Origin of the sequence: Paenibacillus phocaeensis (assembly GCF_900021165.1) — a bacterium.
Classification (GTDB): Bacteria; Bacillota; Bacilli; order Paenibacillales; family Paenibacillaceae; genus Fontibacillus; species Fontibacillus phocaensis.
The window spans coordinates 919,568-962,493 of the sequence record NZ_FCOQ01000018.1; the positions used below are offsets into that span (position 1 = coordinate 919,568).

Consider the following 42,926-nt stretch of genomic DNA (forward strand, 5'->3'; position numbering starts at 1 on the left):
GGCGCTTATGCGGCAGCCATGAACGGCGTGGATGTGATCGTCTTCACAGCCGGTGTGGGCGAGAACTCCTCCATCGTACGGGAGAACGTATGTAAGAACCTGACTTACCTGGGCATTGAACTGGACAAGGAATTGAATAAAGTGCGCTCCGGGGATCCGCGGCGGATTTCGACGGCCAATTCGAAGGTGGAGGTTCTGGTTGTTCCAACCAACGAGGAATTGGTGATTGCCCGCGATACGTTGCGTATCGTGCAGGAAATGAAGTAAGACACGGCGAAATAAAACCTTAAGGTTACTACTATCGTTATCGTTAGAGGAGAGATAAAGGCATGGCGGTCAAAACTGTGATTCGTCAAGTGAATGAGCATGTCGGGGAAACGGTCGTCATCGGCAGCTGGCTTAATAACAAACGCTCGAGCGGCAAGATTCAATTTCTGCAGCTTCGGGACGGGACTGGCTACATCCAAGCCGTCGTTGTCAAGAGCGAAGTATCCGAGGAGACCTGGAACAACGCCAAGAGCTTGACCCAGGAATCTTCGATGTACGTGACGGGCGTGATCCGCGAGGAACCGCGCAGCCAATCCGGCTATGAAATGACGGTAACCGACATTGAGGTCCTTCATTTGACTGAGAACTATCCGATTACGCCAAAAGAACACGGGGTCGACTTCCTGATGGATCATCGTCACCTGTGGCTGCGTTCCTCGAAGCAGCGGGCGATCATGGTGATCCGCGCTGAGATTATTCGCGCCGTACAGGAGTTTTTCGATCAAAACGGGTTTACGTTGGTCGATCCGCCGATTTTGACGCCAACTTCTGCGGAAGGGACCACCAACCTGTTCCATACGAAATATTTCGAAGAAGATGCCTATCTGACACAAAGCGGCCAGCTGTATATGGAAGCTGCGGCGATGGCCCTGGGCAAAGTTTATTCCTTCGGGCCGACGTTCCGTGCCGAGAAATCCAAGACGCGCCGCCACTTGATCGAGTTCTGGATGATCGAGCCGGAGATGGCCTTCACCGATCATGAGGAAAGCTTGAAGGTGCAGGAGAACTTTATCACGCATGTCGTGCAATCCGTCCTGAAGAATTGCCGCACCGAGCTGGAAGCGGTGGGTCGCGACGTGTCCAAGCTGGAGGGCATTCAAGCGCCGTTCCCGCGGATCACCTACGACGAAGCGATCGAATATCTGCATACGCAAGGATTTGATATTCCGTGGGGCGAAGATTTCGGGGCTCCGCACGAAACGGCGATTGCGGAGCGTTACGAGAAGCCGGTATTTATCACGCATTATCCGGCGGGAATCAAGGCGTTCTACATGAAGCCGGATCCGAACCGCCCGGAGGTCGTATTGTGCGCTGACATGATCGCTCCGGAAGGCTACGGGGAGATCATCGGCGGCTCTCAGCGGATCGATGACCCGGCGTTGATGGAAGAGCGCTTCAAAGAGCATAACCTGTCGCCGGAAACGTACCAATGGTACCTCGATCTGCGCAAATACGGTTCGGTGCCGCATTCCGGCTTTGGTCTTGGCTTGGAGCGGACAGTCGCCTGGATCTGCGGCCTGGATCACGTGCGTGAGACGATTCCGTTCCCGCGGATGCTGTACCGGCTCTATCCTTAATCGGCGTTGAAAGGTGAACTTGATTTATGGCTATGAATGAAGGCAACAACGCGTGGGCGAAGGGGATCGCTTTCGGGATGGAGGCGGGGACGGTGAACGTGCCTTACCCGCTGCTTGCTCATTACCGGAAGCTCCGCTTAAGCGATACGGAAGCGATGCTTCTGATCCAGCTGCTTGCTTTCAAACAAGCCGAGCGTAACGATTTTCCGTCGATTGGGCAGTTGGAATCGCGGATGGAGATGGCGCCTGGAACGCTGGCTCCGGTCATTCGCGGCTTGTTGAAAGAAGGCTGGATCAGTATCGACGAGGCGGTGGATGAGGCGACCGGCATCCGTTCGGAGCATTACAACCTAAGCGGCATGTACGACCGGCTGGGCCAAGGGTTAGCTGCTGAGCCAGCTGATGCTGCCGGCCGCAAATCTGTTGCAGCCGCGATCGAACCGCGGGAGGAGCAGGAGCGAAATCTGTTCGTGATTTTCGAGAAGGAATTCGCCCGCCCGCTATCTCCGATGGAATGCGAGACGATTTCCGGTTGGGTAGACCAGGACCGCTATCCGGAAGAACTGATTCGGCTGGCGCTGAAGGAAGCGGTATTCGCCGGGAAAGTTCACTTCCGGTACATCGACCGGATCTTGTTGGAATGGAGCCGCAACCGCGTGCGTACGGCAGAGGACGTCAAGGCCTATGCGCAGCGATTCCGCGGCGGGATGCGGTCATAAGGATCATAGGGAAGAGAGGGCCTTATTCTGCAGAAGAAGAGGGCTCTCTTTTTTAATACATACAGTCATGGGAGAAGTGCCGTTGTGAAGAACAAGAACCACGTGTTTTGGGGATTTTTCGTTTTGATGATTGCGCTCGGTGCCAGCGATAGTCTGCGCGGCGTCTTTTCCGTCGTGTTCGCCGATTATTTCCGGCTGACGGCCGACCAGGTGGCTCAAATCGTCACGGTCAGTTATGCGGGGAATCTTTTCTTTTTACTGGTCGGGGGCAGGCTGATGGATCGCTTCGAACGGAAGAAAGCGATGTTGGCGATCCTGATCGTCTGGATGCTGACATTGCTGCTGTTCGTGCTGTCGGATAACTTTTACGCCATTTTGATCGGAATGTTCTTGGCAATGGGCGCTTCCACCTTGCTGAGTACGACGATCAACATCGTGACCCCGCTGCTTTTTGTAACAACGCCGGGGCTGGCGGTCAATTTTTTGTTTTTCGTGCAAGGGATCGGCACGACCGGGAGCCAAAGCTTGGCCGGCAACTTCGCTGAGAGTTTTGCCGACTGGAAGTTGACCAACGTTATTCTGCTCGTGTTGGGCATTGTCGCGTTTCTGATTATATTGCTAAACCGGATTCCCGATAATCGGAGCGAAGGGGAAATGGGGGCGGGCTCCGGCCGGAAGTACCGGTTTAAAGACGTTCTAGCCAGCCGCTCGTTCATCCCGCTGGTGCTCTTGTTTGGATTTTACTTTATCGCGGAGCATGGCATCATGAACTGGTTGGTCGCTTACGGGACGCTTCACCTGGATTTGTCCAAAGGAGTGGCGGCGAACTATTTGGCCGTCTTTTTCGGGGGCATAACGGTAGGCAGGCTGGTGTTCTCCCCGCTAATCGATCGATTCGGCCTGTTCCGGAGCATCACGGTGTTTGCGCTTGCGGCATGCGCCCTTTACGTCGCAGGGATTTTGTGGGGGGCGTCGGGGCTTTGGCTGTTGAGCGCGAGCGGATTGTTTTTCTCCATCCTATATCCGACGATCGTGATGATGCTGCAGAAGTTTTACCCCGCGGCCATGATATCCACGGCGACGGGGGCGATCATAAGCGTTGCTTCCTTGTTCGACATCGGGTTTAATTTCTTTTTCGGAAAAATCATCGACCGGGTCGGTTACGAGCACGGATTTCTGATTCTGCCCGTCAGCATGATCTTGTTCGTCGTGATCTACCTGGTTGGGGTCCGGGGGAAAGTCAACCTTGGATCGCAGCGATGACGAAGATCACCCATCCTGCGAGAAAGCAAACGCCGCCTAGCGGGGTGATGGCGCCCAGCTTGCGGATGCCGGTCAAGCTCAGGGCATACAGACTGCCGGAGAACAAGAGAATCCCGGCAACCAGGAACCAGCCGGCGAGCAGGATTTGCGTCTCGTTCTCGAACTGCGCAGCGGCAAGTCCAAGCAGAATTAACCCCAGTCCATGGGCGATATGGTACTGAACCCCGGTTTGGTACGTTTTCTGACGATCTTCGGTCAAGCGGTTCTTCAGGGCGTGCGCGCCGAAGGCGCCGAGGGCGACAGCGAGGAACATCAGGATTCCGCCCAAAGTAAGCAGTAAGGTCATTTGGCATTAACACCTCCACCCAAATCTTACCGATTCCCCACAAGCTCGTCAATCAGGTGCAAAAACAAGCAGCGCGTTCGTAGCGAACGCGCTGCTTGTTTTATGGAGGGAGCCCCCTTATTTAGCCGGAAGCTCGATTTGGCCGTATCCGATCGTGGTAAACCAATCCTTGACCGTATCGAAGTCTTTGGAGAAGGACAAGCACAACAGCAAGAGAATTCGGGCATGAGCCGCATTCAGGTTATCGCCTGCGATAATCCCGTCGCCGCTGGAGTAGTTGCTGCCCGAACCGGTCCGGGTCGTCGTGACGAACACAACGCCTTTCTCGATGGCCGCTTTCCGCTCTTCAGTCATCGCTTTGGAGATGCCGCCTGCCCCGGTGCCGGCGGTAACGATGCCTTTCGCCCCGTTTGCGACAAGTCCGCTGATCGCCCCTGCGCCTGCATCCTGATAGGAGTAGGCGATCTCCACTTTAGCCAAGTCCTCTTTGGTGATTTGGTTCAAATCAAATGGGGTAGCCCAGGCTGCAGCTGATTTCAAGGCGCGGAACGGCGCGCGGTAGACGCGGATCGTCTTCTCGTCGATATAACCCAGCGCGCCGATCTCCGGAGTCACAAACGTATCGGTGCGATAAGAGTTCGTCTTGGTCACTTCGCGTGCGGCATGGAATTCATCGTTCAGCATGAGCACCGTGCCGAAAGATTTCGTTTTCCCGCTCGCCGCCAGCTTAATGGCGTTATAGAGGTTGGCCGGAGCATCGGTGCCGATGACCGTCCAAGGCCGCATCGAACCCGTGATGACGACCGGCTTCGGACTACGTACGGTCAGATCGAGGAAATAGGCGATTTCCTCCATGGTATCCGTCCCCGTTGTGACGACGACCCCGTCCTGGGTTTTGAGCGCTTCATCTACTTTTAAGGAAAGATCGTATAATTGCTCTATCGTATAAGCGCTGGAACCGGAGTTGCCGAATTGATAAGTGGAGACCTCGGCGATTTGATCCTTGTTGGGGAGGGACGCCACGAGATCGGCAATCGGCAGCGAACCGGCCCGATAGGTTTGGAAGCTCGTTTCATCCGTAGATTGCCCGGCAAGCGTACCGCCGGTGGCGATGACCTGCACCTTCGGCAGTTTCTTAACGGCATCGGTTGTATTCACGGTACCTGTAACGGTTTCAGCCGCGGAAGCCGGAGAGAGAACTAGATTAGGGAGCAGCGCGGTGACGGCGAGGCCGGTGATCAGTAAAGCCTTCAAACTTCGGGATGTCCATTTCTTCATTCCATCAACCTCCAAGATGTTTTTAGTTAACATTATGTAATGAAACCTAACAATGAACTTGTTAACTTGAATGAATTATAGTTTGATGTCAGGTATATTAACAATCACGATGAAGATCGAATAAAACGCTTAAACCCGGATTTATCTTAGTGAATCGTTGTCAATATCGCTTATAAATGCAGTTTTAAAATCTTGAAATACTCAAATTCAATGTAATGTTTGATGACAACTTGTGAATTTACCGCAAATTGTAGAACTTTTGCTGCTTCAAACGTTTTACCCAGTAGTGCAGGGGCAGGACGGACAACCTGCGTCTATTCATTGGGAGGAGGGGAGAGTTATTGATGAATCGTCGTTTATTCTAAGATTTCAGCAGGGGGACCGCAGCGTCTTTGCTTGGCTTGTCCAGGAATATGGGACCTATGTGTATCGGGTAGCCCATTCGGTGTTGCACGACGCCAAGGAAGCCGAGGACGCCGCGCAGGAAACCTTTCTGCAAATCTACAAATCTCTCCCGGAGTACCGCTCCCGAGGGTTGAAAACCTGGATTACCCGGATTGCCGTAAATAAGTCGATAGATATCAAGCGGAAGCGAGACCGGCGTAAGGAAGAGCAATGGGATCCGGTCGATCTGGACCTTCAGGTAACCGGCTCTGAACCGGACCACCTGCATCACTTCCTCGATACCGAACGGAGTGCGGAGGTACGCCGTCGAATAGACGGACTTCCGGCAGGACACCGGCAGATCGTTACGAAGTTTTACCTGGAAGGCAAGAGCCACGAGCAAATTGCAGCAGAGCTCCACGTGGCGGTGAAGACGGTTGAATCGAGACTGTACCGGGCGAGAGCCTATATTCGAGAGCATTGGTCAAGGGAGGAATGGGGATGAGCGATCAACCGCATGACGAATTGAAGCTATGGCGGAGTTATATCCGCGGCGGCCTGGATCCAACCGCAGAGGCGCATTTGGAAGCGCTGCTGCAGGGGGATGAAGCTGCATTTGCCGCTTATGCTGCCGCATTGTCCTCCTTGGAAAGCGAGCTTCCGTTACCGGAGGAGGAGAACGCCTATATCCAATCGATCCTGATGAAGGTAACGCCATCGAAATCCCACAAGGCGCGGAATGCCAGCCGCAGAAGCTGGAGCCGGCACCCGATGCTGCATTATGCCATTGCCGCAACTTTGACGGCGCTGCTGTTGGGCAGCGGATTTTTTGATCTTCTTGCGGCGGAGACCAATCAATTGATGAATCACTCGAATGCCCCGTCGCTCAGCGAGCGGATGATGGAGGCGACGACCGGCTGGTTCGACGGCTGGAGGCGATAACGGGGGATTTTTCATCAACAAGTTACAAGAAAAGGAGAATGAACATGCCGTTTGAACGCAATCGACTGTTAGCTTTATTATTAAACTTCATCCCTGGCGTGGGGCATCTGTATTGGGGCAAGAAAGGGAGGGGCGTCACCTACCCGATTCTGTTCTTCGGCGGGCTGTTGTTTGGCTTTGTTGTCGCGATGGCTGCCAATAGCGGGGAGCTGGCGCTTGCGACGCTGATCGCAGGGATCTTTCTGTGGCTGATCTCGATGGTGGATCTGCTGATCTTGGTGCTTCGCGAAACGCCGGAAGAACGGGCTTACCGGGAGCATGTCCGGCAGACGACCGGCGAAGGGAGAGAGTCGGAGAAGTTCTTTACGATTCTATTGTCGTTCGTACCGGGTTTGGGCCATTTTCAACTGGGTCTGATGCAGCGCGGGCTGTCGTTTTTGATCGCCTTTTTCGGTTTGATCTCGATGATGTTTTTTGTGACAGGCATTACCCATGAGTCCGTATTTTTGCTGTTCCTCGGATTACTGCCGATCATCTGGCTGTACAGTATGTTCGACGCGGTGCAGCTCGTGCACCGGAAGCAGGCCGGGGAGCCACTGGTTGACCGGACTCCGTTTGACGATTGGGAGGCCGGCAGAATCGAAGGCCGCCGCAGCAAAGTGCTCGCGACGCTACTCTCCGCATTTCCGGGGGCGGGGCAAATGTATCTGGGCCTCCAAAAACGCGGTCTGCAGATGATGGTCTTGTTCCTGGGCAGCTTTTATGTGATCGACGTTCTGCGGCTTTCGGTCTTTCTGTTCGTCATCCCGATTATTTGGTTCTATTGTTTCTTTGATGGCTTGCAGCAAACGAGCCGATACGGAATCCTGCCGATGGAGGATCAACCGCTGCTGGAAACTCGGGGCGAATACCAGCATTGGCTTGGGATCGTGCTCATCCTGTTGGGGATCTACTTTGTCGGGATGGAATTCATCGTTCCGCTAGTGGATGCGAACTTCCCTGAGCTGCATCTGTACCTCCGGATCGAAAGATACCTCCGTCCGACCATAGTGGCCGTGCTGTTGATTGGCGGAGGGATCAAGCTGCTCGCCCGGCCGAAGCGGCGGGATCCGTTATGGAGCGACGGGGACATTTAACAAGATTAGGGAGAGGTTGCAGCTTCCGGCTGCGCCTCTCTATTTTCTTTCCGGGTTCTGAATTGTTACAATGCTAGGAGTGGGATGGTAGAAAAGGAGACCTACAGATGTTCAAAATCTTTATTGTCGAAGACGACAGGACGCTTGTCGAGCTGCTGGAACAACACTTGCACCGGTTTGGTTACGATACATGGGCGGTGTCCGACTTCGGCGAGGTCAAAGCCGAGTTTGAACGTTACGCCCCGCACCTTGTTCTGCTGGACGTGAATCTGCCGAAATATGACGGATACTATTGGTGCCGCCAAATCCGCAACTTATCGACCTGTCCAATCGTATTCTTGTCAGCGCGTGAAGGGAAAATGGACCAGGTGATGGCGTTGGAGAACGGGGCGGATGATTATATCACCAAGCCGTTTGATTACGATATTGTGATCGCGAAAATCAAAAGCCAGCTGCGCCGCGCCTATGGAACTTACGCCGGCAATGGGGATGATCGCGCGGTGACGGTCTCCGGACTACGCCTCGACCGGGATCGGCTGTCGCTCAGCTTGCGGGATGAACGGATCGAACTGAGCTTGACCGAGGTGAAAATTCTGGACGAATTGATGGGGAAAATCGAGCAGGTGGTCAGCCGGGACCGGCTGCTGGAGAAAATTTGGGACGATCAAGCCTTCGTGGACGACAATACGCTGAATGTCTATGTGACCCGGGTGCGCAAGAAGTTGTCTGCGCTCGGAATCGACGATGCACTGCAAACCGTCCGCGGGCAGGGCTACCGCCTCGTGCCGCTTTGGGGGGAGTAGGCGCATGCGATTGTTCTGGCGGGATCAACGCCCGTTCATCGTGGTATATTTGCTGCAGCTGGCTCTGATCACGATCGTGTATTGGCTTGACGGTTATCGCCATACCGCGATCAGCCTGTATGCCGCCTTGCTCAGCACGTGTCTTCTGGCGGCTTTCCTGATCGTACGCTATTGGACAAACCGGTCGCTTTATCGCCGGTTGGAGGAAGTCCCGGACTCACTGCGCGCTTTTGCCGACGTTCAACCGGGCTCACCGCTGGCCGACTCCTTGCAGCGGCTGCTAAAGGCGCAGTATCGACTTTACCTGCAGGAAATCGGCGAGCAGCAGAGCAAGCTCGAAGGGCATCGTCATTTCATGAATCAATGGGTTCATCAAATGAAGACGCCGCTGTCTGTCATCCATCTAATCGTGCAGCATGAGGATGATCCCCGTTTGGCAGCCATCGGCGATGAGTTGGACCGGCTGCGCAAGGGGCTGGAGATGGTGCTCTACGCAGCGCGCTTGGATACGTTTGAGCATGACTTTGTAGTTGAGACACTGGACTTGGGGGCCTTGGCGCGGTCGGTTGCTTCGGCTCAGAAGCGGTTGTTCATCCGGCGCAAAGTCTATCCGGTGATGGACATCCCGGAAAACCTGCTGATCGCTTCGGATGAGAAATGGCTGTCCTTCGTACTGACGCAGTTGATCACTAACGCGGTGAAGTACACCGTGAAGGAAGGGGCCCATCTCCGCTTTCGCGGCTTCGCGCGGGGGAGGGAAACGGTGCTGGAAATGGAGGACGAAGGCGTAGGCATTCCGGCCAGCGATCTGCCGCGCGTGTTCGATGCTTATTTTACCGGGGAGAATGGCCGCATTTTTCAGGAATCCACCGGGATGGGGTTATACTTGGCGAAGGAGATCTGCGTGAAGCTGGGGCACCGGATGGAGCTGGAATCACAGAAAGGAACGGGAACGACGGTGCGGATCATCTTTCAGCCGAATGCCGAAGCTTACAACGAAGTAAGGGAACTGTAAGGTTGAGCGATGGAGCGCAAGCTGACGGGTTTACTATAATCAGGGTAGTTCAGTTGCTAGGCCGGGACCCGATGGATGGAAATGAAGGAGAGCTTGATCAGCATGGCGGTATTGGAAGTTGCGGCATTAACGAAAATTTATGAGGGCAAAATCGCCACCAAGGCTTTGGACGGGGTCAGCTTTCGAATGGACGAAGGGGAATTCGTCGGAATTATGGGGCCGTCGGGCAGCGGTAAAACGACGCTGCTTAACGTTATCGCGACCATCGACGAGCCGACTTCGGGCAGGGTGACCCTGGGCGGTCAGGACCCGCACCGCATGACCCGGGAACAGACCGCATGGTTTCGGCGGCGGAAATTGGGCTTTATCTTTCAGCATTTCAACCTGCTGGATACGCTGACGGCAGAGGAAAACATCGTACTGCCGTTAACGCTCGACGGTGTTCCTGTCCCGGACATGAAAGCCCGGGCGCTGGAAATGGCGCAGCGGCTCGGGATCGAGGACATCTTGCCCAAGTATGCCTATGAGCTGTCGGGCGGACAAATGCAGCGGATCGCGATCGCTCGCGCGATGATTCACGGCCCTTCGCTCATCTTGGCCGACGAGCCGACGGGCAATCTGGATTCCAAAGCGTCTCGGGACGTGATGGAGGCGTTCGCCGCCATGAACGAGACCCACCGGGCGACGATCATGATGGTGACGCATGATGCGCTCGCCGCGAGCTTCTGCCACCGGGTGATTTTTATCAAGGACGGCAAACTGTACAACGAAATCTACCGCGGGGATAACCGGCAGGCCTTCTTTCAGAAAATCATCGACATGCTGTCGCTGCTGGGAGGGGACAGCCATGACCTTTCGTCAATTCGCTTATAACAATGTCCTGCGGAATAAACGGACGTATGCCGCCTATTTTCTGAGCAGCTCGTTTTCGGTCATGATTTTTTTTGTCTGTGTGCTGTTCCTGTTCCACCCCGATCTGCAGGAAGAGGTGATGTATCGTTCGGCTGTGCGAGTGTTGTGGGCAACTGAAGCGATCATGTACGTGTTTGTCTTCTTCTTCGTGATTTATTCGGTGGGCTCCTTTTTGCGCTCGCGCAAACGGGAGTTCGGGATCCTGCTGCTGCACGGAATGACGGAGAAACAGCTGCGCAAGCTGGTATTCCTGGAAAATATGCTGATTGGCGCGGGCTCCTTGGTCTGTGGCATGGGGGGCGGGCTTCTGCTTGCCAAGTTGTTTCTGATGGCCGGTTCCAACCTGCTTGGTGTGCCCCAGTTGGCATTCCATGTGACTTGGCCGGGTTTGCTACTGACGGTCGGCGCTTTCTCGTTGCTGTTTCTGTTGATTTCACTCTGCACGACGCTGCTGCTGGGTTCACATCGGTTGATTGATTTGTTCCAGGCGGAGGTGAAACCAACCCGGCCGCCGCAGGCTTCCTGGCCTCTATCGCTGCTTGCAGCGGTCCTGCTGGGAACCAGTTACGTGCTGGCGGCAACGGCTGCCGCCTCGAATGTGATGCTCCGCATGCTGCCGGTTACGGCGATGACGATTGCGGGCACCTATTTCTTCTACACGCAGTTGAGTGTGTTCCTGATTCAACGGGCCAAACGGCAACTCACTTCCTATTGGAAAAAAACAAATTTGGTCACCCTGTCAAGCCTGGCTTACCGAATGAAGGAAAATGCGCGGATGTTCTTCCTCGTCACGATCATCTCGACCGTTACGTTTTGCGCCGTGGGCGCCTTTGCTTCGGTTAATCGTCTGGCGGATCAATTCGATCTGGACTACCCGGTGGAGATTGCTTATGTGGCCAAGGGGGGCAGCGAAGCCGCGGGCGAGCACCTCCGCATGATTCGAGCGGAGCTGGAATCGCGCGGGATCGCTTACCGGACGGTAAGCTTGCCCATCCTCCTCGCGGAAGTCGCATCCTCCCACCCTTCGACGGTGCAGGAATACCTGCCACTGATCTCCTTCGCCGATTATACACGGCTTCTGAACGCGGCGGGAATCAAGGTTACAGAGGTTCCGCCGCTGGACGGCGAAGCGCGGCTGCTGCTTGGCTCGGAGCAGGAGAAGCCGCTGCTCGCGCAGCGGAAGCCCGTAACCTATACGTTTGCAGGCGCGCCCGAACAGTCTGTTCGTGAGATCGGCGTGACGAAGCATGTGGCGATCCCCGAGCATCTCACTTTAACCGCCGGAAATGATCGAGAGGGCTCGTTTTCCGGCCTGGTGGTCAGCGATTCGTTGCTGAACCGACTGAAGATGTCTATGGCGGGGGAGGGCGACCGGATTTACGCGGACGAGTTGACCGGATTTTACGTCGATGATCCGATGCTCACCCGGGGGTTGGCCACGGAGCTGACCGATAACGGGAGTATGCGCTACGAGATGGATCCGCCTTATGCCATGACCGTGAGCGGCACTTTATATGAGGTGCAGCGGACAACGTACCGGGCGCTGCTGTTCTTCGCCTTGCTGGTGGGCACCGTCTTCTTTATCGCGGCAGGGAGCTTCCTTTATTTCCGGCTGTACAGCGATTTGGCGTATGATCGCCGGCAGTACGGGGCATTGGCCAAGTTGGGACTAACGGAGAAGGAATTGGCCAAGATCGTTACCCGTCAGGTCGGCCTGCTGTTTTTCGTGCCGATCGCCCTAGCAACCCTGCATAGCTTGTTCGCTTTCAAAGCGATGCAAAGCTTGTTTAATTTCTCCGTTGCCTGGCAGACGGTGGTCATTTTGACCAGTTTCCTGCTGGTGCAAGTGGCTTATTTCTTCTTCATTCGGGCCCGATATTTGCGCAATGTGAAAAAAGCGATTCGCTAAATAACTGGAGGTACAACGTGGAGAACAACTGGATTACGGACTTTATGGAGCAGTTCGGCTATTTTGGCGTCTTTCTGCTCATCGCCCTGGAAAACGTGTTTCCTCCGATCCCGTCGGAAGTGATCTTGACGTTCGGCGGATTTATGACTACTTATACAAGCTTGACGCCCATTGGGGTCATCGTCTACTCGACGCTGGGCTCGGTATTCGGCGCCGTGATCCTATATGGGATCGGCTATTTAGTTAACGTCGACCGGCTGGAAGGATGGGTTGAACGTTACGGCCGGTTCCTTCGTCTGAAAAAAGAAGACATTCGCCGCGCAGACGCCTGGTTCGACCGGTACGGCTATTGGACGGTGCTTTTCTGTCGGATGGTTCCGCTGATTCGCAGTCTCATCTCCATCCCGGCGGGAATGTCCAAGATGAAATTCGGCTTGTTCCTGCTGTTTACGACCATCGGGACGCTCATTTGGAACGTGGCGCTTGTCCTGCTTGGTGCTGCGGTAGGGGGATCCTGGGAAGAGATCGTCGCATTCATGGATGTGTATTCCCACATCGCTTATGCCGTGATCGCGTTAGGGGTGTTATTCGCAGGCGTACTTTGGCTGCGCCGAAGAAAAAGCGGAGCACGCAGCAATATCAAGACCGAAGAATAAAAGGCTGTCGATGGTAGGGCGTCTTTTTAAGAACAACTCATAAAGGAGCAAGTGCGATGAATTTGCTGGAACTCATAAAAGCGATGATCCTTGGCCTGGTAGAGGGGTTAACGGAGTTTGCGCCGGTGTCCTCCACAGGACATATGATCATTGTTGACGATATGTGGCTGAAAACCGGGGAACTACTTGGTTCGAAATATGTGGCGAATACGTTTAAAGTGGTGGTACAACTCGGCTCGATCCTGGCTGTCCTCGTCGTATTCCGCGATCGATTTATCGAGCTGCTGGGACTGTCGCGCTGGATGCCGGGGAAGGCGAAGGGGACTCTGGCGGGAGGACAAGCCGGGCCCCGGTTGAAGCTGATGCAGGTGATCGTCGGGTTGATTCCTGCGGGGATTCTCGGCGTGTTGTTCGAGGATTTTATCGACGAGCACCTGTTCTCCACCTCAACCGTATTGATCGGTTTGGTAGTGGGAGCGCTGCTCATGATCGCCGCGGACCGCTTTGCACCGAGGCGTGCAAGCGTGGAGACGGTCGATCAAATTTCGTACAAGCAGGCGTTTAGTATCGGCTTGTTTCAATGCTTGTCGATCTGGCCGGGCTTCTCGCGCTCCGGTTCGACGATATCCGGCGGCGTGCTGCTGGGCCTTAGTCACCGCGCCGCGGCCGACTTCACCTTTATCATGGCGGTGCCGATCATGGCCGGGGCCAGCTTGATTTCCCTGGTGAAGAATCTGGAGTATTTCACGATCGATGCGCTGCCGTTCTTTGTAGTGGGCTTTATCAGCGCCTTTGTGTTTGCGCTGTTGTCGATCCGTTTTTTCCTGAAGTTGATCGACCGCATCAAGCTGGTGCCGTTTGCGGTGTATCGCATTTTGCTGGCGATCGTGATTTGGGTGGTTTATTTCTAAGCAAGGAGAAGGAGGTGCTGCGTATCGGCAGCATCTCCTTTTTTTGGGTGTGTGGATTGGACTTGCACACTTACCCGCTTACCCGCAGGCGCAGTTCAGCACCGGCTTCCGGGCGGCGCCGGTTTCGTCCAGGCGCGTAACCGGGGTGGTATGCGGGGCGCTCCGCAGCAGATTCGGGTTCGTCTCGGCTTCCTTGGCGATGGCGATCATGACGTCGATAAAGCCGTCCAACGTTTCCTTGCTTTCGGTTTCCGTCGGCTCGATCATCATGCACTCTTCCACGTTCAGCGGGAAGTAGATGGTTGGCGGGTGATAGCCGAAGTCCAGCAGCCGCTTGGCGATGTCCAGCGTACGGATGCCGTATTTCGCCAGCCCGCTGCCGGACATGACGAATTCGTGTTTGCACGGTTGATCCGGGTACGGCAGGTCGTAATAAGGGGCCAAGCGTTTCATCATATAGTTGGCATTCAGCACCGCGTTCTCCGATACCTGGCGCAGTCCCTCCGGGCCGAGGCTGCGGATATAGGCATAAGCGCGGACGAGGATCCCGAAGTTGCCGTAAAAAGCTTTCACCCGGCCGATCGAGCTGATCGATCCGCGATGGGCGGCTTCAGCCGGATCAACGGCAGCACCTTCGGATTGCGCGCTGCGGATGGCGTACCGACCGGATTCGTCTTGGACGATGCTCGGTTCGGGCAGGAACGGAACCAGTCGCTGCTTGACGCCAACCGGACCGGCGCCGGGGCCTCCGCCGCCGTGCGGGGTGCTCATCGTCTTGTGCAGGTTGAGATGCACGACGTCAAAGCCCATGTCGCCGGGGCGAGTGATCCCCATAATCGCGTTGGAATTCGCGCCATCATAGTACAGCAGGCCGCCGGCTTCGTGCACGATGTCGGCGATTTCCCGAATCTGTTCCTCGAACAAGCCCAGCGTGTTCGGGTTGGTGAGCATTAACGCGGCGGTATCTCCGCCGACGGCTGCGCGCAGCGCGTCCAGGTCCACCATGCCGCGCGCGGTGGACGGGATGGTCACCGTCTCGAAGCCGGCGACCGAGGCGCTGGCCGGGTTCGTGCCGTGCGAGGAGTCCGGCACGATCACCTTGGTGCGCTTCTCGCCGCGGCTGTCGTGGTAGGCGCGGATCATCATCAGGCCGGTCCATTCGCCATGGGCTCCGGCTGCCGGCTGCAGCGTCACCTCATCCATGCCGGTCAGTCCGGCTAAATCCCGCTGCAGCCGGTACATCAGCTCCAGGGCCCCTTGCACGCTTTCCTCCGGCTGATAGGGATGGATTTTCGCCAAACCGGCGTAGCGGGCCACGTCCTCATTCACTTTCGGATTGTATTTCATGGTGCAGGAGCCCAGCGGGTAAAATCCGTTGTCCACCCCGAAGTTCCGGCGGGATAACGCGGTATAATGGCGAATCACGTCCACTTCATACACTTCGGGGAACGCCAAGCCTTCGCTCCGCAGCATGCCCTGCGGCACCAGTTCCTCCTTGGGGATAGCCGGGACGTCGCACTCCGGCAGGGAATAGCCGATCCGGCCGGGCCGGCTGCGTTCAAAAATCAATAATTCCTCGGACGGGGTCATCTCTTTTATTTCGAACATATCGATTCCTCCAGTACGCGGGCGAATTGGTCGATTTCCGCTTTGCTGCGTTTTTCCGTTACGGCGATCAGCAGGTGGCCGTTCAACTCGGGATAACTGCGGCCAAGATCGTACCCGCCGATAAAACCGGCGGCGAGAAGATCCCGCTGCAGTTGGAGCGGATCGGTTCCCTCCGGCAGCCGCAGCACGAACTCGTTAAAGAACGGGGACTCAAACGCGGCGCTTACACCGGGAATCGCGGTCAGCGTCTTCCGGGCATAATGGCTCTTCTGCAAGTTCAGCTCTGCGACCTCGGCCATCCCTTGCTTGCCCATCACGGATAAGTACACGGAGGCGGCCAAGGCGAGCAGCGCCTGATTGGAGCAAATGTTCGAGGTCGCTTTCTCGCGGCGGATATGCTGCTCGCGCGCCTGGAGCGTCAGGACGAACCCGCGCTTGCCGTTCCGGTCGGTCGTCTGTCCGACAATCCGGCCGGGCATCCGGCGCATATGCGCTTCCGATACGGCGAAGTAGCCGCAGGTTGGCCCGCCGAAGGAAGGGGATAGCCCCAGCGGCTGGGCGTCGCCGACGACGATATCGGCGCCGAGCTTGCCCGGCGCTTCCAGCAGGCCAAGCGCCAGCGGATTGCTGCTGACGACCAGCAAGCTGCCGTGCGTATGAGCCAATTCGCCGATGGCGCGGAGATCCTCGAGGGAACCGAAGAAGTTCGGGTTCTGGATCAACACGGCGGCGGTGTCCTTCGAGATAGCTGCGGCGAGCGCTTCGCGATCGGTGACGCCTTGCTTCCAGCCGACCTCGACGATCTCAAGATTCAAGCCGTGGGCGTAGGTTGCGAGTACCTCCCGGGCTTCCGGGTGGACGGCGCGGGAGACGAGCAGCTGCTTACGCTTGGTGGCGGCAGCGGCCAAATTGCCGGCTTCGGCCAAGGCGGTGGCGCCGTCGTACATGCTGGCATTGGCGACCTTAAGGCCGGTTAGCTCGCAGATGTACGATTGGAATTCGAATATCGCCTGCAGCTCGCCTTGGCTGATCTCCGGCTGATACGGCGTGTAGGCTGTATAAAATTCCGAACGGGAAATGACATGCTGAATGACGGAAGGGATATGATGGTCGTAAAGTCCGGCACCGAGGAAGCTGGCGAAGCGATCCGTGTCGGCGTTGCGTCCGGCCAGCGCGGCCAAGTGCCGAGTCAACGCGTATTCGTCCAAACGCGGGGATACCGGGAGCTCGCCTTGAAAGCGGATGTCCTCCGGGATGTCGCTGAACAGCTCCTCAACGGAGCTTGCGCCGAGGGTCGCCAGCATCTCCGCTTGATCTTGTTCGGTTAACGGCAGGTAACGGTGTTTTAGCATACGATTTCTGAATCTCCTTTCACCGCTTGGCGGATGGATTTCGACGATAGAACGGCAGCGGGACGACCTTGGCCTTCAGCCGCTTGCCGCGGATGTCGACCTCCAGGATCGTGCCCGGTTCGGTATAGGCAGTGGCCAGGAGCGCCATCCCGAGGTTTTTTTTCAAACTCGGCGAGTGGGTCCCGGTTGTAACTTCCCCGATCGGTTCTTCCGCGCCATTGGCGAACACCGGATAATGCGTGCGCGGGATGCCGCGATCGATCATCTCAAGGCCAACCAGGCGGCGCGGGATGCCGACGTCCCGCTGTTTGATCAGCGCCGCCCGCCCGATGAAATCGCCTTGCTCCAGCTTCACGAACCGGTTCAGACCGGCTTCGAGCGGGGTGATGTTCGGCCCGAGCTCCTGCCCGTAGAGCGGCAGGCAGGCTTCGAAGCGCAGCGTATCCCTGGCGCCAAGCCCGGCGGGGAGGAGCCCGCAGGCGGCTCCGGCTTCCATCAGCGCATCCCAGAGCGCTTCCGCATGCTCCGCCGCGACGTACAGCTCGAATCCGTCTTCGCCGGTGTATCCGGTACGCGAGAGCAGCGCCGGAAGGCCGGCGATTCGCGCTTCCGCGATGAACGTGAACGGGCGCAAGGCCCCAGGTTCCGGCCCTTCACAAAGCGGAGAGAGGAGGGAGGCGGCAAGCGGCCCTTGTACGGCGAGCAAGGCGGTCTCGTCGGAAATATCCCGCATCGCTGCGCCTTCGGCAGGGAGGTGCTGCCGCAGCCATTTCCCATCTTTTTCGATATTCGAAGCATTCACCACCAGCATGTATTTTCCTTGCTCCAGCTTATAAATCAGCAGATCGTCCATCACGCCGCCATCGGGATCGCACAGCAAAGTATATTGGACTTTGCCCGGTTCAAGCAGCGTTACATCATTGGTCGTCATGCGCTGCAAATAGGGTTCCGCTTCCGGTCCTTCAACGATAAATTCCCCCATATGCGAGACGTCGAACAACCCGGCGCGCTCGCGCACGGCCTCGTGTTCTCTCTGGATGCCGCTGAACTGCACCGGCAGCTCCCAACCGCCGAAATCGATGCAACGGACCCCTTCATAATATGCGTACCTGGAGTAGAGCGGCGTACGCCGCAATGCGGATTCGGACATGAACATCACCTCGAAAGGCCTCATCGGCTTATTTTTGAGCAAATAATAAAGGACAGGCCAAAGAAATCCCGTCAGTTGACCTAACGGATCTTCCTGGCTCTGTCCCTTGTACCTGAGAGTTACCCTGTCGAAACGCTAACCTTCGCGCAGGTTTCCCCTTGGGTGATTCGCGTGAGAGATGTCGGAACCATTCATCAAAGTTCAATCCTCTCAGCGAATGCTCTCCAGAGTTGCGTCCGGCAGAAGTCCTTTTGCCTGAGAGATTCACCGCTTCACGGCTTGCTCCTTCGGCGTTACAATACAGCGTATTGTAATCTCTCCCCCTGCCTTCAACCGCAGCTTACATCTCTCATTAATACTCAAAAACAGCCTGTATGTCAATAAAGTTGTCATAATAATTTTAAACGATTTCGAATTTTGGAAAAGACTACGCTTACATTATTCTAGTTGCTATTGAATATGTTAGTAATGTTGACACGAAAGCTAGATTGGAATAATCTGAACGAGAACGGAATCAGGATTGAGGATCGGCAATATGTGGGATGTGAGTACTTTAGATCATCCATTGTGAGGAGGAGCTAATCTTGGCCAGTGAGATCAGGGAAAATGTATGGTACAGTGATGAGCATGAGTGGGTGCTTGATTTGGGGGATGGAACGGTGAAAATCGGCATCTCCGACCTGGCTCAGCATCGCCTCGGCGATATCGTGTTCGTGGAGCTGCCCGATCCCGGGCAGGAAATCGAAGCTCAAGACGGCATCGGAACCATCGAATCCGTTAAGACGGTCGCGGATTTGTTCACGCCGGTTAGCGGCACCGTTCTGGCGGTGAACGGAGAGCTGGACACCGCGCCGGAGCTGGTGAATGAGGAGCCTTACGACGGAGGCTGGATGGTGCATATTCGGTTGAAGGAAGATCCGAATCTTGCGTTGGCGAATTTGATGGACGCGAAAGCGTATGCGGAATTTCTCGAAAGATAATTTAGTCTTCCAGCAAGTAAAAAACTCGCGGCCAGCGATAAACGAAGGGAAGCCGATCCTCGATTCTTGATCGGCCTAGCCCGCTTATCGCCTGCCGCGAGTTGGGGTTATTCGCCACTAACGCCTTTTCGGGGGCAACAGCAGCGAACGGTACAGCGCCTCGAACATAAACTCCAACGCTTCCAGATGGCGTTTGGCCTCCTTCATGCTAGAACCCCAGGCATAAATCCCGTGGTTTTGCAGCAGAAATGCAGGGACACGCGTGTCCAGTCCGCCCGGGATTCGTTTGAGAACCTCGGAAAGCTCCGCAGGGTTCGGCAGAACCGGCACCCGAACCTCTTCTAGTGTCTCCCAGATGTCCAAGCTTTTAAGCAACTCGTTTCCCTTGAGAGGGATGCCGCCATCCGCGCCGAAATATTCGCTGAGGACATTGTTAAACGCCGTATGTACGTGAACGATCGCGCTGCAGCCGGTCATCCGGTAAATTCTCGCGTGAATCGGCATGTCGGCGCACGGCCTCAGCCGCGTTGGCTCGAAAGGCTCGCCGGCTGCATCGACGAACAGTACGCCTGCCGCAGGGGAAGACTCCAGGGCTAACTCCGACGCGTGCTTCTCATCGGACGTCACGGCAAACGCAAACCGGTCCGGCGCGTAAGTGCCGACCCGTACGGACAAGCTTCCGCTGGAAGCGGGGAGCCAGCCGCGGGCCGCGAATTCCTCCCGGACGCGGTGGATGATGCCCAGCGCCGCTTGTTTATCTTCCCATGGGATATCGACGTAGTTCATGCTGCCGCCCCCTTTCAGGCTAACCTTTAAACGCGGACCTTGCCTTTGGCGCACCGCGAAGCTTCGCTATTACAGCAGCGCTTGCTTTACGGCCTCGCCCATTTCCTTCGAACGCTCGGCGGCCCGGTGGACCGCTGCCCTCACGTTCGGCTGGAAGCCGCCCGCTTCGAGCACGCCAATCGCGGCTTGCGTTGAGCCGTTTGGCGAGGTGATGTCCGCACGCAGCTTGGTTGGCGCTTCGCCGGTTTCGGACATCATGAAGGCGGCGCCCAGCACCGTTTGCACGGTCAGCTCGCGAGCTTGTTCCGGCGTTAAGCCGCCCTCGATACCCGCTTCAATCATCGCCTCCATCAGGTAATAAACATATGCAGGTCCACTCCCGGATACGCCTGTTAAAATTTCCATTTGCTCCTCGGGGATCACGCTAACCATGCCGACGGCTTCGAACATCGCCAACACCTGGGCGCGCTGCTCTTCAGACACTTCCGGCGAGAAGGAAATGCCGGTCGCGCCATATCCGATGGAGCTGGAGGTGTTGGGCATCGTGCGGGCCACAGCTGCCTTCTTGCCGAGCAGTGCCTGAATCGTGGCGATGGATAAACCCGCGATCAGGGACACGATCAGCTGGCCTTCGCGAAGGAGCGGGCCGAGGCCGGACAATGCCTCTCCGGCATCTTTGGGTTTCATCGCCAGGACGATAACGGATGCATCCCGCAGATAGACCTGCTTGGCATCCGCCTCGACCGCCGTCTGAACTTGATAGGTTTGTGCCAAGTAATCAAGCCGTTCCCGATTCGAGCGGTTCAGCATGACCATTTGGTCCGGACGTCCAACTTGTTTATGGAGCAAGCCGCGGACGATCGCCTCAGCCATCGAACCTGCTCCATAGAAACAGAGGGTGGAGGCGGCCAAAGCTGATGGATTTGTTTTCATAGGGGATACCTCCTGGTGTAGTGGTGAATAAGGGAGGGGCGGCTCGTTACTGCCGAATCTGCCCGTCCCCATGGATGATGTATTTACTTGACGTCAGCGCAGCTAGACCCATCGGTCCCCGAGCATGCAGCTTCTGGGTACTGATGCCGATCTCCGCCCCGAAGCCGAACTCGAAGCCGTCCGTAAATCGCGTTGAGGCGTTATGGTAGACCGCCGCCGCATCGACTTCCTGCTGAAACCGCTCGGCGTTTGAGCCGTCCCGGGTAACGATACACTCGGAGTGCTTCGTACCAAAGCGGGCGATGTGGGCCATCGCTTCGTCAAGACTGCGAACGATTTTTACGTTAAGGATATAGTCGTTGTATTCCGTCGCGTAATCCTCGTCCGTAACCGGTACAGCCCAAGGAATCAACTTGCTTGCGGTCTCGCAGCCCCGCAGCTCGACGCCGGCTTCCTTGAAACGGGTCGCCAGCTCGGGCAGATGCCGTTCGGCAAAACTCTCATGCACGAGCAAGGTTTCCATGGAGTTGCAGACGGAAGGGCGTTGGACCTTGGCATTCAACGCGATATCCGTCGCCATCGCGGGGTCGGCGGTGGCATCCAAATACGTATGGCAGATCCCGGCGCCCGTCTCGATGACCGGCACCGTAGCGTTCTGGACAACGTTCTGAATGAGCGAGCTCCCCCCGCGCGGGATCACGACGTCGAGCAGTCCGTTCAGCTTCAGCATTTCATCGACGGAGGATCGGCTTGGATCCTCGATCAGCTGCACGGCGTCAACAGGGACCCGGGTCGCTGCGAGAGCGCCGTGAATAAGCTCGATGATTTTGCGGTTGGAGGACAAAGCGGACGAGCCGCCGCGCAGCACCACCGCATTGCCTGTCTTCAGGCACAAGCCCATGGCATCGACTGTAACATTGGGCCGGGCCTCGTAAACGATCCCGATGACCCCAAGCGGGACGCGGCGTTTGACGATATGCAGGCCGTTCGGGCGATCGATCGTCTCCAGCACGTCCCCGACCGGATCCGGCAGTTCGGCGATTTGCCGCAGCCCTTCGGCGATGCCTTCAATCCGTTCCGGGGTTAAAGCCAGGCGGTCGAGCATGGATTTCGAGGTTCCGTTCTCACGTCCCCGCTGCAAATCTTCCTCATTGGCAGCCAGAATGGCGTTGCTGCCGCTTACCAGCGCTTCGGCCGCTGCCAGCAGCGCTTCGTTCTTTTGCGCCGTCGTTAACCGGTTCAGCACGGACACGGCGCTGCCGGCACGCTCGGCTTTTTGTCTCACTTCACTCATGGGTATACCTCCTTGAACATCCGCTTCGGGATCAGATGAACTTCTTATGCTTTCAGTGAAATCCACTCGTCTCGGTGGATAACCTCCAGACGATGGACGCTGTCCATGACCTTAACGACTTCGGCGCTGGGGAGGCCGAGGATGTTGTGGAGCTGGTCTGCATCATAGTTAACGATGCCGCGCCCCAGCACCTCGCCGTCGGCGCCGACAACCTCAACGACGTCGCCGGTATGGAAATGTCCGCTCGCGGCTCTGACGCCAACCGGCAGCAGGCTTCGCCCGCCGCGGATTAGAGCCTCCTCGGCACCGGCATCAACCGTCAGCGTTCCGATCGGGGTGGAGAAGAAGCCCAGCCACTGCTTCTTCCGCGGCAGCGCCGCGCCGTGAGCCTCGAAATAGGTGCCGCGCCCGTCGCCGCGCAAAGCGGCAAGCAGCTCCCCTGGGGAATTGACTTTGCCGACAAAGACGGGGACGCCCCCCAGCGAGGCGATTTTGGCCGCGTCGATTTTTGAACGCATGCCTCCGGTGCCTACCGCAGAACCGGCACCGCCGGCAATCGCGCAGATCTCGCCGGTGATTTCCGTGATCCGGCTGATGCGTGTCGCCGCGGGGTCCAGGCGCGGATCTTTGGTATACAGCCCATCCATATCGGTCAGGATCAGCAGGTGATCGGCTCGAATCAGGTTAGCGACGAGAGCGGACAATGTATCATTGTCGCCGAACTTCAACTCATCCACCGATACAGTATCGTTCTCGTTAATGATCGGCAGTACGTTCCGGTTCAGCAGCTCCTCGATCGCCATGCTGGCATTGCCCGTCCGCTTGCGATTCTGAAAGTCGGACCGGGTCAGCAGCACCTGAGCGGCGGAAACTCCGTGCAGGGCCAGCTCCTCACGATAGGTCTGCATCAGCAGCGCCTGGCCGACGGCGGCAGAAGCCTGCTTCTCATGCAGCAGCTTAGGCCGCTCAGGGTAGCCGATCTCGCGGAACCCTGCGGCAACCGCGCCGGAGGTTACAAGCAGCGGCTGGTACCCCGCCTGAATCAGTCCGGCCAATTCGGCCGCGAAATAGGCGACGGCCTCCCGGTTTAGTCCTCCTTCCGACGAGGTCAGCGAACTGCTGCCGATTTTGACGACGATGCGTCGCAGCATGGGGATTCCTCCTTGAACTTTAGGTAAAATAAAAAAACTCCCGCCTTTGCACGCAAAGGACGAAAGTTTTGACTTCCGCGGTACCACCTTTATTGATGAGGGAGCTCATCCAACTTGAATGCCCGGTAACAGGGGCGCTGTCCGGCTTGTTCGGCCGGCCGCTCAGGGATAGGATTCGGAAAGGGCTAGCAGGTAAATTCTTTCAGCCGGTGGAATTTACTCTCTGTATCGCCGCGTTCTTTCGTACTGGTCCCGTCTGCGCGTTTGGGAAATTGTCCGTCTAGGAATCTCATTTTATGTTAGCATACCACGGGATTCGCGGCTTTGCAAAGGAAATGCGGCGGTTCATCTCGATTACGGCATTGGCCTGCTCGGCCGCTTCGTCTTGCGTTGCCGTGAAGCCGCCATTATGATGAGAATCAAGAAGCAAGCCGCATAGGAAAGGGGGAGATCAAGCCGTGAAACAAGCGACGAATCAAGCGAAACGTCTCCCGGACCGCTGGCGCATCGCCCTGGTCCAGTGCGAGATCGATTTAGGGAATCCCGGGAACAATCGGGCCCGTATGGAACGATTGCTGGAACGGGCGGCTTCGGCCGCAGAGAAGCCGGATCTCATCCTGTTGCCGGAGCTGTGGAATACGGGATATGCCTTAACGGAAATCGGGGAACTTGCCGAGCCGGAGGGGCGGGAAAGCCGGGAATGGCTGGCGGCTTTTGCGCAGCGTCAGGGAATTCATGTGATCGGCGGTTCCATCGCTGAAATCCGAAGCGGCCAAGTGTATAACACGATGCCGGTATTCAACCGCTACGGAGAAGAGGTCGCGGCGTACTCCAAAATCCATCTGTTTCGGTTAATGGAGGAAGACCAATTCCTGCAGGCAGGGGAACGGTGCGTAACGTTCGAGCTGGACGGCTTGCTTGCCGGGGCGGCGATCTGTTACGACATCCGGTTTCCGGAACTCGCACGCAGCTTGGCGTTGCGCGGTGCGAAGCTGCTGTTCGTGGCGGCGGAATGGCCGCACCCGCGCCTCAATCATTGGCGCACCCTGCTCGCTGCGCGGGCGATCGAAAATCAGATGTACGTGATCGCCTGCAACCGCACGGGAATTAGCGGGGGCGAAGCTTTCTTCGGCCATTCGATGATCATCGATCCTTGGGGGGATATCGTGGCCGAAGGCGGCGAAGCGGAGGAGATCGTCACCGCCAGCATCGATCTGACGCAGGTTGACCAAGTCCGCCGCCGCATTCCCGTCTTTGCCGACCGGCGGCCGCAGCTTTATGAATGATACAGCGATTGGCGCTGCTCCATCGTCGCTTTAAACGTCTCAATGAACGCCTCGGCCGCTTTGGACAGATATCGGCCTTTGCGATAGGCGATGACCAACGTCCGGCTGGGGGCGGGGGCGGCGAGAGGCAAATACGCCGGGATCAATTCGCTTCGTTTGGCCCGGGCGATAAACCGCGGTACGAGCGTGATGCCCATGCCGGCTGCTACCAGCGATTGCACGGTTTCGATATTGTTGCTCTCAAAGACGACGTTAGGTTCAAACCCGGCCCCCCGGCACAGATCAACGGTCAGCTTGCGGAAGCCCTGGCCTTTTTTGAGGACAATAAACGGTTCGTTCTGAAGCTGCTTCATTTCCACGCCCCGCTCCAGCACTCCGGGGATCTTCGTTAAGGGATGATCCGGCGGGACCGCCAAATCGATGATCTCTTCGCCAATCGGCTCATAGGAGAGCGTCGGCTCCTGCAGCGGCAAGGAGAGCAAGCTGAGATCGGTGCCGCCGCCGGCTGTGAGTTTCTCCAGATTGAGGGAGGTGTCCTCCAGCAAGGTGACTTGAATATTCGGATAACCTTCCTTAAATGCGGGGAGCACATAAGGCAGCAGATGGGAACCGGTAATCGGCATACTGCCGACCACGACGCGGCCTGCCCGAAGCTGGGAGATGTCGTCCATCTCCTGGCGCAGCTCCGCAACAGCGTCCATTATTTTCTGCGCATGTGCGATGAAGCTCGCCCCGGCGTAAGTCAGCTCAACGGTGCTCGTATTGCGCTGGAACAGCTTCACTCCGAGCTCCTGCTCCAGCTTGGACAACTGCTGGCTTAGCGAGGGCTGGGCGATATGGAGCTTGTCGGCGGCACGGGAGAAATTTTTTTCCTCGGCAATTTGCAAGGTGTATTGAAGTTGGCGAAGTTCCATGGGATCCTCCCTTGGTTTCTTATAAGTAGAACCTATAAGATCACTATATCATATAGATATTTGTCTTGGTATAGCGCTTGCCTTTATAATAGAGGGAAACATCAAGTGGTTGGAGGTTTTCGCTTGAAACGGAAAAAATGGTGGAAAGAACTCGGCGGGTGGGGCTTCTCAATCGCCCTCGGCTTTGTGCTTAGCATGATCATCGGCATTTTTATCATTCAGCCTTATAAAGTTGACGGACATTCGATGGAGCCAACCTTAAACGACAATCAACGGATCTATGCCTGGAAATTTATGCATGTGCTGGAGAAGCTGCCGGCTTACGGCGACATCGTGATTATCGACAGCCGAGTCGACCGGAGCCGTACGTTCTGGGACGACGTGAAGGAGCATCCGATCATTACCTGGCTATCCGGAGGGGAAGAGAATGATGTATTCTACGTTAAGCGCGTCATCGGCTTGCCGGGGGATACGATCGAAGTAAAGGAAGGGCACGTGTTCCGCAACGGACAGCAACTTCAGGAGCCGTACATCAAGGAACAGATGGATGCCAGTGCGACACAAGCATGGGAAGTGCCGGAGAACCACGTATTCGTGATGGGGGATAACCGGAATAACAGCAACGACAGCCGCAGCATCGGACCGGTACCGCTTGATCATGTGATGGGGATCGATTCGTTTTAAATCAGGAAGCAATGGAGCAATCCGAAGCCGGGAAGTTTCTCGGCCGGGTTGCTCTTTTTAATTGGGGACGGGGGTATAGGTTTTGTCTATCAATCATATTGCTTTCTGGTCTTGGACGATGGTTTCATTCGGGCGTTAAAATAGGGATCAGTTCAATGAAGGGGGTGGCGTTATGCACCAAACGGTGGTCTCGACGCTTCTTGGCGTGCTTGTCCCGCTGTCGGTACCGGTTGCCGCCGGAGCGTTGCTGGCCCGGTTCCGCGCCTGGGACACGAAACCTCTGCTCACCTTGTATTTATACGTGCTGAGTCCGGCCATTATCTTCGACACGCTGCGGAATGCCCGAATCTCCATGGATGAGCTGTACAGCACGATCGGCTTCGCCCTCGTTAACCTGCTTCTGATGTGGGGGGCGGCTATCGCATTGGGGCGCTTATTCCGGCTGGATTCGGCGGAGAAGGCCGGGTTGACGCTCATCTCCACCTTAACGAACAGCGCCAATTACGGGTTGCCGCTCGTTCTGCTGGCCTTTGGCCAACTCGGCCTGGATAAAGCCTCGGTGTATGTGATCACGCAGATGATTCTTGTAAATACAGTGGGGGTTTATTTCGCAGCGCGATCCCGTTTCTCCGTTCAAAATGCCGTCAAGTCCGTATTTGCCTTGCCGGCGGTTTATGCGGCGGCGCTGGCAGTGTTTCTCAAATTATACGGCCTTCACCTGACCGCCGGGCTGGAGCAGGGGATTTCCATGGTCGCGGCCGCGTATTCACCGGTGGTGCTGGCGATCCTGGGCGCACAAATGGTGAAGGTCGGCCGCCCGGAGGCGAAGCAGGTGAAACCTGCCGCGTTCTGGACAGGCATGGGGGTCCGTTTGCTGCTGGCGCCGCTGATCGCCTTCACGGCACTCAAGCTGCTGGGCATTTCCGGCATGCTCTTCTCTGTCCTGTTCATTCAAGCCTCCATGCCGGTCGCGGTGAATGCGGTCGTGCTGGCTGAGCGGTTTGACGCCGCCCCCGGTCTGGTGTCCAAGTGCATTGTCTGGACCACGCTCGCTTCCTTCCTCGTGCTGCCGGTGCTTATCGTGTTGGTTCAGCCCTTGGGCTAAGGCTGACGCTCTCTCAACTCTTATAAGCTAAACCTATTACGTTTATAGATATTATATCTTGGAACAATTAACACGATCATGTTATATTGAATTCAACATTCAAGGCGGCTGAGAGCGACGAAAGCTTGCTATCGCCTTGATATCAGGTACGAATCCTTGTGTGGGGTGAATGAACATGAGCAGCAAAAAGACAATGTACGAGAAAATTTGGGATCATCACGTCATCTATCAAGAGGAAGGCAAGCCTAGCATTATCTATATTGACTTGCACCTCGTGCACGAGGTGACTTCCCCTCAGGCGTTTGAAGGGCTTCGCCTCAGCGGCCGTCAAGTGCGCCGCCCGGAATTAACCTTCGCGACGATGGACCATAACGTTCCGACCAAAGATCGCTATAACATTTCCGACCCGATCTCCAAGCAGCAGATCGACACGCTTTCTCAGAACTGCCGCGATTTCGGCATCACCTTGTATGACCTGGACACGATCGATCAAGGCGTTGTGCATGTCATGGGTCCGGAACTGGGACTTACGCATCCAGGCAAGACGATCGTTTGCGGCGACAGCCATACGTCTACGCACGGCGCGTTTGGCGCGCTTGCCTTTGGCATCGGGACAAGTGAGGTTGAACACGTCCTGGCAACCCAATGTCTGCAGCAAGCGAAAGCCAAAACGCTGGAAGTTCGCTTCGTCGGCAAACGAAAACCGGGCGTAACCGCAAAGGATATGATTCTCGGCGTCATTGCGAAGTATGGCACCGACTTTGCGACCGGCTATGTGATCGAGTATACAGGGGAAGCCATCCGCGAGCTGTCGATGGAAGAGCGGATGACGGTCTGCAACATGTCGATTGAAGCCGGGGCAAGAGCGGGGTTGATCGCGCCGGATGAGACGACATTTAATTATCTGCGCGGCCGCGAGCATGTGCCGCAAGGCGCGGCGTTTGAACAAGCGGTAGCGGAGTGGAAGAAGCTGACCTCCGATGAAGGTGCCGTTTACGACCGTGTCGTAGAATTTGACGTCGATTCTCTGATCCCGCAGGTGACTTGGGGAACCAGCCCGGGGATGGGAACAGGGATCAACGGGACGGTGCCGAATCCGGCCGATTTCGCATCCGACAATGAACGGAAGGCTGCTGAGAAGGCGCTGGAATACATGGATTTGAAGCCGGGCACCCCCATGACGGGAATTGCCATCGACTATGTGTTTATCGGTTCCTGTACAAACGGGCGGATCGAAGACCTGCGCGCTGCGGCGGAAATCGCCAAAGGCTACAAAGTCTCTGACCAAGTTACGGCGATCGTCGTTCCGGGTTCCGGCCGCGTGAAGCTGCAAGCCGAGAAGGAAGGGCTTGACCAGGTGTTTAAGGAAGCGGGCTTCGAATGGCGCGACGCAGGCTGCAGCATGTGTCTGGCGATGAACCCCGATGTCTTGCAGCCAGGTCAACGGTGCGCCTCGACCTCCAACCGCAACTTTGAAGGACGGCAAGGGCGCGGAGGAAGAACGCATCTGGTTTCTCCAGCCATGGCGGCTGCGGCGGCGATCAAGGGTCATTTCGTCGACGTGCGCGAGTGGGAAATCAAAAGCGAAGTCCTGAGCTAATCAAGGGAAAAGGGGAGAATCGACGATGGAAGCATTTGTGAAACATACCGGTATCGTGGGTCCGGTGGACCGCGTAAACGTGGATACCGATGCGATTATACCTAAGCAGTTTTTGAAGCGGATCGAACGGTCGGGCTTCGGTCAGTTTCTGTTCTATGAATGGCGGTTCGACACAGAAGGGAACGTGAACCCTGAATTTGAGTTGAACCAACCGCGTTACGAGGGGGCATCCGTGCTCATCTCGCGCGTCAACTTCGGATGCGGCTCCTCTCGGGAGCATGCGCCGTGGGCGATTCTGGATTACGGATTCCGCTGTGTGATCGCGCCCTCTTTTGCAGACATTTTCTATAACAACTGCTTCAAGAACGGAATTCTGCCGATTAAACTGTCGGAGGAGCAGGTGGAAGAGCTGTTCCAGCGTACGGCGGCTCATGAAGGCTACAAGCTGACGGTGGATCTGGAGCAAAAATCGATTACCGACGAATTCGGCCTGAACTTGAGCTTTGATCTGGATGAGCATCGCCGCCAATTTTTGCTGCAAGGCTTGGATGACATCGGGTTGACTCTTCAACATGAGGATTTGATCGCGGCATACGAGAAGAACAAGTTTGCGAATATGGCTTAAACTGCCGAAGTTTGGCGGGCAAGTCCCTGCTGCGAAATGCAGCGGGGGCTTTTTTTTGTCAATCTATGAAAATAGGAGTCTATCAAGCTCGCGATTTTTCTGATATTATGGAAGTAATTAGCAGTGCATTGGGAATGTTGGCGTTTACAAAGGTCGCTGGATGGCAAGTAGCCGGGGGCACCCGCCAATGAGGTTCTGGATTCGGCAAATTACGAGGGTGGGGTAGGGATTAACGAATGAAGAAATTGGGCTTGATGATGTTTATGTTGGTTGGTTTGCTGGTTTTCCCGGGCTTGGCAAAGGACGCCTACGCGGCCTCATCAGCGGCCTCCGGGACGCATATTGTATTGGACGGTCAGGAGCTGAAGCAGCCCCCCGGCGCCCAGGCCGGTATTGCGGGAGGCAACGTTATGGTGCCGCTGCGCGTAGTTGCCGAGGGGATGGGTTACCAGGTCGCCTGGGAGAAGAAGAGCGGAACGATTACCATCTCGCAGGAGGGGACGGAGCTTAAGCTGACGCTCGGCCAGAACACGGCTACCGTAGACGGGCAGCAGGTCAAGCTGAACAGCGCTCCTTATCTGCAGGGGGATTCGACGCTTGTGCCGCTGCGTTTTGTGGGAGAACAGATGGGCATGGAGGTGAGCTGGGACAATGTCACCAAGTCCGCTTATTTAACAAGCCCTGCGGGAGGCACGGCAGGCGGCGTCGTTCCGGGCACTGTCAGTCAAGGGCCTGAGCAGGATCTCCCCATCACCGTTCCGTCAGGACCGCCTGCGTCGGAAGAGGATCCTACATACGTGCCTGGAACTTCCAACAACAACCAGACAGAGGTTGCTACGGCTTTGATTCAGGGCATCAGCTTTAATGAGAACCGCTTGATGTTTGCCTTTTCCGGCAGCGTCACCCCAAACGTATTTAAAATGAGCGGTCCGGATCGGATCGTCGTCGATCTTCCTAACGCCAATTTTGCCCCGACCTTTGGGGAAATTCATCCGTTAGACGCCAGTCAGCAAGGCCAATTTACGGTCAGCGATTATCCGGATGTATCCCAGATTCGATATTCTCTATTTAGCACGGCACCGTCTACCGTTCGCATCGTGATCGACTTGAATCAGAACGTTGATTTTAAGGTAACGAATCTTGATGAGGGTCTGGTAACCGTCGATTTGACGGCGGGAGCGGCATTGCCGGGCGCCAACTTGAGCGGAGACGGCCGTCCGGTCGTGGTCATCGACGCGGGGCATGGCGGGAGCCAACCTGGAGCGATTAGCGTCACCAAGAATCAGGAGAAGGAGTTTACCCTTGCAGTGGCGCTGAAAGTCGAGGCGCTGCTTCGACAAGAAGCCAATTTGGATGTAGTGATGACCCGTACGACGGATGTTACGATGACGTTACAAGATCGCGTGAAGGTCGCCAACGACCTGGGGGCTTCAGTGTTCGTTTCAATTCATGGCAACAGCATCGATCCTCCAAGCAACCCCAGCGGTTCGGAAACGTATTACACTCGGGAAGAGAGCATTCCGCTTGCCAACGTCATGCACCGGCATCTGGTGGATGCGACCGGCTTGGCAGACCGCGGCGTCCGGAAGAGCAGTCTCCATGTCACCCGGGAGACGAAGATGCCGGCCGTTCTGCTGGAGGTGGGGTACCTCAGCAATAAGAACGATGCAGGCCTGATGTATAGTGAGGAATTTCAACAGCGCGTTGCTGAAGGTGTAGCCGCGGGGATTAAAGAATATCTGGGCCTATGATAGACGGAAGAGGCCGAAACGATAAGGGGGCAAGCGGCATGAGAAGAATAGCGGTATTGCTGGTGATGGTAGCGTTGCTGGGGGTTGCCGCAGGTTGCGGGAGCAAGCCGACGGCATCCCCTCCGGCTAACGAGACCGCATTGGATGCGGCGCTGAGCAGCGGTGCGCAGGGGAACGATCTGCAGGAGGTTCAAGGATCTGAGAATGGTGAAGTCGAAACCGGGGATGGGGCTGCTAACGTGAATACTCCGGATCCGGCATCGGAAAAACAAACCATTCAGGTGTACCTTACTGACAATGACTTGATGGATTTGAAGCAGAAATCGCGCGAAATTGAATATACGGCGGATCGAAGCAAATACGAAAGTGCCTTTGCGGCGTTGCAAACGGCAGAGGACGGACTTTTGTCCCTCTGGGAGAAGGTGGTCCTGAACACGATGAAGTTCGACGCAGCAAGCGGGCAGCTGAATCTCGATATCAGCCTGCCGGACGAAGCCCGCTTGGGCGCAGGCGGGGAGTCGTTAGCCATCGAAGCGTTGAAGAAAACGATGTTCCAGTTTGATGAAGTCAAACAAATCCAGCTGACCTTGGATGGGGAGCCGGTCGAATCGCTGATGGGCCACGTTGATCTGGAGCACCCGATGAGCCGGTAGAAGTGATGGGAGTATAGATCGTCCGGAGTAAATAACTGATAAGAAGAGCGCGGAAAGGCCGCGGTGTGAAAGGGTTCTGGAAATCACTTCACCCTCTGGCCTTCAAGCGCTCTTCTATGCGTTATGGAACTTCCTCCGGCTACCCCGTTTGCCATGGAGAGAACGCACGCCCACCACTCGTTTGAACCTGAATTAACGGGATAATGCCCGAAGGAGGGGCAGAGCGGGAGTTTGCAGCCGATTTCAGGTAATACAGGATTTTCGTAGGAAGCTCTGGCAAAAGTTAAGCGAAAAAATGCCATAATTTCGCAACTTTCCAGGGCTTTTGGCGTCTAATATGTCGTCTGCTGATGTCGAAACGCGAAGGAACGCGGATCGGTTGTTCGGAGGCAAAATTCTAGGATGGTAGGGGTGACGGATGAAGAAAAAAAGTTTGGCGGCGCTCATGTTCGCCTGGATGCTGTTGTTGGTAATCGCGCAAACAGGACATGCTGCGCCCGGCAGTACGAGTATTTATCTGGATGGGAAAGCGCTCGCTTTGCCCAAAAATGGACAAGTCCAAAATGTGAACGGAAATGTGATGATTCCAATTCGTGTCGTCGCGGAGGAGCTGGGTTTTGACGTCAACTATGAGAAAAAGACGAGCACGGTAACCATAAACCAATCGGGGACAACGCTTATTCTCAACGTCAACAAAACAACCGCTTCCGTGAATGGAAGCCAGGTCAAACTTCCCATCGCGCCGAAGCTGGCCAAGGACACGACGCTCGTGCCGATGCGATTCGTCGGTGAGCAGATGGGACTGCAGGTGTCTTGGGATAATACGGCTAAAGCCGCATACTTGACGACGCCAAATTCCGGCAGCGGAAGCGGAAATGCCGGCAATGCGGGTTCCGGCGCCGGTACCGATAATGGGACGGATACGGACGGACAGGGGCCGGGAACGATTGTACCTCCGGCGGATACCGCCAAGCTGGCTAATGTGACCGGGATCGGGTTTAGCAACAACAGCCTGATGATTGCGGTCGATGGCAACGTGACGCCTAACATCTTTACCATGAGCGGTCCGGAACGGCTGGTCATCGATCTTCCGCAGGCTCAATTTGCGGAGACGTTGGCGAATGGAGCGCCGCTTGATCTTAATAAGAGCGGGGCTCTTGAAGTGACGGAGTATCCGGATGTGTCCCAGGTGCGGTACGCGCTGTTCAGCAGCAATCCGTCAACGGTACGGGTTGTATTGGATCTGAATTATAAGGTGAGTTATCAACTGATCAATCAGAATGACGGATTAATTATCGTTAATTTGAACATGGATGGCCAGGGCGGGAGCTCCGGCGGCGACGGAAGCAAGACGGTCGTGCTGGATGCCGGCCATGGAGGCAGCGATCCGGGAGCGATCAGCGTCACCAAGAAGAAGGAGAAAGACTTCAACCTCGCGGTGGTGCTGAAGGTGCAGCAGCTCCTGCAAAATGATCCGAATATCAATCTGGTGCTCACGCGTGAAAGCGATACTTATCCGACCTTGCCTGACCGGGTGAAAATCGCCGAAAACGTCGGCGCGAACATTTTTATCTCTGTTCATGCGAATTCCGGTTCGGCTACAGCCAGCGGCGTAGAGACTTACTATACCCGAGCGGCAAGTCGAGATTTAGCCAATGTTATGCATAAGCATCTGGTACAAGCCTCCGGCTTGGCCGATCGCAAGGTCCGTACGCAAAGCCTGCACGTGACCCGGGAGACCACCATGCCGGCCGTGCTGCTGGAATGCGGGTACTTAAGCAACAAGAACGATGATGCCTTGCTGGCAACTGACGAATATCGCAACAAGGTAGCCCAAGGCATCGTCGACGGCATCAAAGAATACCTCGGCCTTCAGTGATCGCCGGGCGAAGGAGGAAGGAACCGTGAACAGAAGAAGAAGCTATATCCTCGGCGTCCTGGTTCTTCTGCTCGCCTTGAGCAGCGGCTGCGGGCAGAAGCCGCAGACCGCTCCGAACAACGGAGCAGGGGATGCTGGGACGAACCAGGAGAATGTACAGGCTCCCGACACGGCTACGCCGCAGAATGCGGATTCGTCGCAAGGAGCGGGAGGGACGAATCAGCCTCAGCAGATCACGGCAAACATTGAAGCGTACTTCACCGATGATCAAATGCTGGAGCTCAGCAAAGTCAGCCGGGAGATCGCTTACCCGGCGGAAGAGGACAAATATCTGGCGGCGCTTAAAGCGCTGCAGACCCCGAATGATGCCAAACAGTTCTCCTTGTGGGGCAAAGCCGAATTTCATTCCGCGACATTGAAGGACGGTACAGTCACCGTCGACTTGTCCCTGCCCGATGAAGCGCGTCTAGGCGCAGGCGGGGAGGCGTTGGCGCTTGAGGCGCTGACGAACACCCTGTTTCAATTCAGCGAGGTTCAAGCGATCGACTTATTAGTAGATGGAACTCCCGTGGATACTCTGATGGGGCATGTCGAACTGACGCACCCGTTGTCAAGAAATTAAGGAATCGGGGAGGAACTTGCCCGTCCGCCGTCGAATGAGTATAGAGATCTTTTTTGGAGAAAGGAAGAATTTGATGGCATCCTATAAACGCACGTTTAAACGCAGTACCCAAAAGGCGGTTTCCGCTATGCTGGTCACGGCCATGTGTTTGGGCGGGACTACCGCGGCATTTGCCGAGGAAACGACGACCGCGAACCCTACGCATAACGTCGCAGCCGTATCCTTGTTCAGCGATGTACAAAGCGGATTTTGGGCGGAGAAACATATATACAAGCTGGCGGCCGAAGGAATTCTTCTCGGCGATGCCGGCAAGTTCCGGCCGGGGGATAACGTTACCCAACAGGAAGCCATTACGATGGCCATCCGCTTCATGAATCTGGATTCTCAGTTGGGCAGCGGAACCGGCGCTCCGGCAGATCTGAAGGTCGGCAATTATTTTAAACCTTATCTGGAACTGGCATTGTCGAAAAATCTAATCAATAAAAGTGAAGAGATTGCTGCGACAAAGGAAGGCGAGTCCTGGGGAGAGAAGAAGGCTTCACGGGAATGGGTGGCCAAAATTCTGGTGCGTTCCCTCGGTAAAGATACGGAAGCCAAAGCTTCGGCATCCATGACGACCGGGTTCGCCGATCAATCGAGCATCTCTGCGAACGCGCGGGGTTATGTCAATGTGGCCGTTCAGTTGAACCTGACCAAAGGGGTGGAAGGCAACCGCTTTGATCCGCTTGGCAAAGTCACGCGGGCTCAACTCGCTACGTTCTTCAGCCGCGGCGGTGAATATGTCAATCCGGGTTATGCCAACGTTTACGAGGGCATTGTAACCCAACTGACGGACAGCAAGCTGACGTTGTATACCAATGGTCAACTGAAGGATTTCACGCTGGATAACCGCTCGGTTTATTTTACGAAGGATTCCGAAGTGAGAACAACGCACAGCGCTTTGAAGCTGTACACCAAATTGCTGGTCGTGGATAAGGTGGGCTCGGCCGCTTATGTGGAAGTGACGGATGCGAAGCAGCAACTGGAACGTTCGGAAGGAACCTTGCTGCGGGTTCTTGGCAATAACCAGTTGCTCCTGCTGGTCAATAACACCCCGTTGACCTTAACTTATGATAGTAGTACGTCATTTGTCGATCAATATGGGAACACGATCAAAGTCAGTGACTTAACGCCGGAGAGCACTGTAGTCGTACAGCGTGAAACCTTTACTTCCGAGAAAAAACCGGTGATCGTACAACTGCAATCCGTTGGCAATGTCTCCGGCAGCGGTACGATTTCCAAGGTTGATCTCACTGGGAAAACCGTTACGATCAAAGTAGCCAACGGCACTGAAGAAACCTTCAAATTTGATGACAAGACGATTTTGCTGTACCAAAATCAGGTCTTAAATCAAATGGGGGAAGTGAACGAAGGAGCAACCGTGACTTTTGAGGTTAAGGACGGAGTGCTTGCTTCCTTGGTCGTCACCCAAGCCACCGAACGTACGGTGACCGGCACTTTGCTGGATCTTGTCGGCGATTCGCTGCTCAGCTATACGAACGCAAGCGGCCGTGACGAAATCAAGCGGCTGGCGAAGAACGTGACCGTTCAAATTAACGGGATCGCGGACGCGAGCCTGGACGATCTCATTACGGACGCTAATGGCGGGGACAAGGTGGAAATGACCTTGAATCCGGATGACGAAGTGACCAAGATCGTTGTGACTGGACGGCAATCCATGCAAATGGCGAATGCGACCGTGATCAACTATGATGCCAAATCCAAGGCGCTTACCGTATCTGATGCGGCTGAGAAACCGTACGTGTTCGTGATCGACGATAAGACGAAATACACGTATAACTCAACAGCGCCAACGCTGTCCGGTCTGGAGGCGCTGCTCTCCAAAGGGCGCAGAGTGGATCTGACGGTTGTAGGTTCACGTGTGGTTAGTGTGGAAGTAACCTATAAATACGAAGGCACTTATGTATCGACGAATACCTCGACGAAGAAGGTTGCGATCCTGCTGTCTAACGGCAAAACCGTGGAGATCCCGTATCAGGGAACCACTCCTTCGATCAGCATCTATGGCAAAGCTAGCGCTTCGTTGTCAGATGTCAAATCCGGGGATGCGGTAACCGCGATGCTGACGGCGAACCAAGACGCGCTGCAAACGTTGGCGGTCAAGACCTCCATCCAGTTCGAAATCGCTTCGGTGAATACGTCGAACAGCCGCATTCGGGCGACGGCAGACGGAGTTTCTAGAGACTTCTACGTCGATCAGGCTGTATTGCTTGGCGAAAACGGCGGGGCAATCAGAGTCACCGATCTGAAAGCGGGTCAGACGATTAACGTTACGTTTAATGGGCAGAATGCCGTATCGCTCCAAGTGGTGAAGCTGACGTTGGGCAAGGTTCAAAGCGTCGATGGTTCGACGTTGACGGTGAAGTCTTATGCCGGCAATGTGGAAACATTCAACTTGGCTAGCGGTGTGAAGGTCCAGCGCGGTTCCGAGGTCAGCACGAGCATCAATTCCCTGACAACCAACGATCGTGTTGAGGTTCGCAAGGACACGAACGGCGGAGTGGTGGTCAAAGTATTCACTACGCAGGAACGTAAATTTTCCCGTTACGATGGGGTAAGCAAAGAGATCATCGTGTTGCGGTCCAGTACATCGGATAACAACTACCGGTTTGCGGTGACGCCGGACACCTATATTCACCAAGGTGACACGACAATATCCGTGCAATCCCTCAAGAATAATGATAAAATTGTTTTGTATTTCAACGGAGACAAGCTGGTTGAAATCGAAAAGCAATAATCATTTTTCGTGAGATCAACCGTCTTGATGCGGGATGTTTCCCGGATCAAGGCGGTTTTTTCGCGGATAAATCCGAGCTGCCAGCGGGGCCTCCAGGAAAGGGGTGGAGACATGAACGCGGCTGACGTCCGCCATATTTTAGATACGATCGGTGTCATGTTTCCGGATGCGCGCTGCGAGTTGAACCACGAGAATGCTTTTGAGCTTACGATCGCGGTTCTCCTGTCCGCGCAGTGCACCGATGCAACCGTAAATAAAGTTACGGCCGATCTATTCCAGAAGTACAAGACACCGGAAGATTACGTATCCGTTCCGCTTGAAGAGCTGGAACAGGATATCCGCAAAATCGGCTTGTTCCGCAGCAAAGCGAAGCATATCCAGAACCTGTGCCATATTTTGCTGGAGCGATATGGCGGGGAGGTGCCGCGGGAACACGAGCGATTGGTTGAACTTCCCGGGGTGGGACGGAAGACGGCGAATGTCGTGGTATCCAACGCCTTTGGCGTTCCGGCCATCGCTGTCGATACGCATGTGGAGCGCGTCAGCAAACGACTCGGTTTGGCCGGCTGGAACGACTCCGTACTAGAGGTAGAGAAGAAGCTGATGAAGCGGGTTCCCCGAGAAGAGTGGACTTTAACGCATCATCGCTTGATTTTCTTCGGAAGGTACCATTGCAAGGCGCAAAACCCGAAATGTGAAGTCTGTCCGCTGCTTGACGTGTGCCGGGAGGGCAAGAAACGTATGAAAACGCCGCAAAACAGAAAAAATAAGAAAAGCGCGGCAAAGTAAGATAACGAATAGGTGAGGATGAGAGACCCCATGAGATGCATTTCTGTGTATACCGATAACTTTGAGCAGTTCTCGGACGTATTTGAGCAAGTGATTGATCTGAATTTGGGCGAAAACGACGAACGTGAGGTCGAAGGCTTGGTTGTCAGCGACTCCGGCGAAGTGCCTGAGCATTATTTGGAACGGATGTCCGTTAAACCGGAAGTGGTCGTGATGAAGGATAAGACCAGAGGCATTACGATTTTGCAGCATGGCAAGGTATTTGAGATCCTGCTGCCGGCGGAAACGGCGAAAGTGGTCGGTTAAGCGGGGCGAAATCCCATAAGTCTAAGCGAAATAGAATCCCCTCCGAGGATTCGTGCAGATTGCACGGCTCCCCGGAGGGGATTTTTTGCGTTGTTCCATTGAGAATTTCAAATGTAATCGAATACATGTTATTTATGCGTCATATAAACTAACGTGGATTATGGCTCATTTGTTAACTGTCCGCAAAAACAAGGGAATTTGGTGATATCTTAATTGACGTTATTTTTACACAAACCTATGATTAAGATAAATTTTTACAGTTTATTCAAAGAATTCAGGCCTGAATCTTTGAAAAGCTGACATCACCGTCGAAGAAAGGAGAGCAAATCGTATGAGCTCGATAACCGAAGCCGCCTGTTCGTCCGCAAGCGGGGAGATCGCCAGGCATCCCTGCTATAGCGAGGAAGCGCACCGTTATTTTGCGCGGATGCATGTTCCGGTGGCTCCGGCTTGCAACATCCAATGCCATTATTGCAATCGAAAATTCGACTGTGTCAACGAGAGCCGTCCCGGCGTGGTCAGCGAATTGCTGACCCCGGAGGAAGCGATCCGAAAGGTCACGGTCGTTGCGGCTCAGCTCCTTCAGTTATCCGTCGTCGGCATCGCCGGCCCGGGCGATCCTCTCGCCAATGCCGGGCAAACATTCCGCACGTTCCGGGGAGTCCGGGAAGCCGTTCCCGATGTCACGCTTTGCTTGAGCACCAACGGCCTGACGCTGATGAAGCATATCGGGGAGATCGTCCGGCTAGGCATTGCGCATGTGACGATAACGATCAATGCGGTGGACCCGGATATCGGCAGCCAAATCTACGGATGGGTGTACGACGAGGAAGAGGGCCGCAAATACGAGGGGAGGGAGGCGGCCGGCCGGTTGATATCCCAGCAGCTTCAAGGGTTGAAGGCGTTAAGCGACAAGGGCGTGCTGGTTAAGGTGAATTCCGTACTGATCCCGGGTGTCAACGACAGGCATCTGCCGGTCGTCTCGCGGACGGTGAAGGAATTAGGCGCATTTATGCACAACATTATGCCGCTGATTATCGCGCCCGGCAGCCGCTACGAGCAGGAAGGGCGAAAGGCGCCGACTCCCCGACAGCTGCACGCGGTACAAGCGGCATGCGGGGAGGAAGGATCGCGGATCATGCGGCATTGCCGGCAATGCCGCGCGGATGCGATCGGGTTGCTCGGCGAGGACCGGAGCGGCGATTTCACCCGAGAGAAGCTGGCATCCGCTCCGAGGCTTGATCTGGAGGCGCGCCGGCAAATGCAAAGCGATCTCGAGGCGAAGGTCAGGCAACTGGAGGAACGCAAAGCGGCCCGGACGGTCGCCGGGAATATGGCGCAGCCCGCCGGTTGCGCTTGTGCGGGCACCGGGGCAGCGGCGGATGCGGGAAGCGGCGCCGGCTATCGGCTCCGCGTGGCGGTCGCCTCCCGCGGAGAAGGGCGGGTGAATCTGCATTTCGGCCATGCCAAAGAATTTATGGTGTATGAAACCGACGGCGAAACCGTATCCTTCCTCGGCGTTCGCAAGGTGCAGGCCTATTGCCAAGGGCGGGCCAACTGCAATGGCGACAAGGCGGCCACGCTGAGGGAAATCATAGCCGGGTTAAGCGATTGTTCCGCCCTCTTCTCCGCCGGCATCGGCAAAGTGCCGGAAGCCAAGCTGAAGGCGGCGGGGATCATCCCGGTGGTCAAACCCGGTTCGATCGAGGAGTTGATCCTGGAACATGCCAAATACGAGCGTTATTTGTATTTTTCGTCAACCGGGCATCATTCAATTTCAAATAAACGGAGGTCATTTCTATGAGACAAATCGCGTTTTACGGAAAAGGCGGAATCGGAAAATCCACGACTTCGCAAAATACGTTGGCTCAACTGGCCAAAAAGTTCAATCAAAAAATCATGATCGTCGGCTGCGACCCAAAAGCGGACTCCACCCGGCTGATTCTTAACACGAAGGCACAGCAAACCGTGTTGCATTTGGCTGCGGAGCGGGGATCGGTTGAGGATCTGGAGCTGGCGGACGTGATTCAGGAAGGATTCGGCGGCATCCAATGCGTGGAATGCGGCGGGCCGGAACCGGGCGTCGGCTGCGCGGGGCGCGGCATCATTACGGCCATCAACTTCCTGGAGGAAGAAGGCGCGTACGAAGGTCTGGATTTCGTATCGTACGACGTGCTCGGCGATGTCGTTTGCGGCGGTTTCGCCATGCCGATCCGCGAGAAAAAAGCGGAGGAAATCTACATTGTGTGTTCCGGCGAAATGATGGCGATGTACGCGGCCAACAACATTGCCCGGGGCATTTTGAAATACGCCAACAGCGGCGGCGTCCGGCTCGGCGGCTTGATCTGCAACAGCCGGAACACGGACCGCGAAGATGAACTTATCACCGAGTTGGCCCGCCGCCTGAACACGCAAATGATTCATTTCGTTCCGCGGGACAACGTTGTCCAACGCGCCGAACTGCGGCGCATGACCGTCACCCAATACAACGAGGCCCATGCTCAAACCGCCGAATACGAGCAGTTGGCCGACAAAATTCTGCATAACGATAGGCTGACGATCCCGACGCCGATCAGCATGGATGAGCTGGAAGATTTGCTCATGGAATTCGGGGTGATCGAAAACGAGGAGACCGTCGCCGCCCAAATGAAAGCCGCGCTTTAAGGCGCGGCGGGCAAGCGGTGCCATGTTTATCCCATAGAAAATGAAGGAGCGGGAGGTAGGAGAATGGGGACGACGGACGTAATCCAAAACAGGCAACACATCGAGGAGATGCTGGACATCTTCCCGGAGAAAGCCAAAAAAGAACGCAAACGGCATTATGAGGTCATGGAGGAGGATCACAAGCAGGATTGCGGCAAATGCGCGATCAAATCCAACGTGAAGTCGCGTCCGGGCGTGATGACGATTCGCGGCTGCGCCTATGCCGGCTCCAAAGGCGTGGTATGGGGGCCGATCAAGGATATGGTGCACATCAGCCACGGCCCGATCGGCTGCGGCCAATACAGTTGGGGGACGAGACGGAATTACGCAAACGGCCTGCTTGGGATCGACAATTTTACGGCGATGCAGGTGACCAGCGATTTTCAGGAAACGGATATCGTGTTTGGCGGAGACAAGAAGCTGGAGGTCATCTGCCGCGAGATCAAGGAAATGTTTCCTTTGGCGAAGGGGATTACGATTCAATCAGAGTGCCCGGTCGGCCTGATCGGCGATGATATCGAGGCGGTCGCCAAGAAGATGAGCAAGGAGCTCGGCATCCCGATCGTGCCGGTCCGCTGCGAAGGCTTCAGGGGCGTCAGCCAATCGCTGGGCCATCACATCGCCAACGACGCGATTCGCGATTTTCTCATGGGCCGGGCGGAGCTCAAGGAATGCGGCCCGTACGACGTCAATATCATCGGCGATTACAACATCGGCGGCGATGCCTGGGCGTCGCGGATTCTGCTGGAGGAAATGGGGCTCCGGGTCATCGGGCAGTGGTCCGGCGACGGCACGCTCCAGGAAATCATGACCGCCCACAAAGCCAAGCTGAATTTGATCCACTGTTTCCGCTCCATGAACTATATGTGCGAAGTGATGGAACGGGAGTACGGCATTCCCTCCATGGAATACAACTTTTTCGGGCCGACCAGAACGATCGAAAGCTTGCGGGCCATCGCCGCCCGCTTCGACGATACGATCCGGGCCAACTGCGAGAAGGTCATCGCCAGATACCAAGGGGAGATGGAGAAGGTCGTCGCCAAATACCGTCCCCGGTTGGAGGGGAAAAAGGTGATGCTGCTGATCGGCGGCCTGCGGGCCCGCCATACGATCGGTGCCTACGAGGATCTGGGCATGGAGATCGTGGCCACCGGTTACGAATTCGCCCACAAGGACGACTATTTAAAAACGATCCCCGAGCTGCGCCAAGCGACGATTCTGATGGACGATCCCGGGGCTTACGAGCTGGAGGAGCTGGCGCAGCGGCTGAACATCGATTTGATGNAGGGCGGGTGAATCTGCATTTCGGCCATGCCAAAGAATTTATGGTGTATGAAACCGACGGCGAAACCGTATCCTTCCTCGGCGTTCGCAAGGTGCAGGCCTATTGCCAAGGGCGGGCCAACTGCAATGGCGACAAGGCGGCCACGCTGAGGGAAATCATAGCCGGGTTAAGCGATTGTTCCGCCCTCTTCTCCGCCGGCATCGGCAAAGTGCCGGAAGCCAAGCTGAAGGCGGCGGGGATCATCCCGGTGGTCAAACCCGGTTCGATCGAGGAGTTGATCCTGGAACATGCCAAATACGAGCGTTATTTGTATTTTTCGTCAACCGGGCATCATTCAATTTCAAATAAACGGAGGTCATTTCTATGAGACAAATCGCGTTTTACGGAAAAGGCGGAATCGGAAAATCCACGACTTCGCAAAATACGTTGGCTCAACTGGCCAAAAAGTTCAATCAAAAAATCATGATCGTCGGCTGCGACCCAAAAGCGGACTCCACCCGGCTGATTCTTAACACGAAGGCACAGCAAACCGTGTTGCATTTGGCTGCGGAGCGGGGATCGGTTGAGGATCTGGAGCTGGCGGACGTGATTCAGGAAGGATTCGGCGGCATCCAATGCGTGGAATGCGGCGGGCCGGAACCGGGCGTCGGCTGCGCGGGGCGCGGCATCATTAAGGCCATCAACTTCCTGGAGGAAGAAGGCGCGTACGAAGGTCTGGATTTCGTATCGTACGACGTGCTCGGCGATGTCGTTTGCGGCGGGGTTGTAGATGGG

Annotated in this window: 41 protein-coding genes and 2 riboswitches (1 of these 43 cut by a window edge); of the genes, 31 read left to right on the forward strand and 10 right to left on the reverse strand. The window is 55.8% G+C overall.

All coding sequences use genetic code 11. The features are described 5' to 3' along the window. The 4 genes from BN3795_RS14345 to BN3795_RS14360 form a co-directional block, all read left to right on the forward strand. Positions 1–267 carry the end of an acetate/propionate family kinase gene (locus BN3795_RS14345; protein WP_068785299.1) on the forward strand. The gene continues 939 nt to the left of window position 1, outside the view, so the window shows 267 of its 1,206 coding nt (coding positions 940–1,206); its start codon lies beyond the left edge, outside the window; it ends in the stop codon at positions 265–267. Between the two features lie 62 nt (positions 268–329). After that, positions 330–1,625 carry an asparagine--tRNA ligase gene (gene asnS / locus BN3795_RS14350; RefSeq protein ID WP_068785300.1) on the forward strand — a complete coding sequence of 432 codons (1,296 nt, stop codon included), beginning with the start codon at positions 330–332 and terminating at the stop codon, positions 1,623–1,625. Between the two features lie 26 nt (positions 1,626–1,651). Further along, positions 1,652–2,344: a DnaD domain-containing protein gene (locus BN3795_RS14355; RefSeq protein WP_068785301.1), complete on the forward strand. Its 693-nt coding sequence runs from the start codon at positions 1,652–1,654 to the stop codon at positions 2,342–2,344. 84 nt (positions 2,345–2,428) lie between these two features. Then, entirely contained in the window at positions 2,429–3,607 is a 1,179-nt protein-coding gene (locus BN3795_RS14360; RefSeq protein ID WP_068785302.1) for an MFS transporter, read from the forward strand. Here the strand turns inward: BN3795_RS14360 and BN3795_RS14365 are convergent. Both BN3795_RS14365 and BN3795_RS14370 read right to left on the reverse strand, forming a co-directional pair. After that, a complete protein-coding gene (locus BN3795_RS14365) occupies positions 3,585–3,953 on the reverse strand; it encodes a DUF423 domain-containing protein (protein ID WP_068785303.1) in 369 nt (122 codons plus the stop codon). The two genes, BN3795_RS14360 and BN3795_RS14365, sit on opposite strands and share 23 nt — an antisense overlap. A 117-nt stretch (positions 3,954–4,070) precedes the next feature. After that, positions 4,071–5,231, reverse strand: coding sequence for an asparaginase (locus BN3795_RS14370; RefSeq protein WP_068785304.1), 1,161 nt, complete (start codon positions 5,229–5,231; stop codon positions 4,071–4,073). A 232-nt stretch (positions 5,232–5,463) separates the two neighbouring features. Between BN3795_RS14370 and BN3795_RS14375 the strand changes: the two genes are divergently transcribed. The 9 genes from BN3795_RS14375 (at position 5,464) to BN3795_RS14415 (ending at position 13,899) form a co-directional block, all read left to right on the forward strand. Beyond that, positions 5,464–6,120, forward strand: coding sequence for an RNA polymerase sigma factor (locus tag BN3795_RS14375; RefSeq protein ID WP_232729927.1), 657 nt, complete (start codon positions 5,464–5,466; stop codon positions 6,118–6,120). Next, positions 6,117–6,557 (forward strand): hypothetical protein, encoded by a 441-nt coding sequence (locus BN3795_RS14380; protein WP_068785305.1) that lies wholly within the window; start codon positions 6,117–6,119, stop codon positions 6,555–6,557. Before BN3795_RS14375 ends, BN3795_RS14380 begins: the two co-directional genes overlap by 4 nt. A 44-nt stretch (positions 6,558–6,601) precedes the next feature. Then, the gene (locus tag BN3795_RS14385) at positions 6,602–7,693 is read left to right on the forward strand and encodes a hypothetical protein (RefSeq protein WP_068785306.1); all 1,092 of its coding nucleotides are present in this window, start codon (positions 6,602–6,604) and stop codon (positions 7,691–7,693) included. Positions 7,694–7,800: 107 nt separating this feature from the next. Beyond that, a complete protein-coding gene (locus BN3795_RS14390; protein ID WP_068785307.1) occupies positions 7,801–8,496 on the forward strand; it encodes a response regulator transcription factor in 696 nt (231 codons plus the stop codon). 4 nt (positions 8,497–8,500) lie between these two features. Further along, a complete protein-coding gene (locus BN3795_RS14395) occupies positions 8,501–9,511 on the forward strand; it encodes a sensor histidine kinase (protein ID WP_068785308.1) in 1,011 nt (336 codons plus the stop codon). Between the two features lie 102 nt (positions 9,512–9,613). After that, entirely contained in the window at positions 9,614–10,384 is a 771-nt protein-coding gene (locus tag BN3795_RS14400) for an ABC transporter ATP-binding protein (protein WP_068785309.1), read from the forward strand. Next, positions 10,359–12,332, forward strand: a complete 1,974-nt coding sequence (locus BN3795_RS14405) for an ABC transporter permease (protein WP_068785310.1) — start codon at positions 10,359–10,361, stop codon at positions 12,330–12,332. The genes BN3795_RS14400 and BN3795_RS14405 overlap by 26 nt, the downstream gene beginning before the upstream one ends. A 44-nt stretch (positions 12,333–12,376) precedes the next feature. Continuing rightward, entirely contained in the window at positions 12,377–12,988 is a 612-nt protein-coding gene (locus BN3795_RS14410; RefSeq protein WP_068785414.1) for a DedA family protein, read from the forward strand. A 56-nt stretch (positions 12,989–13,044) separates the two neighbouring features. Next, positions 13,045–13,899 carry an undecaprenyl-diphosphate phosphatase gene (locus BN3795_RS14415; protein WP_068785311.1) on the forward strand — a complete coding sequence of 285 codons (855 nt, stop codon included), beginning with the start codon at positions 13,045–13,047 and terminating at the stop codon, positions 13,897–13,899. 78 nt (positions 13,900–13,977) lie between these two features. On the opposite strand, the gene gcvPB is transcribed toward BN3795_RS14415, so the two are convergent. The 3 genes from gcvPB to gcvT are packed head-to-tail and all read right to left on the reverse strand — an operon-like array spanning position 13,978 to position 18,009. Continuing rightward, entirely contained in the window at positions 13,978–15,507 is a 1,530-nt protein-coding gene (gene gcvPB / locus BN3795_RS14420) for an aminomethyl-transferring glycine dehydrogenase subunit GcvPB (protein ID WP_408635031.1), read from the reverse strand. Next, entirely contained in the window at positions 15,495–16,859 is a 1,365-nt protein-coding gene (gene gcvPA / locus BN3795_RS14425) for an aminomethyl-transferring glycine dehydrogenase subunit GcvPA (RefSeq protein WP_068785312.1), read from the reverse strand. Before gcvPA ends, gcvPB begins: the two co-directional genes overlap by 13 nt. Before the next feature lie 19 nt (positions 16,860–16,878). Then, the gene (gene gcvT / locus BN3795_RS14430; RefSeq protein ID WP_068785416.1) at positions 16,879–18,009 is read right to left on the reverse strand and encodes a glycine cleavage system aminomethyltransferase GcvT; all 1,131 of its coding nucleotides are present in this window, start codon (positions 18,007–18,009) and stop codon (positions 16,879–16,881) included. 97 nt (positions 18,010–18,106) lie between these two features. After that, positions 18,107–18,239, reverse strand: a riboswitch (glycine riboswitch). Between the two features lie 3 nt (positions 18,240–18,242). Further along, positions 18,243–18,342: riboswitch (glycine riboswitch) on the reverse strand. 251 nt (positions 18,343–18,593) lie between these two features. Between gcvT and gcvH the strand changes: the two genes are divergently transcribed. After that, positions 18,594–18,989, forward strand: a complete 396-nt coding sequence (gene gcvH, locus BN3795_RS14435; RefSeq protein WP_068785313.1) for a glycine cleavage system protein GcvH — start codon at positions 18,594–18,596, stop codon at positions 18,987–18,989. A gap of 117 nt (positions 18,990–19,106) precedes the next feature. On the opposite strand, the gene mtnB is transcribed toward gcvH, so the two are convergent. The 4 genes from mtnB to proB all read right to left on the reverse strand — a co-directional run bounded on the left by mtnB (position 19,107) and on the right by proB (position 23,153). Beyond that, on the reverse strand, positions 19,107–19,775 hold the full coding sequence (mtnB, locus tag BN3795_RS14440) for a methylthioribulose 1-phosphate dehydratase (RefSeq protein WP_068785314.1): 669 nt from the start codon (positions 19,773–19,775) through the stop codon (positions 19,107–19,109). Positions 19,776–19,844: 69 nt separating this feature from the next. Continuing rightward, positions 19,845–20,708: a pyrroline-5-carboxylate reductase gene (gene proC, locus BN3795_RS14445; RefSeq protein WP_068785315.1), complete on the reverse strand. Its 864-nt coding sequence runs from the start codon at positions 20,706–20,708 to the stop codon at positions 19,845–19,847. Between the two features lie 46 nt (positions 20,709–20,754). After that, positions 20,755–22,002 (reverse strand): glutamate-5-semialdehyde dehydrogenase, encoded by a 1,248-nt coding sequence (locus tag BN3795_RS14450; protein WP_068785316.1) that lies wholly within the window; start codon positions 22,000–22,002, stop codon positions 20,755–20,757. A 44-nt stretch (positions 22,003–22,046) separates the two neighbouring features. Next, positions 22,047–23,153, reverse strand: coding sequence for a glutamate 5-kinase (gene proB, locus BN3795_RS14455; protein WP_068785317.1), 1,107 nt, complete (start codon positions 23,151–23,153; stop codon positions 22,047–22,049). Between the two features lie 458 nt (positions 23,154–23,611). Between proB and BN3795_RS14460 the strand changes: the two genes are divergently transcribed. Beyond that, positions 23,612–24,439 (forward strand): carbon-nitrogen family hydrolase, encoded by an 828-nt coding sequence (locus BN3795_RS14460; protein WP_068785318.1) that lies wholly within the window; start codon positions 23,612–23,614, stop codon positions 24,437–24,439. On the opposite strand, the gene BN3795_RS14465 is transcribed toward BN3795_RS14460, so the two are convergent. Then, the gene (locus BN3795_RS14465) at positions 24,430–25,353 is read right to left on the reverse strand and encodes a LysR family transcriptional regulator (protein WP_068785319.1); all 924 of its coding nucleotides are present in this window, start codon (positions 25,351–25,353) and stop codon (positions 24,430–24,432) included. The genes BN3795_RS14460 and BN3795_RS14465 overlap by 10 nt on opposite strands. A gap of 123 nt (positions 25,354–25,476) precedes the next feature. Here BN3795_RS14465 and lepB point away from each other — a divergent pair, with 123 nt between their 5' ends. The 16 genes from lepB to BN3795_RS14545 all read left to right on the forward strand — a co-directional run. Next, positions 25,477–26,037 carry a signal peptidase I gene (gene lepB / locus BN3795_RS14470; RefSeq protein ID WP_068785320.1) on the forward strand — a complete coding sequence of 187 codons (561 nt, stop codon included), beginning with the start codon at positions 25,477–25,479 and terminating at the stop codon, positions 26,035–26,037. 172 nt (positions 26,038–26,209) lie between these two features. Continuing rightward, positions 26,210–27,142 carry an AEC family transporter gene (locus BN3795_RS14475; RefSeq protein ID WP_068785321.1) on the forward strand — a complete coding sequence of 311 codons (933 nt, stop codon included), beginning with the start codon at positions 26,210–26,212 and terminating at the stop codon, positions 27,140–27,142. Between the two features lie 175 nt (positions 27,143–27,317). Continuing rightward, entirely contained in the window at positions 27,318–28,742 is a 1,425-nt protein-coding gene (gene leuC / locus BN3795_RS14480; RefSeq protein ID WP_068785322.1) for a 3-isopropylmalate dehydratase large subunit, read from the forward strand. Between the two features lie 25 nt (positions 28,743–28,767). Further along, entirely contained in the window at positions 28,768–29,367 is a 600-nt protein-coding gene (gene leuD, locus BN3795_RS14485; RefSeq protein WP_068785323.1) for a 3-isopropylmalate dehydratase small subunit, read from the forward strand. 236 nt (positions 29,368–29,603) lie between these two features. Further along, on the forward strand, positions 29,604–31,118 hold the full coding sequence (locus BN3795_RS14490; protein WP_068785324.1) for an N-acetylmuramoyl-L-alanine amidase family protein: 1,515 nt from the start codon (positions 29,604–29,606) through the stop codon (positions 31,116–31,118). Positions 31,119–31,156: 38 nt separating this feature from the next. After that, positions 31,157–31,771 (forward strand): GerMN domain-containing protein, encoded by a 615-nt coding sequence (locus BN3795_RS14495; protein WP_068785325.1) that lies wholly within the window; start codon positions 31,157–31,159, stop codon positions 31,769–31,771. 418 nt (positions 31,772–32,189) lie between these two features. Then, on the forward strand, positions 32,190–33,650 hold the full coding sequence (locus BN3795_RS14500) for an N-acetylmuramoyl-L-alanine amidase family protein (protein WP_068785326.1): 1,461 nt from the start codon (positions 32,190–32,192) through the stop codon (positions 33,648–33,650). A 25-nt stretch (positions 33,651–33,675) separates the two neighbouring features. Then, positions 33,676–34,272 carry a GerMN domain-containing protein gene (locus tag BN3795_RS14505; protein WP_068785327.1) on the forward strand — a complete coding sequence of 199 codons (597 nt, stop codon included), beginning with the start codon at positions 33,676–33,678 and terminating at the stop codon, positions 34,270–34,272. Positions 34,273–34,345: 73 nt separating this feature from the next. Next, on the forward strand, positions 34,346–37,069 hold the full coding sequence (locus BN3795_RS14510) for an S-layer homology domain-containing protein (protein ID WP_068785328.1): 2,724 nt from the start codon (positions 34,346–34,348) through the stop codon (positions 37,067–37,069). A gap of 111 nt (positions 37,070–37,180) precedes the next feature. Next, positions 37,181–37,858, forward strand: coding sequence for an endonuclease III (nth, locus tag BN3795_RS14515; protein WP_068785329.1), 678 nt, complete (start codon positions 37,181–37,183; stop codon positions 37,856–37,858). 30 nt (positions 37,859–37,888) lie between these two features. Next, positions 37,889–38,164, forward strand: a complete 276-nt coding sequence (locus BN3795_RS14520) for an NAD/NADP transhydrogenase alpha subunit (RefSeq protein WP_068785330.1) — start codon at positions 37,889–37,891, stop codon at positions 38,162–38,164. A 331-nt stretch (positions 38,165–38,495) separates the two neighbouring features. Beyond that, positions 38,496–39,968 (forward strand): nitrogenase cofactor biosynthesis protein NifB, encoded by a 1,473-nt coding sequence (gene nifB, locus BN3795_RS14525; protein ID WP_068785331.1) that lies wholly within the window; start codon positions 38,496–38,498, stop codon positions 39,966–39,968. Beyond that, positions 39,965–40,828 (forward strand): nitrogenase iron protein, encoded by an 864-nt coding sequence (nifH, locus tag BN3795_RS14530; protein ID WP_068785332.1) that lies wholly within the window; start codon positions 39,965–39,967, stop codon positions 40,826–40,828. The genes nifB and nifH overlap by 4 nt, the downstream gene beginning before the upstream one ends. Before the next feature lie 108 nt (positions 40,829–40,936). Then, positions 40,937–42,163, forward strand: a complete 1,227-nt coding sequence (nifD, locus tag BN3795_RS14535) for a nitrogenase molybdenum-iron protein alpha chain (RefSeq protein WP_456319973.1) — start codon at positions 40,937–40,939, stop codon at positions 42,161–42,163. Next, positions 42,160–42,519 carry a NifB/NifX family molybdenum-iron cluster-binding protein gene (locus BN3795_RS14540; RefSeq protein WP_068785333.1) on the forward strand — a complete coding sequence of 120 codons (360 nt, stop codon included), beginning with the start codon at positions 42,160–42,162 and terminating at the stop codon, positions 42,517–42,519. Before nifD ends, BN3795_RS14540 begins: the two co-directional genes overlap by 4 nt. Continuing rightward, positions 42,516–42,926, forward strand: a 411-nt coding sequence (locus BN3795_RS14545; protein WP_198524713.1) for an AAA family ATPase, incomplete at its 3' end; no start/stop codon positions are given. The genes BN3795_RS14540 and BN3795_RS14545, both read left to right, overlap by 4 nt.

What these genes read in the sequence shown, in the direction of transcription:
- asnS (WP_068785300.1), top strand. Translation starts at nt 330, where the DNA reads ATGGCGGTCAAAACTGTGATTCGTCAAGTGAATGAGCATGTCGGGGAA.
- BN3795_RS14355 (WP_068785301.1), top strand. Translation starts at nt 1,652, where the DNA reads ATGGCTATGAATGAAGGCAACAACGCGTGGGCGAAGGGGATCGCTTTC.
- BN3795_RS14365 (WP_068785303.1), bottom strand. Translation starts at nt 3,953, where the DNA reads ATGACCTTACTGCTTACTTTGGGCGGAATCCTGATGTTCCTCGCTGTC.
- BN3795_RS14370 (WP_068785304.1), bottom strand. Translation starts at nt 5,231, where the DNA reads ATGAAGAAATGGACATCCCGAAGTTTGAAGGCTTTACTGATCACCGGC.
- BN3795_RS14380 (WP_068785305.1), top strand. Translation starts at nt 6,117, where the DNA reads ATGAGCGATCAACCGCATGACGAATTGAAGCTATGGCGGAGTTATATC.
- BN3795_RS14385 (WP_068785306.1), top strand. Translation starts at nt 6,602, where the DNA reads ATGCCGTTTGAACGCAATCGACTGTTAGCTTTATTATTAAACTTCATC.
- BN3795_RS14390 (WP_068785307.1), top strand. Translation starts at nt 7,801, where the DNA reads ATGTTCAAAATCTTTATTGTCGAAGACGACAGGACGCTTGTCGAGCTG.
- BN3795_RS14395 (WP_068785308.1), top strand. Translation starts at nt 8,501, where the DNA reads ATGCGATTGTTCTGGCGGGATCAACGCCCGTTCATCGTGGTATATTTG.
- BN3795_RS14400 (WP_068785309.1), top strand. Translation starts at nt 9,614, where the DNA reads ATGGCGGTATTGGAAGTTGCGGCATTAACGAAAATTTATGAGGGCAAA.
- BN3795_RS14405 (WP_068785310.1), top strand. Translation starts at nt 10,359, where the DNA reads ATGACCTTTCGTCAATTCGCTTATAACAATGTCCTGCGGAATAAACGG.
- BN3795_RS14410 (WP_068785414.1), top strand. Translation starts at nt 12,377, where the DNA reads ATGGAGCAGTTCGGCTATTTTGGCGTCTTTCTGCTCATCGCCCTGGAA.
- BN3795_RS14415 (WP_068785311.1), top strand. Translation starts at nt 13,045, where the DNA reads ATGAATTTGCTGGAACTCATAAAAGCGATGATCCTTGGCCTGGTAGAG.
- gcvPB (WP_408635031.1), bottom strand. Translation starts at nt 15,507, where the DNA reads ATGTTCGAAATAAAAGAGATGACCCCGTCCGAGGAATTATTGATTTTT.
- gcvPA (WP_068785312.1), bottom strand. Translation starts at nt 16,859, where the DNA reads ATGCTAAAACACCGTTACCTGCCGTTAACCGAACAAGATCAAGCGGAG.
- gcvT (WP_068785416.1), bottom strand. Translation starts at nt 18,009, where the DNA reads ATGTCCGAATCCGCATTGCGGCGTACGCCGCTCTACTCCAGGTACGCA.
- mtnB (WP_068785314.1), bottom strand. Translation starts at nt 19,775, where the DNA reads ATGAACTACGTCGATATCCCATGGGAAGATAAACAAGCGGCGCTGGGC.
- proC (WP_068785315.1), bottom strand. Translation starts at nt 20,708, where the DNA reads ATGAAAACAAATCCATCAGCTTTGGCCGCCTCCACCCTCTGTTTCTAT.
- BN3795_RS14450 (WP_068785316.1), bottom strand. Translation starts at nt 22,002, where the DNA reads ATGAGTGAAGTGAGACAAAAAGCCGAGCGTGCCGGCAGCGCCGTGTCC.
- proB (WP_068785317.1), bottom strand. Translation starts at nt 23,153, where the DNA reads ATGCTGCGACGCATCGTCGTCAAAATCGGCAGCAGTTCGCTGACCTCG.
- BN3795_RS14465 (WP_068785319.1), bottom strand. Translation starts at nt 25,353, where the DNA reads ATGGAACTTCGCCAACTTCAATACACCTTGCAAATTGCCGAGGAAAAA.
- BN3795_RS14475 (WP_068785321.1), top strand. Translation starts at nt 26,210, where the DNA reads ATGCACCAAACGGTGGTCTCGACGCTTCTTGGCGTGCTTGTCCCGCTG.
- leuC (WP_068785322.1), top strand. Translation starts at nt 27,318, where the DNA reads ATGAGCAGCAAAAAGACAATGTACGAGAAAATTTGGGATCATCACGTC.
- leuD (WP_068785323.1), top strand. Translation starts at nt 28,768, where the DNA reads ATGGAAGCATTTGTGAAACATACCGGTATCGTGGGTCCGGTGGACCGC.
- BN3795_RS14490 (WP_068785324.1), top strand. Translation starts at nt 29,604, where the DNA reads ATGAAGAAATTGGGCTTGATGATGTTTATGTTGGTTGGTTTGCTGGTT.
- BN3795_RS14495 (WP_068785325.1), top strand. Translation starts at nt 31,157, where the DNA reads ATGAGAAGAATAGCGGTATTGCTGGTGATGGTAGCGTTGCTGGGGGTT.
- BN3795_RS14500 (WP_068785326.1), top strand. Translation starts at nt 32,190, where the DNA reads ATGAAGAAAAAAAGTTTGGCGGCGCTCATGTTCGCCTGGATGCTGTTG.
- BN3795_RS14510 (WP_068785328.1), top strand. Translation starts at nt 34,346, where the DNA reads ATGGCATCCTATAAACGCACGTTTAAACGCAGTACCCAAAAGGCGGTT.
- nth (WP_068785329.1), top strand. Translation starts at nt 37,181, where the DNA reads ATGAACGCGGCTGACGTCCGCCATATTTTAGATACGATCGGTGTCATG.
- BN3795_RS14520 (WP_068785330.1), top strand. Translation starts at nt 37,889, where the DNA reads ATGAGATGCATTTCTGTGTATACCGATAACTTTGAGCAGTTCTCGGAC.
- nifB (WP_068785331.1), top strand. Translation starts at nt 38,496, where the DNA reads ATGAGCTCGATAACCGAAGCCGCCTGTTCGTCCGCAAGCGGGGAGATC.
- nifH (WP_068785332.1), top strand. Translation starts at nt 39,965, where the DNA reads ATGAGACAAATCGCGTTTTACGGAAAAGGCGGAATCGGAAAATCCACG.